Origin of the sequence: Pelagibius marinus (genome assembly GCF_014925385.1) — a bacterium.
Lineage (GTDB): Bacteria > Pseudomonadota > Alphaproteobacteria > Kiloniellales > Kiloniellaceae > Pelagibius > Pelagibius marinus.
In genome coordinates this window covers 1-57,671 of sequence record NZ_JACSDK010000017.1, presented here as the reverse complement: position 1 = coordinate 57,671, position 57,671 = coordinate 1, and the positions used below count along the sequence as shown (strand labels likewise).

The window sequence follows — 57,671 nt, the reverse complement described above, 5'->3', positions numbered from 1 at the left end:
GTTTGCCGCAGAGGAAATCGTCTCACAGATCGGCGATAGCGGCGAATACGCCGTGCTCGAGAATCCGGGCCAGAGCAACCACGACCTCCGGGTCACGGCGCTCATCGCCTATATGGAAGAGAACTTTCCGGATATGAAACTGGTCGGCCGTCAGGCGACTAACCAGGACAGCAACGCCGCATACCGCGCCACCGCCTCGATCCTGCAGGCCAACCCCAACCTGGGTGCGCTCTGGATCCCCGAGGCCGGCTCCGCCGAGGGTGCGGTAGCCGCCGTGCTGGAAGCCAAAGCCGATGTACTCATCATGCACGCGGATATCACCCCGACAACGCTGGAGCATATCAAGGCCGGCAATATTCACATGTCGCTGAACCCGAACCAGGGCGTGCAGGGCTTTATGGGCTTCGTCTCCACCTTCATGGCCGCACACTCCGAGATCTTCGACCCCTTCAACGACTACAAGGTCTCCGGCTACAATCCGGTGCAGATACCCTTCATCGACAACGGCTTTGCGGTGATCACGAAGGAGAATGCCGACGCCTTCGACCTCAACGCCTACATGGAAGGCCGCGACCCGAGCTGAGAGAAGCCGCCAATAGATCTTCCGCCGCGGTTGCAGGCACCAGACGCGCTTTCAGCGGTGCGGGCAACCAGGCGGAAGCCGGGCGGAACCACATCCGGCGAAGAGTCATGCGATGGCAGACGACCTCATCCTTCAGATCTCGAACCTGAGCAAGGCTTTCGGCCCGGTCCAGGCCCTGCGCGGCGTCGACTTCGAACTGCGCCGGGGGGAGATCCATGCCATTGCCGGCGAGAACGGCGCCGGCAAGTCGACCCTGATGAACGCCGTCGACGGCATCCTGCGCCCCGACAGCGGCGAGATCCGCTTCGACGGCCGGCCGGTGGACATCGCCTCCCCCGCCATGGCGCAGCGCCTGGGAATCGGCTTCGTGCACCAGGAGATCGCGCTCTGCCCGGACATCACCGTGGCGGAAAACATCTTCATGGCCGCCACCAACGCCAGTCCCCATCTGCTGATGAACTACAGGGACCTGGAGAGGCGCGCCGCCGCGGTCCTAGGCCAGCTCGGTGACATCGATCCCACGTCCCTCGCCCGCGATCTCTCGATCTCGCAGCAGCAGCTGGTGGAGATTGCCAAGGCCCTGACCCTGGACTGCCGCGTGCTTATCCTGGACGAACCCACCGCCGCGCTGACCGAAAAGGAAGCGCAGGTGCTCTTCGGCATCATGCGCCGGCTCGCGGCACAGGGCATCTCAATCATTTACATCTCCCACCGCATGGTGGAGATCTTCGACAACTGCGACCGGGTGACCGTGCTCCGCGACGGCCAGTACATCACCACCCGGAAGATCGCCGAGACCACGCCGCGCGAAATCGTCAACGCAATGGTGGGGCGCGTGATCGAGACTCTCTACCCGGAAAAGCAGCGCCCGGAGGAGCGCTCCGCGGAGGTCATCCTCGCTGTCGAGAATCTGAGCGAGCGCCGGCGCTTCCGCAACATCACCTTCGACGTGAGAAAGGGAGAGATCCTCGGCTTTGCTGGCCTGATCGGCGCCGGACGCAGCGAAATCGTCAAGGGCATCTGCGCCCTTGAAGGCGAAGTAACCGGCGAAGTCCGCCTCAAGGGTCGGTGCCTGGACCGGCGGCACTACAAGGACAGCATCGCCGAAGGAATCGTCTATCTCTCCGAAGACCGCAAGGGCGACGGCCTGTTCCTAGAAATGTCCATCGCCTCGAATGTCTCGGCCCTGGCGGTACAGCAGATCGCCTCGAACCTTGGCGTTATTGACGACCGCCGGGAACAGGCCCAGGCCAGGGGCCTGGGCGAGCAGCTGAACCTGAAGTGCGGCCACGTCGGACAGCCGGTCTCAACCCTTTCCGGCGGGAACCAGCAGAAGGTGGCCATCGCCAAGATGCTGTCGGTGAAGCCGCAGGTGATCTTCCTCGATGAGCCGACACGCGGCGTCGACGTCGGCGCCAAGGCCGAGATTCACCGCATCCTGCGCGAACTGGCCCGCAGCGGCGTCGGCATCGTGGTAATTTCCTCGGAACTGCCCGAACTCATCGGTGTCTGCGACCGTGTGCTGGTAGTGCGGGAAGGCCAGATCAGCGGCGAAGTTTCCGGCGATTCCATGACAGAGGAAAACATCATGCACTTGGCCTCCGTTCTCGAGAGACAACAAGTAGCGATCTGAAGGCAGGGCAGTCCATGGTCTCGACATTCACTCCTCTGGGGCAGCAAAAAAAATCGAGTGCCGGCCTCATGGGCCTGCTGAAGCGGCTCTTGCGCATGCGCGAGACTGGCCTGATCCTTATCATCCTCGCCCTCTTCGTGGTGATGTCCTTCGCGTCGCCCTACTTCCTCACCTGGGTCAATATGCGCGCCATGGCGATGGCTTTCGCCGTGGAAGGCATCGTGGTCGTCGGCATGACCATCCTGCTGGTATCGGGCGGCATCGACCTCTCCGTCGGCTCGGTGACCGCGCTCGCCATGGTCATCGCCGGCCTGCTGTTTCTTAATGGTGTCGACCCCTGGACTGCCTCGCTGATCTCCATCGCCGCCTGCACCGCCATCGGTGCCGGCATGGGATTCTTCGTGACGCGGGTTGGCCTGCACCATTTCATCGTCTCGCTCGCCGTGATGGTGATCGCCCGCGGCGCCTGCCTGCTGGGCACAGGGGGACGGCCACTCGGACTCTTCACCCTGCCGCCGGAGTTCAAATTCATTGGCCAGGGCTCAATCGGTGTCATACCGGTCGTCATCGTGATCTTCGTTGCCGTGGTCGTCACATTCGACTTCATGCTGCGGCGCACGACGATCTTCCGGAAGGTGTTCTACACCGGCAGCAACGAGAAGGCGGCTGCCTACTCGGGCATCCGCACTAAGAAGGTCGTCTTCCTGACGACGACTCTCTGTTCGGCGCTGTGCGGCGTGGCCGGCATCATCTACATGGCCCGCTTCGGCTCCGCCCAGCCGACCTTCGGCATCGGCATGGAATTGAACGTCATCGCCGCAGCGGTGATCGGCGGCGCCAGCCTGTCCGGCGGCACCGGCACCATCTTCGGCGCCATACTGGGTGCCATCCTGCTCTCCGTGGTGTCCAGTTCCCTCGCCCTGCTGGACGTCTCCGTCTACTGGCAGGATATCATCCGCGGTTCGATCCTGCTTGCTGCCGTATCCATCGACCACTATCTCAACAAGCGGCGCGGCTGATCCCGGCACCAACCTTCAACGGACAACTAGATGCCCGAGAAAAAAGAAGATTTCGAGTCGATCCGCCAGATCCACACGGTTCTGGCGCTGCATTTCGTCGACGGGATGAAGCAGTCGGACATCGCCAAGAAACTCAAACTTTCGACCTCCAAAGTGAACCGTCTGATCACCCAGGGGCGCCGCCTCGGCATGGTGAAGATTGCCATAGAGAGCCCCTTCCAGCGCCTTGTCGACCTGGAGGCCGGCCTGGTGAAGGCCGCTTCCCTCACCGAGGCCGTGGTCGCGCCGACGGTATCGGGCAGTCCCGACACCACCCTGCAGCAGGTCGGCCGGGCAGCTGGCAACCAGCTTTTGCAGACGTTGCGCGATGGCGACGTAATCGCGATCACCGGCGGCAAGGCCGTCAGCGCCGTGGTCGACAATCTACAGCCCGACCGCGCCTTCGACGTGACGGTGGTGCCGCTGACCGGTGGCGTGCAGGGCAAGTACTACACCGACGTGAACCACCTGGCCACGCAGCTGGCTGAGCGCCTGGGCGGCTCCACCCTGCTGGTCCATGCGCCGCTCTTTGCCGAAAGCCGCGAGCAGCGCGACATGCTCATGGCCATGAGCTCCATCAAGGAAGTCTTCGACCTGGCGCGCACGGCCGCGGTGGCGCTGGTCGGCATCGGCTCGATTCAGCCGCCGGGCTCCAGCTACTACGATCTGCACCCCTTGCCGAACCCGGAGCGCGAACTCCTCGTGAGCAGCGGCGCCGTTGGCGAGTTCCTGGCGCACCTCATCCGCGAGGACGGCTCCTTGGCCGACTATCCGCTCAACTCCCGCCTTGTCGCTCTCGATCCGCAGGAGCTTGCGCGCTGCCCGCGGACCATCGGCGTGGCCGCCGGCCCCGAAAAAGTGCAACCGATCCGCGCCGCGCTGAACGGGCGCTATCTCAATTCCCTCGTCCTTGACGAAAAGACCGCCGAGGCCGTACTCAAGAACATAGGAAACGTACAGTATGTCGCATGAAGTCCTGACCCGTACCCTCGGCAACTCCGGAATCGAAGCGCCAGCGGTCGGGCTCGGCACCTGGGCTATCGGCGGCTGGATGTGGGGCGGCACCGACGAGGCCCGGTCCATAGCGGCGATCCAGGCGGCGCTGGATGCCGGCATTTCGCTGATCGACACCGCGCCCGCCTACGGCCAGGGCCTCGCCGAAGAGATCGTCGGCAAGGCTATCAAGGGCCGCCGTGACGACGTGATCCTCGCCACCAAATGCGGGCTCGTCTGGCACACCCAGCAGGGCAACCACTTCTTCGATTACGATGGGCGCCCGGTTCACCGCTATCTCGGCAAGGAATCCATCTTCCACGAGGTCGAGCAGAGCCTGCAGCGTCTCGGTACCGACTACATCGACCACTACATCACCCACTGGCAGGACCCGACCACACCGATCGCCGAAACCGTCGAGGCGCTCGAATCTTTGAAGCAGCAGGGCAAGATCCGCTCCTTCGGGGCCAGCAACGTTTCGCCTGACGATCTGAAAGCCTATGTCGCCGCCGGCCCGCTGGACGCGATCCAGGAGGAGTACAGCATGGTGAAGCGGGATATCGAAGCGACGCTTCTGCCGATCTGTGCTGAGCACGGCGTTTCGACGCTCAGCTACTCGTCCCTCGCTCTCGGACTGCTGTCCGGCAAGATAGGCCCGACACGCGAATTCTCCGGCGACGACCTGCGCCGCGACAATCCGCGCTTTTCCCAATCAAACCGCGAAAAGGTCGCCAAGCTGATGGAAAGCATTGCGCCCGTGGCAGAAGCCCATCGGGCCACCAGTGCGCAGGTCGTGATCGCCTGGACGCTGCAGCAGCCTGGGATCACCTTCTCCTTGTGCGGCGCACGCGACCCCGAGCAGGCCAAGGAAAATGCCAAGGCGGCGCGCATCCGCCTTGCTTCTGACGAATTGACAGCCATCAGCGAGGCGGCGAAGACGCACCTGACCGATCTCGACGCCTGACCGCAGGCCCTACCGAAAGGATCACGACAGCCATCGCCCTGCCGGGGCGGTGACCGAGGAAGCTATGCCCGGACGACGCAGTGATAACCTGTACAGGCTCCGCCAGGATGGCGCCTTCGACGTCATCGTCGTCGGTGGCGGCATCAACGGCATCGGCGTGTTCCGGGAGCTCTGCCTGCAGGGTCTGCGGGTTCTTCTGGTCGAGCGCGGCGACTTCTGCTCCGGTTGCAGCGCGGCTCCGTCGCGCATGATTCACGGCGGCCTGCGGTACCTGGAGAACGGCGAGTTCGGACTGGTCCGCGAATCACTGCGCGAGCGCGACGCCCTGCTCGCCAATGCGCCCCATATGGTGCGACCGCTGCCCACCACCATTCCCATTACCAGCTTGTTCTCCGGCCTGACCAACAGCGCCGCCGGCCTGCTCGGCATCGGCAGCCGGCCCTCCCCTCGCGGCGCGCTGCCGGTCAAGATCGGCCTCTCGCTCTATGACTGGGTCACCCGCCACCGCCGGGCGCTGCCGCGCCATTCGTTCCGAAGCGCCGCCGAGACGCGACGACGCTGGCCGCAGCTCACGACGACGCTGCGCTTCTCGGCGACCTATCACGACGCCTGGATCAGCTACCCCGAACGTCTCGGCCTGGAGCTGGTGCTCGACGGCCTCCGCCTCTCGCCGCAGAGCGTGGCCCTGAATCACGCCGACATCCACCCGCAGGGGAGCGGCTACCGGGTAACGGACAGGTTGTCCGGCGAGGCCCTCGACGCTACCGCCAAGGCGGTGGTCAATGCCACCGGCGCCTGGCTGGACGAGGCCATCGCCCAGTTGAATGGCGGCGGTCCGGGCGATGCCCTCGTCTCCGGCACCAAAGGTTCGCACCTCATCATCGACAACGCCGAGTTGCTCGAAGCCCTGGGCGGGCACATGATCTTCTTCGAGAATTCGGACAGCCGCATCTGCATCGTCTTTCCCTATCTCGGCCGGGTGCTCGCCGGGGCGACCGACATCCGCGTCGGCAAGGTCACCCGCGTGCGCTGCGAAACCGAAGAGCGCGACTACATCCTGGACTCGCTGCGCCTCGTCTTCCCGGCCATCGCGCTTACCACCGATCAGGTGGTCTACAGCTACAGCGGCATCCGGCCCCTGCCGAAAAGCGACCACGACTTCACCGGCCGTATTTCGCGCGGCCACTTCGTGCACCGCCTCGACGGAACGGTACCGCAGTACTGCATGGTCGGCGGCAAGTGGACGACCTTCCGCGCCTTTGCCGAGCAGACCGCCGACGCGGTGCTGGGCGGCCTCGGCAAGCCCCGCAAGGCCGCGAGCCTCGATCTTGCCATAGGTGGTGGCAAAGATTTCCCGGAACGTCCCGCCGACCTCGAACGCAAGCTGGCGGCGGATCACGGCATTTCCCCCGCTCGCGCAGCCTATCTGGCTGATCTCTACGGCACGCGGGCGGCGGAAGTCCTGCAGTTTTGCGGCACCCGCAGCGACGACCTGCCGCTCGTGGCGGGCTGCCACACCACCGCCGCCGAGATCGCCTTCCTGATCCGGGCCGAGTTCGCCTGCAGCCTGGACGACCTGCTGCTGCGGCGCACCCCGCTTGCCATTCGCGGTGACATCTCCTCGCTGCTGATCGGGCGCGTCGCCGACGCCGCCGTCGCCGAATTCGCCTGGAGCGAGGACGAGCGGCGCCGCCACGTCGACAACTTCGTCGCCGACCTCGCCGACTACCATGGCGTCTCGTCGGAGACGCTGGAACAGCGTACCTGTGACAGGAGTCTTGAATGCGCGTGAGCCCCAAAGTCCGGATGAACCGCCTGTTCACCCACGGAGGCTGCCTGGACGTCGCCATCGACCACGGCGTCTGCAACGAGCCGAGCTTCCTCGCCGGTCTCGAGGACATGGCCGGCGTGGTCGATACGCTGATCGCGGCAAAGCCCGATGCCATCCAGATGACCTACGGTCAGGCCGACCTGCTGCAGGGCCGGCCGGAGAAGGACAAGCCAGCGCTGGTCATGCGCATCGATATGGGAAACCCCTACAACGACCGGCGCCATCGCGTCATGTGGTCTCAGCTGCAGAACCACGATGACCCGATTATCGGCGCGCTGGAAATGGATGCCGCCTGCGTCGTGGTGAACCTCTTCATGCTGCCCGACGAGCCGGAACTCTTCCGCCAGTGCGTCGAGAACATCAGCCGGGTGCGCGCCGACTGCCAGCGCTACGGCATGCCGCTGATGATCGAGCCGCTGGTGATGCTGCCCAACGAGGTGCGCGGCGGCTATCAGGTCGACGGCAACGCCGAGAAGATCGTCACGCTGGTGCGGCTTGCCAGCGAGATGGGCGCAGATATCATCAAGGCGGACCCGACGGAGAATCCCGAGGACTTCCACCGCGTGGTCGAGGCAGCGCGGGTACCGGTGCTGGTGCGCGGCGGAGGCAAGGACGATCTCAAGAGCGTCTTGATGAAGTCGGCAACACTCATTTCGCAGGGCGCCAAAGGCATGGTCTACGGCCGCAACATCTATCAGCACGACAACCCTAAAGCCATGGTCAGCGCGCTGATGGCCATGATCCACAGGGGCGCCAGCGGCGACGAAGCCTGGGACATCTACAACCGTGGCTGACCGCGCGCAGTACCTGCTGGGCCTCGATGCAGGCAACACGGTCATCAAGGCGGTCATCTTCGACACCAACGGCCGTCTTTGCGCTCTCCAGGCCTTCGATGGCCGCTCGCTCACGCCGCGCCCCGGCGTGGTCGAGCGCGATCTCGACGAACTATGGTCCAATGCCCGGCAGGCGATCCGCGGCTGTATCGACAAGGCCGGCGTCGATGCCCGACAGATCGCAGCGATCGGCTGTGCCGGCCATGGCAACGGGCTCTACCTGCTGGATGAAGACGGCGGGCCGCTGCTCGGCATCCAGTCTCTCGACACCCGTGCCGCTGCCCTGGCGCGCGAGATCTCAGCGGAGAACGGCGACAGGCTGCACGGGACCTGCCTGCAGAAGCCCTGGCCCTCGCAGACGCCCACCCTGCTCTCCTGGGTGAAGGAAGCCGCGCCGGAGATCTATGCCCGCGCCGGAACGGCGATGCTGTGCAAGGACTTCATCACCTTCAAGCTCACAGGGGAGCGGGTCAGCGACATCTCCGACATGTCGGGCTGCGGTTTTCTGCGCCTGCCCGACGCGGCCTACGACGACGATCTACTAGAGGCCTACGGACTCTCAGATGCAAAACCGATGCTGCCTCGCCTTGTCGGCCCGACCGACATCGCAGGCACCGTCGACGCCCGGGCCGCCGCCGAAACGGGACTCGCAGAGGGAACACCGGTCATCGGCGGCTTCTTCGACGTCGTAGCCAGCGCCATAGGCTCCGGCGTGGTCGCCGCCGGCGAAGCGTCGATCATTGCCGGCACCTGGTCAATCAACCAGGTCTTCTCGTCCGCGCCTGTGGTCAATCCCTCCGTCTTCATGGTCTCCGCTTTCGGCCCGGAGCGCTTCGTGAACATCGAATCGAGTGCGACCTCGGCGGCGAACCTGGAATGGTACGTGCGCACTTTCCTGGAGCGCGGCGGACACCACGACGATCCCTTCGGATATTGCAACGCACTGGTTGGGTCGCTGGAGCCCGCTGCCGACGATCCCCTTTTTCATCCTTTCCTCTACGGGTCCGGCGAGGAGGCTGCGTTCCGTGCCGGCTTCTACGGCCTTGCCGGCTGGCACGGCGAAGCCCACCTGCTGCGCGCGATCTTCGAAGGTGTGGTGTTCGAGCACCGCCGCCACATCGAGGTGCTGAAGGAAGCCGGCGTCACGTTCGAACGCGCCGCGCTCGCCGGCGGCGGAGCGCGCAGTCAGCATTGGCCGCAAATGTTCGCCGACTGTTTAGGCATTCCCGTCACGATCGCCGAGGCCTCGGAGACAGGGGCACTTGGGGCGGCCATCGGCGCCGGCGTGGCGGCCGGAATCTTCGCCGACTACGAAGCCGGCATCAGCGCCATGACACGGCCCAAGTCGTCGTTCGATCCGGACCTGCGCCTGAAGTCTCACTACGACCGGCGCTACCGGCTCTACCGTAGCCTGAACGAAAGCCTGAAGGGGTTCTGGGCCGGGTTGCAAGACGCCGGCCGCGGCAGTGCCTGAGCGCGGCCAGGGAGCACTTGAGGTCATGCCGCCTGCCATCCGTCTCGAGGGAAGCTATGACTACATCATAGTTGGCGCCGGCACTGCCGGCTGCGTGCTGGCCAACCGGCTGAGTGAGGATCCCGGTTGCCGCGTCCTTTTGCTTGAAGCCGGCGGCAGCGACAACTACCACTGGGTACACATCCCGGTCGGCTATCTTTACTGCATCGGCAATCCGCGGACCGACTGGATGATGACCACCGCCCCCGAAGAGGGCCTGAATGGCCGCTCCCTGGTCTATCCGCGTGGCAAGCTGCTCGGCGGCTGCAGTTCAGTGAACGGCATGATCTACATGCGCGGCCAGGCTGCCGACTACGACCACTGGCGTCAGCTTGGCAACGTCGACTGGGGGTGGGATGATGTCCTTCCCTACTTCTTGAAATCGGAAGACCACCACGCTGGCAACGGCCCTTTGCACCGTGCCGGCGGCGAGTGGAAGGTCGCACGGCAGCGGCTATCCTGGAAAATCCTGGAGGCGTCCAACAAGGCGCGGCGGAATTCGGCATCCTGCCGCGCGCGGACTTCAACGATGGCGACAACGAGGGTTCCGGCTTCTTCGAGGTCAACCAGAAGGCCGGCCTGCGCTGGAATACCGCAAAGGGATTTCTGAAGCCGTCCAGGCACCGGGCCAATCTCCGCGTCCTCACCGGTGCCGAAACCGAGCAGTTGATCCTGGAGGGCAAGAGTGTCCGTGGCGTGCGCTTCCGCGGCGCGCTGCACGAAGGCACCGCCGATGGCGAGGTTCTCCTCGCGGCGGGCGCCATCAACTCACCCAAGATCCTGGAGCACTCAGGCATCGGCAGGCCCGACCTGCTACGCGCGCTGGGCATCACCGTGCATCATAGCTGTCCTGGCGTCGGCGAGAACCTGCAGGACCATCTGCAGATCCGCACCGTCTTCCGGATCCAGGGCGCACCGACGCTCAACACCCAAGCCAGCACCTTCCTCGGCAAGGCAGGCATGGTGCTGCGCTACGCCCTGACCCGCAGCGGCCCCCTTGCCATGGCGCCCAGCCAGTTCGGCATGTTCACCCGCTCCGATCCGGCCCTGGCGACGCCGGACCTCGAGTACCACGTGCAGCCGCTGTCGACCGACAGGCTCGGCGATCCATTGCACCGGTTTCCGGCTATCACGGTTTCTGTCTGCCACTTGCGCCCGGAGAGCCGCGGCTCGGTGCACGTGACCGACAGCGAGTCCAGGGCCCAGCCGGAAATCCGACTGAACTATCTTTCGGCTGAAGCGGACCGGCGCGTCGCGCTCAAAGCCGTGCGGCAGGCGCGCCGGATCATGACCGCCAAGGCCCTCATGCCCTACCGTCCACAAGAAATTCTGCCGGGGCCGGCGCACGTATCGGACGCGGCGCTGATGACCGAGATCGGCAGCATCGCAACCACCATTTTCCATCCTGTCGGCACCTGCCGTATGGGAGTCGACGACGGCGCCGTGGTCTCGCCCGACCTGCGCCTGCGTGGTCTGGAACGGCTGCGCATCATCGACGCCTCGATCATGCCGCGCATCGTCTCCGGCAACACGGCCTCACCTGTGGTGATGATCGCCGAGAAGGCAGCAGACATGATGCGAAAAGAGAGAAATCTCTAGCGATTTCCGGCCATCCTGCCGCACCGTCGTCTGACGCGGCCCATGGCACTCTGCTCTGGCTCAATGTGCCCGGCCAGTCGCGAAAGTCCGAATTGAGTCAAGCAATGGAAGTCGATCCTCTCCGGAAACACGACCGCTTCCAGCGGTTGAGGCGACCGTACAGCAGTGCGCCTACCGAGGCCCGACCGCGGTAATAGTTCGGACAGGCGAAGCCGTCAGTCTTGTCGAATTGGCAACGAATGGGGGCACATTTCTGTCTACGCGCTTTGCAAGCATCTGATTTAGCTGAATAAATCTGGCGACTTGGAATCCAGGTCCCCCAGCCAACCTTTCCCTTCCCGCCACTCTCTCCTTCGGGAACAGCCCGGCTAGCTTTGCGGCACGCGCGGCAGCAGCAGATGCATGGTCGCGCCCTGGCCGCGGCCGGGACTGGCCGCATAGAGGTGGCCGCCCATGCTCGTCACGACGTTGGCGCACCAATGCAGGCCGATACCGTGCCCGCGTCCCGGCTTGGTGGTGTAGTAGCGCTGGAAGACCTTCACGAGTTCGGCCTCATTCATGCCGGCGCCGTCGTCGGTGATCTGGATATCCACCATTGCGGCGCCGTCGAAGGTGGTGCTGGCGGCGGAGATCACGATCTGCCCCCTGTCTGCGCCGCCACGGACGATGGCTTCGGCGGCGTTGGCCAGCAGGTTGGCGAAAACCTGCAGAATGACCGAGCGGACGCAGATGACCGGTGGCAGCCCCATCAGGCTGTTGTCCAGCCGCATGGTGATATTCTCGGCAAGACCGTCGGAAAAGGCCCGCATCGCGGTGTTGATCAGAGGCAGGGCCTCGCTGGCGACCGCCAGGTTGGCGTCGGAACCCAGGCGCCGCTGGCTTTCCAGGATGTCCTCGATCCGCGAAGTGTGGAGCAGCACCCGCTCGATGTCGGCTGCCAGCGCCTTGAGCTGCGCCCCCTCCTCCTCCGAGGCCAGGGCCGCATACTGCGCCAGCTTGCCCTGACGCTCCGTCAGGTTGTTCCCCTGCGCCAGTTCGCGGGTCGCCTGGGCGATCTTGCCGCTGCTGTCCGCCCTCAGGCGCTTGCGCGCGGCGTCCGCGCTCGCCAGCAGGGAGTTCAAGGCATTGCCGATGTTATGAAGGCTGCCTTCGGTGACCTCGGCCCGCCCGGCACGGTAAGAGACGTCCGCAAGCTGCTGGGTCGTCGCCGCGAGCTCCTGAAGCAGGTTGTCGAACTCCTCGGCCAGGACACCGATCTCGTCGCGCCGCCCCGCCTTCACCCGCAGGCTGCCCAGCCCTCTGTCGCGGATGTCCAGCAGCCGCTGGGTCAGGCGGGTCAGTCGGGACACCATCAGCAGGCGCACCAGGAGCACGGCGAGCAGGATCGTAGCGACGCCGACACCCGCCATGGCGAGGGCGGAGAGCAGCACCGTCTCGTCGCCGATCTCCCGCAGGTCACGGAACACGTTCGCGCGGGCCAGGAAGGCCGGCTCCCCCGCGGCGTCCTGGAAGGCCCAGTAGACCTGCAAAACATCCTCGCTGCGACGGTTGATGATGATCGGTGCGCCCAGGGACAGGGCGGCACCGGCCGCGGCCTCCAGGACGTCCAGGTTCGGTGTCTGCATGGACCAGAAATCGATGCTGATCTCCATCCGCGTGGTCAGCTCAGCCAGCTCCTCCGGGCTGAAGTAGTGAGCCAGCAGGACGGCCCCGCCCCCGACCTCGGCCAGCGGCGCCGCCGCAATGAAGAAGGGCACCCCCTCCGCATCATGCAGGCCGGCGACCCGCTCCCCCGCGAGAGCCGGCGCCATGCTGGGATGACCTTCAAGCCGGCTGCAGAAATCTATCGGATCGACGCTCTGCAGCAGCGCTTCGGCGGGATCGTGCGAGTCGGCGGACAACAGCGCGCCGGAGGCATCGAAGAAGCAGGCAATGTTGGCCGTCACCGACATAACCCCTTGGGCCGGCGACGGAAGCACGTCGAAATCGCCACCGGCGCTGAAGGCGACAACCTGGTTGAGCTGCCGGTCGAGCTGAGCGACCTCATTGTCGATCGCGTTGGCGAAGCGCCGCAGATCCAGCTCCGCGTTCGTAATCTCCAGTCTTTCGAAACTGCGCAAGACGATGGTATGCAGCCCCCACGCCCCCGCCGAGACCACCAGGCTGAGGGCAATCACCAGGAGCACCGGCACCTGCACCGCCAGCGATCGGAGCGGACGCACGGCTCTGGGCGTCAGAGACCTCTGGGGTGCCGGCTCCGCCGCCGTGCCGGGCGCGCCCTGCCACTCCGTGCCGGATCCACCGCTCGAGCTGCGCGGACTTATCTTGGCGTTGTCATTCATAGGGCCTGGCCACTCCGCAGCGCCCCGCCGGCAGCCACGGCCGCTCCACATGACCGCCGCGGCCGTTCCGGGACAGGTTGCCTTCCTCCCCTGAAATGCTAGCCGTAAGGGGCCGCCAAAGCACGCGCCATGGCCTGCGCCGCATATCGGTCATGGTTAATTCCAACATCGCTGGGACCGGCCGGACCGGCAACCGGGGCCTTCCGCGGGACTCCCGGAATGTTTAATTTCGTCCACCAGACTTTCCCTTTAGATTCAGTAGGTTGAAAACAAGGTAAACAACGATCTAATGAATGATTTGATTGGAATCTTATGGCAACTCAAGTAGTATTTTGGGGCGCTTAAGTGTACTGGTCGCGAAGGCGGCCTTAATGCTGTCCGACCTTGAGTCGGACCGCCGTTTATTTGGTTCCTGACGAAAGCAGCCACAGCCGAGCGGCCACATGATTCGCCCTTCCCGTCTGACAGCCGGCGCTTTGATCGCCCTGCTCGTAGCCTTGGGCTCCCCGAACCAGGATTCGCCCTTCGGCTTCAGCCTGGGCGGCGACGCGGCGCTGGCCAAAAGCGAAAAGGGTAACAGCGGCGGCGGCAACGCCGGCGGCGGCGGCAACGCCGGCGGCGGCGGCAATGGCGGCGGCGGCAATGGCGGCGGCGGCAACGGTGGCGGCGGCGGCGGCGGCGGTAACGACAACGCCGGCGGCGGTAACGACAACGCCGGCGGCGGTAACGACAACGCCGGCGGCGGCAACGCCGGCGGCAACAGCGCCAATGCAGGCAGCAACAGCAACGCCGGTGGCAACGGCAAGGGTAAAGGCAAGAACAGCGGCACCAACGCCAGCGGCCAGAACTCCACGGGCAGCAGCGCCTCGACGACCGCCAGCACCGGTGGAACATCCTCCCCCAATGGCGGTGGCGGCGCCACGGTGGTGAAGATCAAGGCCTACCGCCAAGCCGTCCTGCAGAACGATCTCAAGACCGCGGCTTCGGCCCTGGCCTCGGTGAAGGAAGAGATCACCCCCGAAGAGATCGAACAGATCAACGAGATCCTCGGCCTGACCAGTGATACGACCTCGTTGACGACCAACGATATCTACAAAGGCGTCCAGGAAGTCGCCGAGAACCGGCCCTAGCCGAAAAGGCACCCTCCTCCCCTCTTAGAGACCTGACGAGCCGCCAGCGCCGTTCCCTAGGCGCCAGGGGCATTCCTATGACTCTGCAGTCCTGACGCCCCCCGGCCGTCCTCCCTCCCCACAGAAAAAGGGGGAGGCGTCGCAGCACCTCCCCCAAAGGTGAGCTGTCCCAGGGTTCTTGGACAGCCCGGATTTTGTGATCCGGATTACCGCCTGAGCTGGCCGCCCGCTGCGTCGCCACCCTGGCCACGCCCCCGGCGATCAGGAGAAGAAGGGAGCGCCAACGATGGCGCCCCCTCCTCGGTGAGGTTACCCAAGGGTTCACCGGGTAACCTGGCTTCGCGCCCCTGACGGCGGGGGGTCAAGGACCGCCGCCCGGGCCGCTCGCCTCTCCCCCGGCGGCGCGGCAACGCCGCCGGGGAGATTCCCGTAACTTCGACTACCCCCCTCAGGCTCCGTTGATCATGCTGTTGTTGAAGACATCGTCTGCGCTGGTGAATGCACCATCGACGTCCGTCAGCTCGATCACCGTGCCGCTTGTCAGCGTGATGGTGTCGACCGTCCCCGCCCCGCCGCCATCGACGAAGTTGGAGATCACGTCGTCCACATCGATGTCCAGATCAGGCTCGATGTCCGTCACGTCAACGAAGGAAAGAGCATCGCCCTCGGACAACGTGAAGTCGAGGATCTGGTCCGTACCTTCGTCAGCGGCGAGGCTATAGACAAAGATGTCGCCACCGGCACCACCCGTCAGAGTGTCATCGCCGCCACCGCCGACCAGGACCTCCGGGTCGCCGTTGGAAACAAGCTCGTCGCCAAGAGCGCTGCCATTCAACTCCGGCAGCACTGTGAAGTCGAGCTGACCGTCGGATGTGTCACCGTCCTCATCCTCCACATCCAGATCGAAAGTAAGGTCGATCGGCGAACCGGAAACTTGGGAGTCGATCTCGAAACCGCCGAGATCGAAGGTATCGTTCGCTTCACCACCGGAGGTCACGTTAAGGATCTCCATTCGGTTGAAGCCATCGTCCGTGGTCACGAAGACTTCATACCCGACCAGAAGGCCCTCCACGAGAACATCTCCCGCAAGAGTTCCGCCGTCCCAGGTGACAGTGATTCCGTCGGTGGTCGATCCAGAATCTCCGTCCGCGAAAATCCAGGTATCGACCTCAGTATCCGTCTCGTCGAAGACGATGATCCTGGTAATATCGTCCTTCGGATCATCCGCGGTGTTCCACGCATTACCCTGGTCATCGTCGGCGTCGAAAACGGAAATCTGGGTGTCCACGGTATTAGAGGCGTTGCCACCTGTCTGGATGATGGAGAAGCTGGCATCGTTTACCGTGTAGTGACCGTCATAGGTAAGCGTATCAAGGACTTTCGGGTCACCTCCGACGATGTTGATGTTAGACACGTAGTCCAGACGCAAGCCGTCGCCAACCCCGATGGACTGGCTGTTGGTGCCGACGCCGAAATTCGAGGTGTTCACCGTGTCCGGATCAACACCATCTTCGTCCGGCTGCAATCCGGTGAAGAGCAGATCTTCGTTCTCGTCTTCGGGTGTGCCGCTCCGCGGATCGTCAATACCGACCCAGGAGTTGTTGCCGGCCGGCGCATCGCTGAAGTCCTCGAAGGTGACACCACTGCCGTCATCAATGGCTTGATACATCGTGATCGAGTAGCTGTCCGTTCCGGGCTCCAGCACGGCTTCAAAGACCCAGGCGCCGGTGTCAGACGGATCACCGGGATTAGTTGTCGCCAACAGCCTGTGTCCGTCGTCGAGCACCAGCAAGGTGATCGCCAGATCGCCGTCTTGCGTAAAGAGCTGCGTGTTGCTGGCATCCTCCAGGAGCGTGCCGTCCAGCCCCACGTTGAAGACCACATCGCCTTCCTCGTCGGCCCCGACATTGGCCGCCAGGTCGAGGTCTCCAACGAAGAAGCCGCTCGACGAGTTGGCAACGAGGCCGTCTTCTGGATCGATGTTCTCCGGAATGTCGTCGATGACATTGATGACGAATGTATCTTCAACGAACCCCGTCGTATCGTCGTCGCCGTCGGAGGCGATGAGATAGGACGAGAAGTCGAGCTCAATGATATCCTCCAAATCGTCGGCCAGATGATCCATCTGGTCGAACAGCAGGAAGGTGTAGTTGGTCCCGCTCACCGAGAGCTCGAAGACCTTGCGGTCGTTCACATCCAGCTCGTTGGCAGTGTCGCCGCTGTCAACGAAGCCCGTCAGAGTCGACCCGTCGCTGACGAGGACGATATCCTCTCCGATTGAGTTGAAACCCGAGTCGACGGGAAGATCTGTACCGTTCTCGATGACCTGCAGGGAGAAGCCGCCCGGGCCATCCTCACCGAAGTCGACCAGGCTGCTCAGGCTGCCGCTCACGGAGTCCTCGGTCAGATCGAAGTTGACCAAAGTGTCCTGATCGGCTCCCGGCGTGGTGTCCTCGTTGCCGCCCGGCAGGTGCTCTTCCTCCACGGTGCCCGAAACGCTGGCATCCTCGACCGTCGGACCGTCGTCGTTGACGGTCACCACGATGTCCGCGGTGTCGGTATCGTCGTCGCCGTCGATCACCGTCACCCGGAAGGTCAGGTCCAGTGGATCGGCGGAGCCGGTCTCGTCGACATCCGGATGGTTGAGCGACTGCAGCAGGGTGAAGGTGCCCGTGCCGTTGTCGTTGATCTCCAGGGTGAAGACTTGGTCGGCGGGGGTGTTCGGATCGCCGCCGTCGACGTAGCCGATCAGGGTCTGGGTCGTCGAGTCGTAGAACGTCAGAACGTCGGTGCCGTCGGTGGTCTCCAGCGTCAGGGAGCCGCCGTCATCGCCGTCATCGGTCGAGATCAGGGCGACGTCGTCGATGTCCCCGCCGTCATTGCCATAGTCGATCGTGAAGGCGACCGCCACGTCGGCGGTGGTATCCAGGTCCTCCTCGTCGACCTCGACATCGCCGTCAGACGTGATCGACGGCCCGTCGTCCTCGATCTGGATCGCAATCTCGGCCGAGTCCTGCTGGCCGTCCTCGTCCTCCACGATGTAGTCGATCGTCAGAGGGGTGGACAGCGGCTCGTCGTGATCGGCGTCGGTTCCCGGCGTGGGGCTGACAACCGCCTCATATTGGATGAAGGTCGAGGTCGCGGAATCGTCCCCGGCGCCGACAGACTCGTTGGTCAGGTGCAGGGAGAAGACAACATCCTCGATCTCACCGGTCTGGATACCGTCGGCCAAGTTCACACTGTCGTCCAGAGTGACGCCGAGCACCAGGTCGCCGTTCGAAGACGGATCGACGTAGAAATAGACGTCCTTGCCCGTCTCCGTCATCACCAGCCCGGTCGTGGTGGCGTCGACGGCGGTATCGTAGGAGATGACGAAGGAGCTGTCGTCAAGACCGACGTCGAAGGTGAGCGACTGCTCGATGGCGCCGATCGCCGCCAGCGATCCGCCACCCAGGCCCGCCGCCGTTTCCGCGTCACTTACCAGACCGCCGGGCGCTGCAATGTCGTCGTCGTCATCGTCCTCCGTCGCCGTGACATTGTCCGATCCGCCTTGCAGGCCGTCCGACTCGTCGTGAGTCTTCTGCGCCGGCGCTTGCGCGGACGGCGCGTCGTCCAGGTTGATGGTGAGGGTCGCCTCGTCACCATCGCCGTCACCATCTTCCAGCACGTAGTCGAATGCCTCCGAACTGCTGGCGGCAGATTCCGGCGGCGTATAGGTGTAATCGCCGATATCGCTGCCGGTCATGGTGATGGCGAGGGTGCCGCCTTCGGCCGTATCAATGGTGAGGACACCACCGACAAAGCTGACGAGACCTGCGGGCGAGCCGACGATGTCGTCGCCAGCCTCGTTCAACTCGTAGGTCACGCCGTCATGGGTGACGGAGCGGATCACGCCCAGGCCGTCGGCGCCGGCGAAATCCACCTCGGAAGCATCTGGGTCGCCACCGGCGTCATCGCCAGGATTGACCTCCGTGCCATCGAGCACATTGCCTTCGACCGGATCCCCACCGATTTCGGCGGTATCGTCGTCGTCGTTGGCGATGGGGATATCGTCGATGACCTTGACCAGGAAGGTTTCCGGATCGAGCGTCACCGGATCGAAGTCGGAGTCGGTCGCTTCGACCATGCCGGTGAAGTCGATGGTCTTGTTGCCCTCGTCGTTGTCGGCGTCCGGGATGGCGTGATGGTCGAGCTTGGCGAGCAGCTCGAAGGTCCAGTCGCCCTCCTCCTGGAGTTCGAGCGTGAAGACCCAATTGGAGTCGTCCAGCTCGTTGAATACGCCGACGAAGCCGACCAGGACGCCGCCGCTGGTGAAATCGTAGCTGAGCGCCTGGCCGCCGGAGGTCAGGTTCTGGTCGTCCAGGGGAGTCGTGTCGGACGCGAACCCGAAGAGCGCCGGGGCGTCCTTGCCGGGGACGATCAGCAACGACAGATCGCCGGTGGCAACAGTCGTCGTGAGGTCGAAGTCGATCAGTGTGTCTTGATCGCCTCCCGGCGTGGTGTCCTCGTTCCCAACGACCGGCAGGTGCTCTTCCTCGACCACGCCCTCCGAGGTTCCGCCGTAGATCGCCGGCCCGTCGTCCAGGATCTTGATCAGGAATTCCTGCGTGTCCGTATCCTGATCGTAGTCGGTGACCGTGTAGTAAACGGGGAAGTCGATCTGATCGTTCGGATCGGTATCGTCCGGATGGAAGAAGGCGTCGAACTGGACGAACCAGATATCCGCCGAGGCTTCGTTGTCCGGCCCGAAGAACGTGAAGGCGTTGGAGTCGTCGAGATAGACGATGAAGATCAATTCGCCGGCCGCCTCGCCGCGCACCATGTTGTCGCCGTCGGAGTACAGCAGGATGTCGACCCCGTCCAGGGTATCCAGGCCGCTGTCCTGCCCGGTATAGGCGCTGCCGTCGGCCTGGGTCAGCGCCACGCCGCCGACGGCGGGGCCGGCCTCGCCGCCCTCGACCGGCTGGTCCATGCCGTAGTCGAAGGTGATGGTGTCCAGGGCCGCGCCGCAGACCGTAAGTTCCTCACTGACAACGACGTCGTTCACATCGCTAGGCAGCGGATCATTCGTCTCCTCACCGGTCTGCAGGCCGGGCGTCTCGTCGTAGAGCAGCATGTCGTCGGTGCCGCCTTCGCCGCCGTCGGCGTCCGGGGCATCGTCTTCAATCAGCAGAATCGCAGAGGTTGAGCTGGTACCGCCTGCACCGGTCACGTCGAAATTGATGTCCAGCGCGATCGACTCGTCGTCATCTGTCGGGTCGGGATGGTCGATTTGCTCAAATCCGACAAACGAGAGGAACAGAGTGTCCGAGCCGAAGGTGAAATTGTCGTCCAGGAAAATGCCGAACACCAGGTTATCGTACTCAAACTCGCCCTCACCAAAGACCACCAGGCCGGTGACACCCAAGACCAGATTCGGGTTGGTCGGATCGACTAGGTAGTAGACCTGTTCTCCCTCAGACGTAACAGGATCTCCGCCCGACGTCAGGACCGGATCGCCTGTTGTGTATTGCAACTCGGCCGAGGTAACGCCGGAAACCTGGATCTGATGAAGCGCCTCTCCAGTCTTTTGCGCGGGGATGGTAATTCCCATGTTCGCAAAGGCGGCTATCTCTGCAACAGAGAAGACCTGAATAGAGTGGATCTCGTCAGGAACGCCCGAGCCCGTTTGCGGGAAGTAGCCGAAGTCGATGAAGATGTCCCCAAGGCCCTGTTGGTCATCGCCCACAAAGCCGTCGCTGCCCTCGGTGCCGGTGCCCGCCCCTGGCGTTTCGTCGAAGGTGAAGGTGGTGGGGGGGACGCTGGGCGGCGGCGGCGGCGCCGGCTCCTCCTCCAGCAGGACGATCTCGTCCTCCAGTTCGATGAGCCCGAACTCCAGCTCCGTCGGCGGGATGACGCCCTGGGCGATCAGAAGCTCGATCGCGTCACCCAGATTGTCGTTGTAAACGTTGTTACCGCCACCCGTAGCGACGTCGCCCACGGCGGTCTCCAGTGGCGTGGCGCCTGGGCCACCGGCCTGTTCGGCCTGCGCCAGGGCAACGGCATTGCTCAGCAGCAGGTCCATGCCGATAGGCTCACCGGCCACCATCAATACCGGCGGATTGCCGCTGCCCGCGGCGAGGACCATGTCCTCGAAGATCACGAAGCTGTCCGGCTCACCGTCGCCGTCCAGGTCGAAACCCATGACCAGATTGTTGCCGTCGACCACGAGCTGAACCGTGGCCGGATTGGCCGCCAGCTCGAAGCGCTCACCCGGCTCCAGCCGCACGACCTCGGTCTCACCGGCCTGCGGCGGCGTGATCACGCGAAGCGACTGCCCCACCAGGGATTCAGAGCCGGCCGAACCAGCGGCCAGCAGCAGGTCCATGTCGATAAGCTCACCGGCCACCGTCATCACCGGCGGATTGCCGCCGCCCGCAACGAGGAGCATGTCCTCGAAGATCACGAAGCTGTCCGGCTCGCCGTCGCCATCCAGGTCGAAGCCCACGATAAGGTTGTTGCCGTCGACCACGAGCTGCACCGCACCCGGGTCTGCCGCCAGTTCGAAGCTCGCGCCCGGATCAACCTGCACGACCTCGGTCTGGCCGGCCGCGGGCGGCGTGATCACGAGGGGCGCCTCTCCCACCACGAAGTCGGCGCCTGCCGAACCTTCGACCGCAGAGTCGTCGACCGTCTGTGCCGCCGGGTTGTCCATCGCCTCGGACTCAGCCCCGGTTTCCGGCTCACCGCTTACCTGCTTCAGATCTTCAGTCATCGCTCTCGTCTCCGCGACAAAGGTTACGTTCTGGCCCTGGTGACCACTGCGGCCCGGATTTGCCGCTTTCGCGCTTCATCCGCGCATACCCGGTGGGCGCCAGAGACACTTCCGGCGCCATTTGAGGAGAATTCGTACCAAAGGCTCCGTGATGGGAACGTCATCTGGGCTGGTGGCTGACAGCCGGGGCAGACGTCACCGGACCAGACGAAGGCGCATAGCGTTAACCATTTGCTACCAAAGCAGGTGCTACGCCCCGCGCGGCGGCGCTCGGACAAGGCTTTGTTTTCTTTTATTTTTTCCGGGAATAGCGGCGATACCGACGCGGTGAACCGGGCCCGGCGGCGCGCCGCAAATGGTTAATGCCGGGCGTCGTTTTTAACGATTTAATCGGCGACGGCATGAAACCGGCGGTGTCACGACCCGATCTACCTCAGAATCGTCACAACGGTATTTTTGGAGAGGGAAGTTATCCACAGGGTTGTGCCGCCCATCCATCGTGGAGTCGCGCTGTTGCCAGCGGGCCGGGTCTGGCGGCGCATCCGTCCCAAAGCGGAAGGCGGCTGGTCCGGGCGCTGCGGGCCCGGTGAAGCGGTTTGACGAACCGGCGGGAGGGTTATCTCACATCGCCTCGTGCGGGCTGTCTTCCGCGAAGAAAGCCAGGCCGGCCAGCCGGTCGTTCTGGTCGGTCACCAGGCGGACTGAAACCCGGGCGTAGGAGCCTCGGACCTGTTCGGCCCCCGCAATGCGGAAGCCTTCTTCAATCATGGCGAAGAGCTCGTCAACCGGCACCGACTGGCCACGCCACATGACGTCGGCGGTCGTAAGGCTGATCTCGTTGTCCTGCAGCACGACCCGCTGGCCGCCGGTCGCGGCGCAGTCGCGCACGACAACCCGTTCGATGGCGTCGCCAAAGCGGCTCCAGGTCAGATTGAGGCGGATCGGCTGCGCCAAACTCCCGTGGTGGGAGGCCTCTTCCCGCGCCCCCCTTCCTTGCTGGGCATTATCGATCACACTGAGAACTCCGCGCCTGTTCCCTCAAACGCGCAATAGGAGAAGGTCCTCGCTGGAGAACGTGTCCCCGGGGGTCAAGAACGAGGTGCCTCCACCTGCAGTGACCAGGATCAATTGAACCCAGGTCGGTTCGCTCTGCAGCATGAAAAGCAAGGTTCTCCAGCGAGGCTCTGTGACCGGCGGCTGCGGTGTCCACGATGTCCGTGACTCGCGCGTACCGGTGCGTTCTTTGCGGCCGATCGGCCAACTGGTAAAGCTGCAGCGACGGTCGCCGCTCCTCCGGGATTGTTCTGTCTACCCGCGACATTCCGTTCCTGCCCTCCCCGTCTAATTGACGAGGCGATAGACGAGTATCGGCGCGCCGGGCGGCAAGGTCGGCCCTGCGCCCTCGCAGGTGGAATCGGCCGTGAGGCCGGTGGTGCCGTTGAAGTAGATCGTGTTGGCAATCAGGACGGTGCAATCGCTTACATAAGTCGTAAGCAAGGAATCTGCGGTGCCTTTGAACTCGACGTCGCCGTCGAAGTAAAGCAGGCCGTCGTAGCCGCCGCCGGTGGTCCCGCGCAAGGTGTGGCTCTCCTTCGGGTCCTTGTCTTCCTCGTAGAAGATGAAGCCATCCAAAGGGCTGCCGCTGCTCTGCGCAACCAGGGTCAGGTCCGACTCGCCCTTGAAATTGATCACAGAGCCGGTGCCCATGAGGTAGAAGCCGACACCGCTCGAGCCGTCGACGGTAATATTGCCGCCGATGTCGAGGGCGCCCTCCTTGATGATGTAGTCGCCATCGAAATTCGCCGTTCCATTGCCGGTGAAGGTAATGCCGCCGCAGTAGACCCCCGAAGGCGGGCTGCCGTCGCCTTCAAAGCTTGCGTTGATGTAGGCGGGCTCGGCGTTGTCGCAGTAGTTCGGGTCCCTGGCCTGTTGGCAAAGAGCCCAGCCATCACAGGGGTCCACGTCCTCGTAGGGGTCTTCGCCGACGTTGGCGTCTTCGTTCACGCCGCTGGTATCGATTCCGACCGACCCCTTCTCGCAATAGGTACCGGCGATATTGATTTGCGGCGCATCCCCGTCCGGGTCAGTAATCGTGGTGATGGTGGGATTGCCGTTCGCATAAAATGCGCATTCGGCCTCGGAAGCGACTTCGATATTGCAGTCGGTCGTCGAAATATCGGCCGTACCGAAGATGTGAAAGGCTTCCTCCTCCGTCTCGCTCGTCGCCATGAGGCACCCGGAGGGGGTCATGTTGCCGTTTTGCGCCTCGGTCGCGATGGCGCTGGTGACGATGTCGTAGTTGTCGAAGCCGAAGATGCCACCTAGAAAGGCCGGCACAGGGTTGCCTACGGTGTCTTCCCGGCGGGTGGTTGTCTGTACCGCGTTATAGTCACTCGGGTCGCTCACCGTCGCCGTGAATGTGCGGGTATCGGGATCCCAGTTCCCCGGCACGATGTCAGCCGCGGCCAGCACCGTCCCGTACTGGGCGGCGGGCATGTTGTTCTCGGCATAGGCCCGCGCCTCATCGATTATCGGCTGTGAGTCGCCGTCCTCGACCAGACTCTGCAGCTGCGAGGCGCCGGCCAGCGCCGAAGAGTCCGCCGCCACCTGCAGCTTGTTGCGGTTGTAGTAGTTGTAGCCCATGTCGATGGCCAGCGCTGCGAAGCCGAGCAAACCAACCATGATCAAGGAGGCAATTGGCGCAAAAGCGCCTTCGCGATCGTGCCAAAGCTCACGTAAGAATCGCATAGCTGTTAGCCCTCCGGTCGCATGCTGGCCTGGGCCACCAGGTTCCCCGGCCAGGTGATGGGGAAGTTGATCAGGGCTGCGTCGGCTGCCGGCACGCTGATCGTCATCGAGACGTCAGTGGTCGTCGGGGGCTCGGTCGCGTTGACGTTGAAGGTGAGGTTCCAGCCGGCCAGATAGTTCCTTGCATAGGTTTCCGCCTCGGTCGTGTTCAGTTCCGCCACCGACATGCGCCGCACCGCCTCGCGCGCGGCGTTGACCATGTTGTTGTGGAGGAACATCACGGAGCCGAACTGGATAATGCCAAAGAGGATCGCTAGGAAGACCGGTAGCAGGATCGCGAACTCGACGGCGGCCGAACCGCTGCGACCCCGCTTGCGCCAATCTTCTCGCCAAGTTGTTTTACGAGTCATCGTTTGCACCTCACGCAAAAAGCCCTAGGTGCGGCAGGTGCCGCGCCACCAGGATGCCGCCCACGGCAATAGCCACCCCGTAGGGCAGCGGCTCGCCCGGCAACAGAAACCGGGGCAGCGTGACCTTCGTGATGCAGTCCGGCACCGTTTGGAGCACCATCAGGCTCATCAACAGACGCCGCAGACCAATCAGGCCGAGCGCAAGCACGCCCCCGGCGAAGGCCGTCATAAGGATAAATTCGGGCAAACCGTCGAGGCCGGTCCACAGCCCGACCACCACGAGAAGCTTTAGATCGCCGCCGCCGATCACCCTGAAGCGGTAGAGCGCCAGGGTGCCCAGCAGCACCACCGCCAAGGCGCCCAGGTGCGACAGCCAGTCGATCTGCACCGGCATAAAGATCCCGGCCGCCACGAAGAGCCCGAACAGAGAAACCGAAATCCAGTTGGGTATCGTGAACTTCCAAAGGTCGAAGGCCGCCGCCAATACCAACAGCGCCACGAAGGCCCAGAAAAACACTTTGATGAGCAGAAACATGTCCATCTTGGATCTCCGGATCGGCCCTCCTGGGCGATCAGCCGTTGCCTTCCATTTCGCTGACGTTGACCTTGCTGCCGTTAATGGCCTTCAGGCTCTTCAGGTATTCGAGGTTCTTGTTGGCGGTCCGGTTGAACTTCGGATCGATTTCCATGGAGCGCAGCAGATAGGACTCCGCCGCCGGCAGGTCGCCGCGCAGCAGGGCGACGAAACCGATGTTGTTGAAAGCCCGGCCGATATCCTTCTGGCTCACGCCGACCAGCGCCCGGTCGTACTGACCGGCCCAGGCGAAGGCGAGCCGCATGTTCTCGCGGGCGGCCTCCATGTCTGGCTCGAGCTGCAGGGCCGCATCGAAGTCCGCAATGGCCGCTTGGTGATCCCGACGTAACAGGTGGGAGAAGCCGCGGTTGTTGTAGAGCATCGCCGAGTCCGGCCGGATCTCGAGCGCCCGGTCATAGGCCATCGCGGCCGCGTCCCACTCGCCGGCTCGGTCGTGCAGGGTGCCGATGGCGTTCCAGGCGCGCCACAGCCCCGGGTCCTTGTCCACCGCCTGTTCCAAAAGGAAGAGCGCCGGCCGCTCCTGCCCCTTCAGCAGCAGCGTGAGGCCACGGCCTTGCTGCGCGCGGGCGGTCGCCTCCGGCACCTTAGACAGTGTCTCGAAGGCTTCGGAAGCGGCGTCAAGCTGACCGAAAGCGAGCTGAGTTTCCGCCATGGCCAGTCGGGCGCGCAGATTGCCCGGCTCGGCCAGCAGGACCCGCTCCAGCAGCAGCTTGGCATCTGCGTAGTTGCCCTGCTCGATCGACTGTTCGGCGGCCGCGACGATCTCCGGCGAGACCGGCTCTGATTGCACCTGAACCGGCGCCTGGCCGGAAGAAGAGGCGCAAGCGGACAGAAAGAGGGCGCAGGCCGCCGCGGCGGCCAGCGAACGGGTGCCGGACAAGGTCATCTGCGACCGCCGCGGCTCTTTGGCTTCAGACCGGATCGGCATGGGAAGTGTTCCTTTCTGCCTGGAGAAGGTCACTGTCGAATTGAAGAAGGTCGCCCCCCAGCTCTACCCGCACCTCGGTCGCTTGACCGGTGGACTGCTGCAGCCGGGGGACGATAGGCAGGGAGGCAGAGAGAACCTCCGCAAGTTCCCGGTACCCGGGGAGGTAGGTGATGCTGGTCGAGCTGTGATTGAAATTGTCGGCGTTGGACAGCCTGGTGACTGACAGCCCCTCGCCCAGCAGGAAGGCCTTTATACGCGCAGCCATGTGCCGGCGGCCGGTACCGTTGGCCACCTCGACAGCGCCGCTGAGATCGCGCGCGTCCGGCAGGGCCGGCTCTTCCGAGGGACCGGCCGCCAGCGTTACGTCGGCACCGGAGGTCTGCAGCGCGACCCGCACAACGGGCAGGGTCACGGCCACCGGCGCCTCTGTCACTTGGCCGCCCGGTGCCGGCAGCGGCGCCAGCGGTTGTGTTTCCACGACCGGCAGCGGTACAGCCGTCACTTCCGGCGGCAGCAGGAGCGTCGCGGGGGCCGCCGGGGCCGCTCGGAGACGCAGCCGCTGCTCAGCGGTCGTGATGCGGACGATGCTGGGCCGCGGCGCCGGAGGCTGCCGCACAGCGGCTTCCTGCGGGGGCGCTGAAGTCGCTTCGCTCACCTGCTCGGCCTCGTTCTCGACGCCGGCGTCGACGGCGAGCTGGGCATTGGCGGCGATCATCGGGTTGTCGGGCGATTGCCGCGTCGCATCGCGGAACAGCGCCAACGCCAGGTCGGTCTTGCCCTGCAGCAGCATCGAATAGCCGAGGTTGTTCAGGGTCTGGGCCGAATTGGGGTCCATGGCCAGCGCCCGGCGATAGTACCGCTCGGCCAGGTCAAAGCGCCCGATCTGGTCATAGGACGCCGCCAGACCGTTGACCGCCTCGATTGAGGCCGGGTTCTCCGCAATGGCCATCTGGAACCGTTCGATCGCCAGGCCGTAGCGCCCGGCGGTAAAGTCAAAGCGGCCTTGTTCATAGCTCGAACGGCTCGCCTCCTGACCTGTCAGGCCGCTGTAGCCGAAGTTCGGCCGCGCCTCGGGCAACTGGGTGCCGCAAGCGGAAACCACCAGGCTGCCGCCAAGGGCGGCGATGGACAGGAAAATGCCTCTGCGACCATTCATTTTCAGCTCTCCTCTCCTCATCCGCCATGCAGCGCCGGAAGAACGACCCGGACAATCCCGATGATGCCCGGCAGCAGGATAACGGTGACCATGCAGGGCAAGATGAAGACGATCAGAGGAATGGTGAGCTTCACCGGCAGCTTGTGAGCCAATTCCTCCGCCCGCATCATTCGCTTGTTCCGCATCTCGTCCGCATGCACCGACAAGGCCTGGGAAATGCTTGTGCCCAGCTCATCCGACTGGATCAGCAGCGTGACGAAACCGATCACATCGTCCAGCCCTACCCGCTCGCCCAGGTTCCGCAGGGCGTCGGCGCGGCTCTTGCCGGCCCGCAGTTCCAGGGCCACCAGGGCGAACTGTGTCGCCAGCGCCGGGTGGGCTCGGACAAGCTCCGAACCGACCCGGTTGAAGGCGGCATCGAGGCCCAGACCCGCTTCAACGCAGACCACCATCATGTCCAGCGCGTCAGGGAAGCCTTCGGCAATGGCGCGTTGGCGGCTGGCAATGCGGCGCGACAGCCAGAACGAAGGCAGATAGAGACCGATGACGCAGAGCGCCAAGGGGACCAGCAGGACTTTCTGATTGCTCAAAGAGGCTCCGAACATCGGTGCGAGCAGCAGGAAGCCCAAAGGCAGGCAGATGGTGGTGAAGAACCTGATGGCGAAGTAGTTGCGCACCACGCCGGGGCCCGCGAAGCCGGCCTGAAGCAGGCGGCGCTGAACCAGCGAGCGGTTCGTCTCATCAACGAGAGGAACGCGCTTTTCAATGGCGCCGACCAACTCGTTCCAGAAACCGTCGCGCGTTTCGTAGCGCAGCCGCGGCCCGGCGTCCATGCCGCCCATGGAAACCGTGTCACCGGCCAGGCGACGGGAAACAGCGCCCTTGTTTCCGGAAATGCTCGCCACGCCGACGACTGCCAGCACAATGGTGAAGAACAGCACCACAAGGAAGGCGTCCGCCGGGTTCTGGAGAATCCAGGCAAATCCCGAGGTGTAAAGGTCGGTGGCGATTTTCACAATATCCATGCCGGATTCCTCTCCACCTCAGACTCGGAAGTTGACCATGCGGTAGATCATGTAGATCCCCACCACCATGTTGAAGACCGCGCCGGCGAGGATCGGCAGGAACAGCGGATCGTCGGCAAACTTCGTGTAGTAGTCGGGGTTACCGGTGAAGATCACGAAACCCACCACAAAGGGCAGCGCGCAGAGCACCAGTGCCGACATGCGCCCCTCGCTCGAGAGCGAACGGACTTTCAGGAACATGCGGGCCCGAGCGCGAATCACACGCGCCAGGCCGGCCAGAACGGCAGCCAGGTTGCCGCCGGTCTCGTGCTGGATACTGATCGACATGACGACGTAGTTGAAGTCCTCGACCTGGATCCGCTGATTGAGATTCTCCAGCGCTTCCGTCAGGTCCAGTCCATAGGTCATCTCGTCCACAGCGATGCCGAATTCGGTGCCGATCGGGTCGCGCATTTCCTTGCACACCAGGCCAAGGGCCGCATTGATCGGGTGGCCGGCGCGCAGGCTCCGGACGATAAGGTCGAGCGCATCGGGAAGCTGCTCGGCAAACTTCTTCCGCCGCTCCTTGGCCTTGCTGGAGAAGTAGTAGATCGGCAGCAGCACGCCCAGCAGGACCGAGAGCCCGACCTGGTAGTACAGCGGGGACAGGAGGTGCGGAAGCCGGCCAGTGGCATAGGCGACCTGGAAACCCATCAAGGCGAAGAAGGCGACCACCAGCATGATGAAAACCACCCGCAAGGGGGTCACGCTCATACCGGCGTGGGAGATCAAACCTTCGAGGTAGTCGACAGGATGGACCAGGCCGCCCAGCCCCTGTGTCTCCCGCACCGGTTGCCGGCGCAGGAGACCCAAGACCTCACGACTTTCCATTCCGGAATTCAGCATAGACAGCCGCCGGTTGGTCCGCCGGTTTACCTGCATCGAGTGAATGAAGAGGTAGTAAACCCCTTCCACCAGCAGCAGGACCGTGACGAAGATAACGCCGTAGAGAATGTAGATCGGTTCGATTGGCATGGCGTGTCTACTCGAGAACGTGGTTCGGGTCGAAGATGCGGTCTGGCACCTCGATGCCGCGGGCGACGAACTCAGAAACGAACTTGGGCCGGATCCCGGTCGTGACGTAGTGGCCATGGATCGTGCCCGAGGCGTCCGTGGACTCGCGGCGGAAGCGGAAGATCTCCTGCATAGAGACGACGTCGCCTTCCATGCCAGTGATCTCCTGCAGACTGACGAGCCGGCGCTTGCCGTCGCTCATACGCTCAAGCTGAATGACGACGTGCAGCGCCGAGGCGATCTGTGCCCGCATGGAGCGTGTCGGCAGGTCGAAGCCCGTCATGCCGATCATCTGCTCGACGCGCGCCAGGGCGTCGCGGCCGGTATTGGCGTGGACGGTGGTCATCGAGCCCTCGTGGCCGGTGTTCATGGCCTGCAGCATGTCGAAGGCCTCACCACCGCGCACCTCGCCGACGATGATGCGGTCGGGACGCATGCGCAGGGCGTTCTTGACCAGCTCGCGCTGGGTGACCTCGCCGCGCCCCTCGATGTTGGCGGGACGGGTTTCAAGGCGCGCCACGTGAACCTGTTGCATCTGCAACTCGGCCGCGTCCTCGATGGTGATGATGCGCTCGCGCCCGTCGATGTAGGCCGACATGGCGTTCAGCATCGTCGTCTTGCCGCTGCCGGTGCCGCCGGAGATCAGCACGTTGCGCCGCGCCCTAACGATTCCAACCAGCAGATCCGCGACTGACTGAGGCACGCTGCCGATCTGAATAAGCTTTTCCATGTCGATCCGCTCTTTGGCGAACTTGCGGATCGAAAGCAGCGGGCCGTCGACGGCGAGCGGCGGGATGATTGCGTTGACGCGCGAACCATCGGCCAGGCGGGCATCCACCATGGGCTGCGACTCGTCGACCCGGCGCCCGACGGCGGAGACAATCCGGCCGATGATCCTCAGCAGATGCCGATCGTCCTTGAAGCGTACCGCCGTGGGATGCAGCTGACCGCCGCGCTCCACGAAGACGTTGCTGTGGCAGTTGACCAGGATGTCGGTAACCGAGGCGTCTTTCAGAAGTGGCTCGAGCGGCCCCAGGCCGAGCAGCTCGTCGAGGACGTCATCGACCAGCTGAGCCTGCTCCTGGCGGTTGAGGGGGCGGTTTTCCCGCGCCAGCAGCTCTCGGACCATCTCGCCCATCTGCGCGCGGAACTCGGCCGGCGGCATCTTGTCGATGACCGAGAGGTTGATCATGTCGAGCAACTGCTGATGCAGCGACACCTTCAGTTCCGTATAGCTGGACAGCTTGCGGTCGTCGACGTCGTCGTGCCCGCGCGGCACGATCACCTGGGCCTCAGGCTGGCCCCCGGCCAGCACTCCTGCAACGGGACCTTCCTGGGGCTGCGGCTGCGGTCTGGAGAAGAACGACATCTTGCTGGGTCTCCTGAGTTATCGGCCAGGCACGTTGGCGAGGTGCGGCTCGACCCGCTCCTCTTTTCGGCTTCCTGCCACGGCGAGGGCGTCACTGATCTTGGAAATATTCTTGAAAGCTTTAGACCGCCTGCGAACGTCGGCGATGGAAAGGCCCTGGTTGAGCGCTTCGCTGACGGTCCGGTAGTCGTTCGCGACGGTGAAGTCGATCTTGTGCTCCAGCGCCTTCTCGACTTCCTTAAGGCCGACCGCTTCGCCCCATCGCTTTTCGTAACGATTGAGGACGACGCGCACCGGAAGCTCATCCAGACCTTCCGCACCCAAGGTGTCGAGTTGGCGACGGGCCTGGCGTACGCCCGGCACCGTCATCTGCGTCACCAGCAGAACGTCGTCCGACTGGCGCAGAATATCGAAAGACCAAAGGCACCAGGTCGGCGGCAGATCGACGATCACCACCGCGAATTCCTGGCGGACAATATCAAGCAGCCGACGCACGAAGTCCGCGCTGAAGGTATCCAGCGGCATCACGTCCGGCGGTGCGGCGACCACATTGAGGCCACTGGGGTGACGGGTCATGGCGCCGCGCAGCAATTCGCCGTCCAGGCGATCTTGCGCCGACACCAGGTCCGCGAGACCGGTGCGGTCCTTGAGATCCAGGTACAGCGCAACGGTGCCGCCCTGCACGTCAAAGTCCAGGATGCAAACCTCCTGCCCCCGCTTCTGCAGTGTCTGCGCAAGACAGCAGCCGGCCTGCACGGCGACCGTGGTCGCGCCGACACCGCCGCCGCCTTTCAAGACCGAGACCAATCGCCCCTTGGCCGCTTGGGGCCGACGCGCCGCCTTGCGCACCCGCGAGGCGTGCTCCAAGGCGGCCAGCACGTCGTCGCGCTGGACGGGCTGCGGCAGTACGTCGACGAGGCCGAGGCGCATCAACTTGCGCACATCGTCCAGGGTCGCCTCCGCCGCTGTGGCGACCACCGGGGTCCCGGGCGAGAGCTGCTCGACCAGGGTACGCAGCCGCTCCACGTCATCGGCGCTCCTGGTATCGATCTCGACGATGATGAGGTCGGAACCGGGCAAGCTGGCGTCGGCGGCACTGAGCTCGAGCGGAGCGATGCGCAGATCGAACTTGGTACCGTTCATATCCGTGCAGACTTCCGCCAAGGCAGACCGGAGCTGTGGCGTACGCAGCATTCCGACGACGTTCAGATTTTCACCCATTTCCTGCCTCTCGAACCCTTGCTCTCAGACTCTGATGCCCAGGATCATCTGGTGTTGGATTCAGTGGTCCGCAGACGCTCCGGCTGGATGACTTCACCCTTGTCGTAGCGCCCCTGGGCGCCGGCGGCGCGGGGACCGTCCAGTTCCGGGATCTGCTGCGCAGCGCTGTATTCCGGGGTCGGATTGATGATGTGGATAGACATGTTGTGGCGCACCGCGTTGCCGAAGGAGGGATGGATTTTCTCCTGCGGCGTGCAGGCGACGAGCAGTCCGCCGGCCACGAGCACAGTGAAGATCGTGGTTGCCTTCATCATTACGCACCTCACTTGATGATGTGGCCGTAGGCGCCCTGGACGCCCCCGGCTTCATTGATAGCCATGGCGTTGGCGGCGTTGCTGGGGGTCATCCCAGAAGTCGGCGATTCGACACGGCCGAAGAGCCAGATATCGGAATCGCTCGGCGGCACGAAGTTATCGGCCGGAGTTGCCAGGCTGCCGCCCGGCGCCGGCTGCACGAGGTGCGGCGTCACGATGATGACCAGCTCGGTCTGCTGGTTCTGGAAGTCGCTGCTGCGCAGCAGCGCCCCGAGGACCGGCACATCACCCAGCAGAGGGAACTGACGCACCGTGTCCTGGAAATCCGACTGGATCAGACCGGCGATGGCGAAAGACTGCCCATCACGCAACTCCACCGTAGTGGTGGCCCGCCGCGTCGTCAGCCCCGGGATCTCGAAGCCCTGGAGGGTGACTGCGTTGGTCGGGTCGATACGGCTCACCTCCGGGCTGGCAACGACGTTGATCAAGCCGTCGTCCAGCACCGTGGGCGTGAAGGCCAGGGCGACGCCGAACTCCTTGAACTCGACGGTGATGGTTGTGTTGCCTTCGTCGGTGTTCTGCGCCACCGGCACCGGGAACTCGCCGCCGGCCAGGAAACTAGCGGTGTCTCCGGAGAGAGCAATCAGGTTCGGCTCGGCAAGGGTCTTGACGACACCCTTTTCCTCCAGGGCGTCGAACAGCAAGTCGACCGTCGCCGCGCCGATGCCAAAGGTCACCGTACCGGTTGCAATCGCCGTCGGAGAAAAGATCCCGTTCAAGAGGGCATCGCCCACGGTGACCGCGAAGTCGGAGCCGGAGATCTGTGTGTTGAGTCCCAACTCCTTGACGACGCGGCGCTGAACCTCGGCGAAGCGGACGGCGAGCATGACCTGCTGGCTGCCGGTCACCGAAAGCAGGTTGGTTACCTGTTCCGGCGCGAAACGCTCGGCGACCTCCATGGCGCGCTGCAACCGCACCGCGCTGCTGACCCTGCCGCTCAGGATCACCGCTTCGTTGACGGCCCGTACCTCGATCTCCTCTTCGGGCATCAGCTCGAAGAGGCGCGCCTTCAGTCCCTCGACATCCACGGTAACCACCAGGTCCATGACGGCGATGAGCGACCTGTTGCGCCCGTAGACCGTCAGGCTGGTCGAGCCGGTCTTTTTGCCCAGCACGTAGATCGAGCGGTCCGTGAGGGCCAGGACGTCGGCGATTTCGGCGTTGCCGACCAGAAGATCGGCGAAGGGAACGTCGAGGCGCAGGATCTGCGATTTGTTCACCGGAACGATGAACTCGCCTGCGTGCCGGGACTCACCGATCTCGGTGGTGACGTTCGGCTGTCCCCAGGCCTGTTGCGGTACCGCCATGGCCATCACGGCTGTAAGTACCAGCAGGCCGCCTATGGCGTTTCCGATCCATCTCTTCTGAACACTTGTCATGCCCCTCTCCCTTACCTTTGTTTCTTGCTCGTTCCTTGGTTAGTTCAAGGCGGCTTCCAGATCGGGCGGCAGCAGGTTGATGGGGTTCTCCTGCTCGCCTCCTAGAGACGGCGCGCTCTGGGCACCGTTCTCCGGCGCCTTCGTCTGCGGCTTCACGAATGTCGGTCCGGCGGGCGTCACGGTATTCGCCTCACCGCCCTCAGGTACTGCCGGGGTCGTGACGGTCGCGGTGCCGGAAGGCGACAGTTTCTGCGCCGGCAGGCTGCCGAAGAGCGGCTGTACGTCGGGCTGGACCTCGTAGCTGGTGGCGTTGGTGCCTCGCACGATGCGCACGGCGGAAAGCGGATCTTCCTTTGGCCGCTGGACTACCTTCTTGATCGTCTTCGTCTTTTTCTTGGGCGCCTCGACGACCTGCGCCGGCTCGTTGACCTCGCCGACCGAAAGATCACGGGTGCTGACGGTCTTGACCTGTTCTGCCTCTGCGTCGGCCAGGTTGCGCAGCATCAGAGCCAAGCTGCCGAGCTGCGAGGCCAGAGCCAGCTTCTGCGCCTGCTGCGGCGAGACCTCCAGGGTCACCGCCTTCGCAACCGAGGGCTTGTCCTTTTCCTGATTGGCATCCTGATCGATGCCCAGAACCTTGACGTTCTGCAGCAGAACGTCGGTGATCAGGTTGTTGGCGCTCTTGTTGCCGTCACCGCCGGTTCGGTCTCGGGTCAGCAGAATATCGACCCGGTCGCCCGGCAGCACGAAGCCGGCGACACCGGCCACATCATTGACGCGGATGGTCACCGCGCGCATTTCCGGCGAAAGGATCGCCGCCAGGCTGGCCTTGCCGCCGAAGCCGGAGATCTTGTTCTTCAACACCGGCTCGTTAATCTCGATGGCGCGCAGGACGACACGTTCCTCCTGACCGTCGAGCAACTCGTCGATCGAGGTAAATGCGCCCTCGGGCACCGCTTCACCCGGCCACTTCACCAGGCGGAGCTGCTCCTTGCGCACCGGATTGCCGAAGGTCATGCGTTCCTTGGCGACGACGACCGTGACGGTGTTCGCCGGCTGCGCCGCCTGCTGCACGATGATGGGTCGTGCCTGTTCCTGGATCCAGTTGCGGGCCAGAAAGACTGCTGCGACCGCCAGGACGACAGCCAAGCCCAACATTATAATTGCGCGCCCTCTCATGGTTCTGTCCTCGTCCTGTCAGTAGATTTCTCGTCGGGTCGTCCGGTGCTCGCGCACCATTCATCACGCTGATGCTTGTTCTCTAGACAGAGGTATCCGACGGCCAAATCGCATGGCCGTCGGTCCTCACGTTCACGACTAGCAGGAGCTACCCGAAGCCTGGTTGATACAATCGGCGGCATCCTGCATGGAGCCGGAGATTGCCGTGCCCAGGTTGCCGGCGGCCACCGCAATGCCGATAGCGACGATCGCCAGGATGAGGGCGTACTCGGCGCCAGCCGCGCCGCTCTCGTCCGCCCAAAGAGCCTTCAGAAAATTACGCATTGTTTTTCTCCATTCCTTCGTTGTTCCCCAGCCCTCGGCCCGGCTTAGTCGCTCTTGGCCGTCTCGGGCTCGACCTCGGCGCCAGCTCCCCGAAGAGGCTATGCAGCTACATGCCTGCGCCAATTGACGTGAATTCGTATCAATTGCCCCGTGATCCAAACGTCATGCAGCGGCACAGAAATGCGCGCGCAAGGCGCAACGTCATCTCCGTCAAAGCAGCCGACGTTAACCATTGAGCCTTGACGACAGGCGCAGATAAGGCGCAAGCAAACGACGCTTATGCCATTGTCTAGTATTATGTTTTTGGGATTCTCGAGGCCCGTTTTCGGCCATCGTCATCGATCTGAAAGATGCGCAAAGGTTAACGACCGCTTGGCTCATTCATAAAGAATTAACCAATACAGCCATCAAAGGTGGTAGCACTGTTGCGGTGGAGCAACAGGCCGAAGGAAACCTTGCCTGCGGCAAAAACCATGCTTGGGGGAGCGCAAGCCGATGCCTGTATCGGCGTTGCAGGCGCTTCGGAAGGGAGCTTGGAAGAGGGAGAACCGCGGAGACGGTAAAGCGCGTGACGCTCGTCAATTGCCTGGACAGCTACTGTCCCCGCTCCCGCCGCGGTGAAGTACCAGCGCGCAGCCCTGATCGCTCAAATCCGGGCGCTTCCTTCAGGTCTCAATGGACGGTTCAGGTTGCCGCTGCTTATTCAGTGTGGTGGTCGCCATCGTCCCCGCAATGACCCAAACGACCGGGACGATGACGGAAGCGGCGATGCCATCAACCGCATAGTGCCAGCCCAGATGGACGGAACCGACAAGGATGGTGGCAAAATAGGCCCAGAAGATCACCTGGTACCTGGGCAGGAACGTCCGACCCACCAGCGCAATCCATAGGGCGATGGCGACGTGCATCGACGGCATCGCCGAGATCCCAGCACCAATAAGCCCTCCCCCCTTCAGGTAGTTGGTCCAGAGGTACTCGCGGGCGGTCGCCGTCCAGGGGCTGACGGGCAGCTCGGCGAAGCGGTCGCCAAGCTGGATCGACTCATAGAAGATCGGCCCTGCCGAGGCGCCCAGGTACTGGCCCAAGGTGCCGCCAGCCCAGGCGAGGAAGTAGGCGATCAGGGCCTGGGCCCTCTTGGGGGAAGGGGGCAGGTAGAACAGGAAGAGCAGGATGGCAAAGTTCACAGGCGCCCAAAAGCCATAGATCTTGTCAATCACCGGCGTCGCCTGGCCTAGGTACTGATGGCTGAGGCGCCAGGGATCTTGCCCGAAAAGCAGGTGATCCAGGTCGGCGAAGGCGGGATCGGCCCAAAATCCCACGGCCGCCGGCATCATGACCTTGGCCCAGTTCAGAACAGCGAACTGGCAAGCGACCAGCAGGAACCCGACTGCGAGCGCCCAGGGAAGGCGGGGCAGGATGCGGCGAAGGGGGTTTTGCTCGCCCTCCCGCCAAAATCGGAACAGCTGCCAGACGACGGGCAGGCAAAAGCCAATTATGGCGAAGTTCAACCCTACGACGCCAAAGCTTCGGAAGGGCACCTCGTAGCTGAAATCGAGCTGCACGCCGATCAGCAGCGCCACAAAATACTGGACGCCGAGAATTGCGAGGACCGGAACTATCCAGCGAAGGTCCAGCGCGTTCATGACGAAGCAGGTCCCTCTAGTGAAGCTCGGCGGCGCTGACCTCTGCCCGCATGTCGACGGTGCGCGCCGTCTCGAACGGCAGCCCCAGGCTGCTTTGCATCTCCAGCGCCGCGCGCAGGATGCGGTCGACGAACTTGCCGTCCTCGGCGTTCGACACGGAGAGCGCCTGCGCCATGACGCGCAAGGCCACCGAACGGGCCCAGGGCTCGTTGCCCTCGTTGGCCATGCGGGCCGCCCAGCGGGCGACCTCGAGAGCGCGGTCGTTCTCTCCGCAACCCTGCAGGGCCTCGGCCAGCCAAGCCATGAACATAGCGCGCATAAAGGGCAGATGCAGCTTTTCTGACATATTGACTGCCTGGGCCAGTTCCTCCTTCGCTTCGAAGGCGCGCCCGGCATTGATCAGCGCGAAACCGCGGTAGCCGCGTGAGGTGTACTGCCTCAGCAGGTCACCCCGCGCTTCCGCCAGGCTCAAGGCCCGGTCGAAAGCCTCCAGAGCCACCTTCGCTTCCCCGTCCCAGACCTGGATGATCCCCTGGGTCTGCAGGCTGACGGTCAGACAGGTCGTGTCCGGCTGGTTCTCGGACAGGCGGATCGCCTGGGCGCAGGCCGCGTAAGCGGCCGAGAACTTCTCGCGCTTGGCGTGGCACAGCGCCTGCACCGCACTGGCATCGGCCTCGCTGGAGCGTGGGCCGGTCAGGCGATGGCTTTCCAGCATCATTGCGGGATTGCAGCCTTCGCCGGTGATTTTATCCGCCAGATCGGCGAAGCGCTCAGCCAGCAGCCAATGGCTTTGCATGGGCCGGCCCTTGCAGGTGCGCGGCATGCGCCGGATCGCCGCGTAGGCTTGCTTGACCATGCCTCTGCGATGACGCAGGCGCGCCCGAGCCAGCAGGTAGCTGATCCACAGCTCCGAGTTGCCATAGCGTTTCAGGTCCGGCCACTTGCGAGCGAGGATTTCCTCGGCCCGCGCCAGATCGCCCTTCAACTCCGCCAACTCGGCGGCGATCACCAGGACCTTGACCTCCAGCTTGCCGCGCGCATCGCCGGGCGGCAGCAGTTCGAGATCGGCCGACGCCTGACGCACCTGGGTTTCCGCCAGATCGAGGTTGCCGCGATCCGCCTCCAGCTTGGCCAGGCGCAGCAGATGGGGCACCGCGAGGTTCCAACGCCCGGCAGCGCGGAAATGCCCGGCGATCTCATAGCACTGCTCGTAAATATCGCTGCCTGCCTGGTCTTCCAGGGCCACGGCAACGGCGTAGTGCAGGTGCTTGCGGTGGGAGGGCAGAAGCTGCCCCAGGACCCTTTCGCGGACCGACGAGCCGATGGAGGAGGCCTCGCCGTCGGCGGTCGTCTCGAAAAGGCCCGCCGCAACCAGTTCGCGGAGGCTTGCCCGGCTGCGCTCCGGAGAGCGCTCGGTCAAGGCCTCGAGCAGACCCATCGAGAAGAGGCTGCCTGAAACCGCGGCGATCTGCAGAACTTCCAGGGCCGCGTTGGTGAGATTGCTGATCGGCGCCAGCCCGCCGCCCGCCCCCGCTGCAGCGGCGGCTTCGCCGGTGGCCGGCGCCTCGGCGGCCAGGGACGCAACGGCGGTGCCGTTGATTCTCTGCTCGCCGGCGGACTTCACGGTCCGCGGCTGCGGGTCCGCCCGCAAAAGGATCGACTGGTAGAGAGACTCGGTCTCGGCCTCCGGCTCGACGTCGAGCTGTTCGCGCAGAACCGTACGGCAAGCGTCGTAGGCGGCCAATGCCGAGGTGCGCTGGCCGGCGGCGGCAAAGGCCTGCATCATCCAGCGGTGTACGTCCTCGCGCAGCGGATCGAGTGCCAGAATACGCTTGGCCGTGCGAATTGAAGATTCCTGCGCCCCGGCCTGCTCCTGCAAGGTGAGCAACCTATCGAGTGCGGCCTCCATCTGCTCGCGGTACCAGGCGCGGATCGGCAGCAGCCATTCCTCGAAGGCTTCCGACTCGATTTCCATGCCGGCCAGGAATTCGCCGCTGTACAGCGCCACGGCCCGCGCCAGAGAATCCTGGTCGCCCGCCTCCTGCAGACGTTCAAACTCCAGTGCGTCGACCTGCAGGGAGGTCACGTCCAGATGCACCTCCCGCCGGTCGAAATTGAGAATCGGCAGCTTGTGCGGTTCAAGATTGCGCATCAGGGTCAGGCGCGCCTGGCGCAGGCTCTGCAGGGCGTTGGACTGGGTGGTCTCGCCCCATAGCAGCGTGGCGAGCTTTTCGCGCTGCTGGCTGTGGCCGTTTACCGCCAGATAGGCGATGAGCGCCTCGGTCTTGCGGAGAGTCAGGGACACCTGCGCGCCCGTTGCGTCTCGCAACGAGAAACCTCCGAAGAGATCCAGTGTGGCCGCTGGCTTAGTGACGTGCATCTCTGTGACCCCGTTCCCTGCGATCGCCTTAGTGGCGCCGCAGCCCCCGTTTCCCGGCCATGACGCCCTCGGGCAAGCGGGGCAGGAAGAGATTGACGGTGGTCGTGCTCTGACCGTCACTGTCGATGAAGAGATGCCCACCGGACTGCAGAACGAAGCTGTAAGCCGCTGTAAGCCCCATGCCACTGTGTTCCTTAGGATCCTTTGTGGTGAAAAACGGCATAACGGCGCGGTCGATCAACTCCGGCTGCATGCCGGGACCGTTGTCGGTGATCGACAGGCGCACGTACTCACCGCTCTTGAGGCCGGGCATCTCGCTCGCCGCTTCCCGCGTCGCCCGGACGTTGGCAGTCTCGACGACGACGCTTCCCTTGCCTTCCACGGCTTCGGCAGCGTTCAACATCAGCGCGCGCAGCACATCCCGGGTCTGTTCAGGGTCGACAAAGACGGGCCAGAGGCCGACGGAGGAAACCGTCTCCACATTGATGGACTTGGGAAGTTCATGCTCCAGCGCCGCCGCGGTCTCATTGGCCAAGGCGTCGAGGAAGCTCGGCCGTGGCGCAAGCTGCTGGCGCTGCGCCAGGATCGTCAGATCCTGCAGGGCCGAGCGCCGCCCGGTGGCGGTCTGTTCCAACTCGCCGGAGATTTCCGTCGCAGAGGCGCCGCGTCCCAGCTCCCCCGCCGCGGCGCGGTCTACCAGGGCGCCCGCCAGACGCGACATATGGGCCATGGTGCTGCCGATCGTCCGGCGCTGCTCGGCAACCTTCATCCTGGTCACATCGAGGAACTGCACCACCGTTCCGCCGGTGGACTCGAACTGCTCGGCGATCATCACCCAGCGGTTGCCGGAAAGGCGCCGGGCCGCCAAACCGCCGGCATCAGCCAGCTGAAGGCGTCCGTCATCCCGACCCTTGCGCTTCAGCACCTGGTCCGGCGCCAGCTCTTCTGCGATCTTGGCACGCCAGGCGTCGTAGCGAATGCCCGAGCCGGCCTCGTCCTTCATATCGGGGAAAAGTTTTCCGAGGCCCTCGTTCATCTGAACCAGGCGCTCGTTCTCGTCGAAGACGGCGATGCCGCCCGGCAGACCGCTGAGAACACGGTCGAGCCGCGGCAAGGTCTCAGCCCCACCCTCGCCTTCGTTCATCCGGTCCAGCTCGCCACGCGCCGTCAGGGCGATGGCGAGCTGCTGGATCTCGGTGGTGTGGAAGGGTTTCTGCAGCACAAAGAGCCGATCGGCCGGCGGCACCTTCTTCGCCAGGTCGATCATCTGGATATCGGTGTAGGCCGTAACGATGACGATGGGCAGGCGTTCGTCGATCGCCCGGATCTTGGCGGCAGCGTCCAGACCGTTGATACCCGGCGGCATGCGCACATCGATAAAGGCGACTGAAAACGGGCGGTGTTCTTCCTGCGCGCGGCTGACCGCCTGCACGGCCGCCTCGCCCTGATTCACCGAGACGAGTTCGATGGGTGGCAGGCTGCTGTTGGAGTGCTGAGGACCGAACAACTCGTCCTGCAGCTCGGCAAGGCGCGTGTCCGCATTCTTGGAATCAGCAATGGCCAGAGCCGAGTGATAGTCCTCGATCAGGTCGACTTCATCGTCAGCAACGAGAACCCTCGCTAGCGCGGTCATGCACTTCTCACCCTGAAGTTTGTCCAGCCCCCGCCGCAATTGTTTATAAACTCTTGGTAGCGGGACCGACTAAATTTTGTCACAAGAAACAGGCGAATGGAAACAACCGAGAGGCCATCAGGGCGAAAACTCATACAAATTTCTGTGGTTTCTACCGAAGTAAAGGATGAATATTAACCATAAGTTGATCTTCCTTAGTACTTCAGTCCTATTCCTTGGAAATTTACATATCAACCTTTGAGTCAGGAAATGCCCTTCGCGACCCCCTCGGGGGACGCAAAGAGAGAGGGGTCGCGCCCGGCAGAATCCAACCCATCCTTGCAGCCTAGACGGCCCCGCCAAAGCCCATAAATCCGGGGCCGGAAGGCCGGAGGCTCAGCGCTCCGGCGGCGTCAGGATAGCTTCGGAGCCGGTAACGACGTCCAGCAGCTCCGTGGTGATGGCCTCCTGGCGCAGGGCGTTCTCACGGCGGCGCAGGCCATCCAGCTTGTCGTCGATACTGCGGTCGGCGTCGAGCCCCCGCTCCTCCGCCAGGCGGCACCGCGGCTGCCGATCACCACCAGGCACGGCCCCGGCCCCGCGACTCAAGGCCGGCGGCAGTTCACCTTCCGGAAAAGCGACATCGACCAGCGAACCGCTGACCGAGACCACGCAGCCCGCGGCGGCGGGCGCGTTCCCTGGCGGGCGGTCGACAAGCTGACCGGGCGTATCCATCGCGATCGGCTGCGTCTTCGGCGGCGGTTGGGCGCACAGGTTGACCCAATTCCCTGCCGGCGCGCAGCCTTGATCCGGATCAATCCCCGTCACAGCAAATCGGAACAGCTCATTGGCAATCAGCCGTTCAAGCCTGCCCCTTGGCGCGGCGCGCCAGGTGGTCGGCCAGGCGGCCGACGGCCTTGTGCAGGACCAGGGTGAAAAGCGCGAGGACGAGAAGCGCGGCGAACATCAGGTCGGTCTTGGCCCGGCCGTTGGCCAGCAGCATCAGATAGCCGAGGCCCTGGGAGGCGCCGACCCATTCGCCGATGACGGCGCCGATGGGCGCATAGACCGCGGCGAGGCGCAGGCCCGAGCCGAGCGAGGGCAGCGCCGCCGGCAGGCGGATGCGGAACAGCAGTTGCCGGTTGGTCGCGCCCAGGCTGCGCGCCATCTCGACCAGGCTGTCGTCGCTGTGGCGCAGGCCGTCGAGAAAGTTGGAGGCCACGGGGAAGTAGATGATCAGCACCGCCATGGCGATCTTGGAACCGAGGCCGTAGCCGAACCAGAGGGTCAGCAGCGGCGCCAGGGCGAAGACCGGCACCGCCTGGCTGAAGACCAGCACCGGCAGGACGTAGCGCAGGGCGGTGCGCGACATCATGAGCTGCAGGGCAGTCAGCGCGCCCAGCAGGGTGCCGAGCGCGATGCCGAGCAGCACCTCGGCCACGGTGACGGCGGCGTGTTCCAGGATAAGCTGGTACTGGGCAATCAGCGTCCCGGCGACGCGCAGGGGGCCGGGCAGGATGAACGAGGGCACGGCGGTCAGCCACACCAACGCCTGCCAGAAGGTCAGCGCCGCGGCGAAGACCAAGAGACCGTCGCGCACCCGGGTCACGCCGGAAAGGCGTTCAGGCGTCTTTTCGCTTTCCACTGCCGAGGTCCCCTCTCAGGCTCCCTCTCAGCCCCATGTCCCAGAACCCGCCCTCCGGGCGCGTCGCCGTGCGGAACGGGGGGCAGAGGTCGGCCCAGCGCGGCGAGGCCTGCGGCGTGGCGCCGAGGCGGGCCGCGGCCGCCCGCTCCACCAGCCTGCCGACGCCGTGGCACAGTGCCTGGTAGTCGCTGGCGGCGTAGGTGTCGATCCAGTCGGCATAGGCCTTGTCACTGGCCGGCCTCCGGCTCGAAAGATCGCCCAGCCAGGCGCCGATCTCGCCGTAGCCCAGCACGCAGGGCGCCAGGGCCGCCAGCAGGTCGAGGAAGTCGCCGGACAGCCCGCTGTCCATGACGAAGCGGGTGTAGGCGAGGTTCTCGATCTCCTCCTCCGCCGCGAAGAGCGTCTTCTCCGGGATGCCTTCGCCGGCGCAGACCTCCACGTGCAGCTTCATCTCATGGTTCACCAGGGCGTCGACGGTGGCGGCCGCCGCCTTCATCTCCTCCAGATCTCCAGCCTTGACCACCGCCAGCCCCCAGGCGCGGGCGAAGTGGGTCAGGAAGACGTAGTCCTGCACCAGGTAGTGCAGGAAAGCCCGGCGCGGCAGGGTGCCGTCGCCCAGCCGGCGCACGAACTCATGGCGCGTATAGGCCTGCCAGTCCGCGCCGGCGGCGCGGCGCCAGGCGCCGAAGACCTCGGAACCGTAGTCCGGACCACGGTTGGGCAGCAGCTTGGGCGCGGTCATTGCCCGGATACCTGCTGGGCGATGCGCGCCACCGGGTTCTCGCTGGGCACCAGTCCGGCCTCGGCCAGGAAGGCCTCGAAGCGGGCATAGCGGCCGACGTCGAGGGCCGCGGGCCTCAGCGCGAAGCGCGGCAGGGTGTCCTTCCAGGCGCGCGCGTTCAGCTCGTCCTGCAGCTCCTTGGCGGTGCCGGCGAAGACTTCCCAGCCCTCCTCGGGGTGGTTGACGATGAACTGGGTCGCCTTCTCGGTCGCCGCCAGGAAACGCGCGACAACCGCCGGGTCCATGGTCTCGGGGTTGGCGACGTAGATCAGCTCGTCGTAGGCCGGCACGCCCTCCTCCTCCGGAAAGAAGCAACGCCCGCCGATGCCTTCGATGGCCAGCTGGTTCAGTTCGAAGTTGCGGAAAGCACCGATCACCGCGTCCACCTGGCGCGACATCAGCGATGGCGAGAGGGACCAGTTCACGTTGACCAGTTCCACGTCGTCCAGGCTGAGGCCGTGCGGCGCCAGCATGGCGCCCAGCAACGCCTCCTCCACGCCGGCGACGGAGAAGCCGATCTTGCGGCCCTTGAGGTCGGCCAGGGACTTCACCGGCCCATCTTCCAGCGCCAGGAGACAATTGAGCGGCGTGGCCACCAGGGTGCCGACGCGGGTCAGGGACAGGCCCTCGTGGATCTGCAGGTGAAGCTGCGGCTGGTAGGAAACCGCCAGGTCCGCCTTGCCGGCGGCCACCAGCTTCGGCGGGTCGGAAGGATCGGCGGGGGCGATCACCTCCACCTCCAGGTCTTCGTCGGCGAAGTAGCCTTTCTCCTGGGCGACGATGATGGGGCCGTGATCCGGGTTCACGAACCAGTCGAGCACCAGGGTCAGCTTGTCGGCCGCCGCCGCGGGCGTCGTCGCCAGCAACAGGGCAAGAATAAGTGTAAAGGCGTTCAAGGTTTTCATCGGGCTTCCTGCAGTTGGTTCTTGTGTGTTGCCTCGATCCAGGCCCGGGTCCGGGCTTCCGGGTCGGCGTTGAGGGAGATGTCGGTGACGACGGAGAGGACGTCTGCCCCGGCTGCGAGGACGCCCGGCGCGCGCTCGACGGTCAGCCCGCCGATGGCGACCAGCGGGATGTCGCCGATACGCCGCTTCCATTCGCCCAGCTTCTCCAGGCCCTGCGGCGCCCATTTCATCTTCTTGAGGATGGTCGGATAGATCGGCCCCAGGGCCAGGTAGTCGGGGTCGACGGACAGGGCCCGCGCCAGCTCCGCATCGTCGTGGGTGCTGACTCCCAAGCGAAGCCCTGCGCGGCGGATCGCCGGCAGATCGGCGTCGTCCAGGTCCTCCTGGCCCAGGTGCACGAAGTCGCAGCCCTCCTCGATGGCCAGGCGCCAGTAGTCGTTGACGACAAGCTGGCAGCCGACAGCTTGGCAGAGCGCCTTGGCATCGCGGATTTCCCGGCGCGTATCGTCTTCGGTAAGGTCTTTCACGCGCAGCTGCACCAGCTTCACCCCGCAGGGCAGCAGGCGGCGCAGCCAGGCGCTGCTGTCGACGATGGGATAGAAGGGATCGAGCACCATGAGCTTGGTCATCCCAAAAACGCCTTGCCGATGACGGGGGTCGAGGGCGCCGCCATGTCGCGCGGCTCCATGGGGTCAGCGGCGTGCGCCGCCTGCCCCGCGGCGATCGCCTGGGCGAAGGCCGCGGCCATGGCGACGGGATCACCGGCCTTGGCCACGGCGGTGTTGAGCAGCACCGCGTCGTAGCCCAGTTCCATGGCCGCCGCCGCGTGGGACGGCAGGCCGATGCCCGCATCCACCACCAGCGGCACCTCGGGAAAGTGGGCGCGCAGGCTGCGCAGGCCGTAGAGGTTGTTGAGTCCCAGACCGGAACCGATGGGCGCGCCCCAGGGCATCAGCACCTCGCAGCCCGCCTCCAGCAGGCGCCCGGCGGCGACCAGGTCCTCGGTGGTGTAGGGGAAGACCTGGAAGCCTTCTGCGGTCAGCACCGCAGCCGCTTCCACCAGGCCGAAGAGGTCCGGCTGCAGGCTGTCGTCCTCGCCGATCACCTCCAGCTTGATCCAGGGGGTGTCGAAGACCTCCCGCGCCATGTGGGCGGTGGTCACCGCCTCCTTCACCGTGTGGCAGCCGGCGGTGTTGGGCAGCACGCGCACGCCCAGCTCGCGGATCAGCTCCCAGAAAGCCTGGCCGTCGCGCTGCTCCGCCGACTCGCGGCGCAGCGACACCGTCACCACCTCGGCCCCGGAGGCGCGTACCGCCCGGGCCAGGATCGCCGGCGAAGGATACTGCGCCGTGCCCAGCAGCAGGCGCGTCTCCAGCTCAACGCCATAGAACCGCCGCATCACCTCACCCCCCTTGCATCGGGGCGATGACTTCGACCCGGTCACCGTCCTTGATCCACGTTTCCGCGCGCAGAGGCCCGGCAACGAAGTTGCCGTTCACCGCCGTGGCCACCTTGGCACCCTGGTAGCCGAGCTCTTCCAGCACGCCATCAAGGCGGTCGCGCGCCACGTCACAGGGTTTGCCGTTCAAGACGATCTGCATCGCTCTCCTCCGGGATGGGGGTCTCGCCGAACACGAGGTCGGCGGCGCGGCGGGCCAGGGCCGGCGCCAGCAGGAAGCCATGGCGATAGAGGCCGTTGACGAAGACGCTGCGGCCGTCGCGCCAGACGCGCGGCAGGTTGTCGGGAAAGGCCGGGCGGGCGTCGACGCCGATCTCCACCACCTCCGCCTCGCCGAAGGCCGGGTGCAAGGCATAGGCGGCGTTCAACAGCTCGACGAGGGAGCGCGCCGAGACCGGCGAGCGCGAGGCGCTCTCGATCATGGTGGCGCCGAGCATGTAGACCCCTTCCCCGCGCGGCACGATGTAGACCGGGATGCGCGGATGCAGCAGGCGGAGCGTGCGGGTCAGCGCCAGCTCGCGGCAGCGCAGCACCAGCATCTCACCGCGCACGCCGCGCAGACCCGGCGCCACGTCGCGCGCCGCGAGCCCCCGGCAGTCGACCACCACGTCGGCCTGTGGGAAGTTCTCGGCGGCCGTCGAGAACCGCAGTTCGGCACCGCCGTCCCGCAACCTCTTGGCCAGGGCCTTGATCGCCGCTCGAGGATCGAGATGCGCTTCACCGGCGAAAAAGAGGCCCCGGCGGAAGCGCCCGACGAGGTCCGGCTCCAGCAGCGCGATGGCCTCCGCATCCACCTGGCTGAAATTCATCGTGCGGCGGGCGAAGCGCCGCAGTTCCCCGCTGTCGCGGCCAGGCGCCACCACCAGGGTCCCTTGCCGGGTGACGCCGCCGGCGTGGGCGTCCCACCAATCCGCCGCCGCCGAGCCGAGGCGCACGACGGGCTCCTCGGCGCTCTCGCCTTCGCACCAGGGCGCCAACATGCCGCCGGCCCACCAGGAGCAGGACCCGGCCCCCAGTTCCGGCGCGCGGTCGACGACGGTGACCTCGGCCCCGCGCTTCAGAAGCTCGGTGGCGCAGGTGAGGCCGGCCACGCCGGCGCCGATGACGGTGACGCGCATGGCTTCACCTCCAGAGTTGGTGGAAGTGATGCACCGGCCCGTGTCCCGCGCCGACGCCGAGCCCGTCCGCGGCGGCGATGGCGCCCTGCAGGTAGGCATGCGCCGTCCCGACCGCCTCGGGCAGCCCCTGGCCCTTGGCAAGGCCGGCGGCGATGGCCGAGGACAGGGTGCAGCCGGTGCCGTGGGTGTTGCGGGTGTTCCGCCGCGGCGCCTGCAGGCGCAGTGTCTCGCCCCCGGCCGAAATCAGCAGGTCAACGCAGACCTTGCCGGTGGCGTGACCGCCCTTCATCAGCACCGCCTTGGGGCCGAGCGCCAGCAGCCGGCGTCCCTGCGCCTCCGCTTCGACTTCCGTCTCGGCCTGCGGTCCTTCCAGCAGACGCGCCGCCTCGGGCAGGTTCGGCGTCAGCACGTCGGCCAGCGGCAGCAGGTCGCGGCGCAGGGCGATGAGCGCCGAGTCCGGCAGCAAGGCATCCCCCGACTTCGCCACCATGACCGGGTCGATCACCAGGGGCACGCCGCGGTCGCGCAGGCCGAAGGCCACGCTCTCGATAACCGGCGGTCCGCCCAGCATACCGACCTTCACGGCCTTCACCGCCATGTCGTCGAAGACCGCGTCAATCTGCGCTGCGACAATGTCCTCGGGGATGGGATGCACGGCCGTGACCGCGCGGGTGTTCTGCGCCGTCACCGCGGTAATCACGCTGGCGCCGTAGACGCCCAGCGCGGAAAAGGCCTTGAGATCGGCCTGAATGCCCGCGCCGCCGCCGCTGTCGGAACCGGCCACCGTCAAGGCGATGGGGGTCAGGGCGATGGGAATTCCTTCGCCGCCCTGTCCTGCTGCTTGCGTCGCACTACCTTGCGCCACCTTCGTCTCCTTGCCTCACGGGCCGGAGAAGGGAAAAGCGGATCAGGCTTATGTCTGGAAATGTCGTGACCCGTTCCCTTCGCCGGCATTACCCGGATCAGGTTCCTTGGGTTGGCGACTTGCGCCTCTCAGCCCTTTCGAGCACCCCAACGGTTCATCAGGAGATAACAGGTCGGCGAAAGGGATTCAACCCCGCGCCCTGTGGGTCTATTCGCGGGACCGCCGACTCAGCAGTCCAGCGTGTTGCGGCGTTCCCAGTCGCTCAGGTGATGGCTGTAGTCGGTCCACTCGCTCATCTTCAGCTTCACGAAGGCGTCGATGGTCTCCTCGCCCAGCGCCGACTTCAGCACCTTGGACTTCTCCAGCGCGCGCAGGGCGTCGAGCAGGTTCAGCGGCAGGCGCTTGGCACCCTTGGCCTTGTGGCCCTCGGTGTACATGTTGATGTCCAGGCGCTTGCCCGGGTCGCGGCCGTTGGCGATGCCGTCCAGTCCCGCGCCCAGCACCGCCGCCGGCATGAGATAGGGGTTGGCCGCGCCGTCAGCCAGGCGAAACTCGAAGCGCCCGGGATCGGGAATGCGGATCATGTGGGTGCGGTTGTTGCCGCTGTAGGTCACGGTGTTGGGCGCCCAGGTGGCGCCGGAGGTGGTGACCGGCGCGTTGATGCGCTTGTAGGAGTTCACCGTCGGGTTGGTGACGGCGCAGAGCGCCTCGGCAGAGTGCATCACCCCGGCGATGAACTGATAGGCCAGCTTCGAGAGCCCCTCCGGGTCCTTCTTGTGCTCGAAAAGGTTCTGGCCGTTCTTCGTCGACCACAGCGAAACGTGCATGTGGCAGCCGTTGCCGGTCAGCTCCGCGAAGGGCTTCGGCATGAAGGTGGCGCGCAGGCCGTGCTTCTCGGCCAGGGTCTTCACCATGTACTTGAAAAAGGCCTGGCGGTCGGCGGTTTTCAATGCGTTGTCGTACTCCCAGTTCATCTCGAACTGGCCGTTGGCGTCCTCGTGATCGTTCTGGTAGGGCCCCCAGCCCAGTTCCAGCATGCAGTCGCAGATCTCGGAAATCAGGTCATAGCGCCGCATCAGCGCCTGCTGGTCGTAGCAGGGCTTGGCCTGGATGTCGGCGGGGTCGGAGATGGCGCTGGCGTCGGGCAGGATGACGAAGTACTCGCACTCCACGCCGGTCTTCATCTCGTAGCCCTTGGCCGCCGCCGCCTTGCCGACCTCTTTCAGCACATTGCGCGGCGCGTGCGCCACCGGCTTGCCGTTCATGTAGGGATCGGCGGCCAGCCAGCCCACTTCCGGTTTCCAGGGCAGCTGGATCAGGCTGTCGGGGTCGGGCAGCGCAAACATGTCGGCGTCTGCCGGCGACATGTCGAGCCAGGTGGCGAAGCCCGCGAAGCCGGCCCCGCTCTTCGCCATGTCGGCGATCGCCGCGGCGGGCACCAGCTTGGCCCGCATGGCGCCGAACAGATCGGTGAAGGAAATCAGAAAGTATTTGATGCCCCGGTCTTTGGCGACCTTCGCAAGATTGACAGCCATGTGCCCCGTTCCCGTTCTTTAAATATCGGCCGTTCCAGGGCCGCTTCCTCCTAGAAGCCGTTCTTGCCGGGGATCCAGCTCGTGCCGGCGAGCGGCACCTGCGCCATGGCCGCGGCTTCGACGGTCAGGGCGACAAGATCCTCCGGTTCCAGATTCAAGACGTGTGACTTGCCGCAGGCGCGCGCGATGGTCTGCGCCTCCAGCGTCAGCACGGCGAGATAGTTGGCGAGACGCCGTCCGGCCGCGACCGGGTCGAGGCGCGCGGCGAGTTTCGGGTCCTGGGTGGTAATGCCCGCAGGGTCCAGCCCCTCGTGCCAGTCGTCGTAGGCTCCGGCGACGGTGCCGAGCTTCTCGTACTCCGCTTCCAAAGCCGGATCGTTGTCGCCCAGGGCATGCAGCGCCGCCGAGCCGATGGAAACCGCGTCGGCCCCCATGGCCAGCGCCTTGGCCACGTCGGCGCCGTTGCGGATGCCGCCGGAGACCACGAGTTGCACCTTGCGGTGCATGCCCAGGTCCTGCAGCGCCTGCACCGCCGGGCGGATCGCCGCCAGGATCGGAATGCCGACGTGCTCGATGAAGACCTCCTGGCTGGCCGCGGTGCCGCCCTGCATGCCGTCCAGCACCACCACGTCGGCCCCCGCCTTCACCGCCAGGGCCGTGTCGTAGTAGGGCCGGCTGGCGCCGACCTTGATGTAGACCGGCTTCTCCCAGTCGGTGAGCTCGCGCAGCTCCTGGATCTTGATCTCCAGGTCGTCGGGGCCGGTCCAGTCCGGATGGCGGCAGGCCGAACGCTGATCGATCCCCTCCGGCAGGGTGCGCATCTCCGCGACGCGGGCCGAGATCTTCTGGCCCAGCAGCATACCGCCGCCGCCCGGCTTGGCGCCCTGACCCACCACCACCTCGATGGCGTCGGCCTTGCGCAGGTCGACGGGGTTCATGCCGTAGCGCGAGGGCAGCAGCTGGTAGACCAGGATGTCGGAGTGGCCGCGTTCTTCCGGCGTCATGCCGCCGTCGCCCGTGGTCGTCGAGGTGCCCATGATCGAAGCGCCGCGCCCCAGCGCCTCCTTGGCCTGGGCCGAGAGCGAGCCGAAGCTCATGCCGGCGATGGTGATGGGGATCTTCAACTCGATGGGCTTCTTGGCGAAGCGCGTGCCCAGGGTCACGTTGGTCGCGCACTTCTCGCGGTAGCCCTCCAAGGGATAGCGCGACACCGAAGCGCCGAGAAACAGCAGGTCGTCGAAGTGCGGCACCTTGCGCTTCGCGCCGGCGCCGCGGATGTCGTAGATGCCGGTCGCCGCCGCGCGGCGGATTTCCGAGAGGCTGTAATCGTCGAAGGTCGCCGACTTGCGCGGCGTGGTCTGCGGAATGCGGGTTGGCGAAGGCTTGTCCATCAGTAGGCGCCCACGTTGTCGATCTTGAAGTGGTAGAGCTCGCGCGCCGAGCCGTAGCGGCGGAAGTCGCCGACATCTACACCGCCGTTGACCCCGCCCTTGGCCAGCAGCGTCGCCAGCTTGGCCTTGTGTTCTTCGGTCATTTCCTTCTCGACGCAGTCGGCCCCCAGGCTGGCGACCTTACCGCGCACGTAGAGGCAGGCTTCGTAGAGGGAATCCCCCAGCGCCTCGCCGGCGTCGCCCAGCACCACCAGGTTGCCGGCCTGGGCCATGAAGGCGCTCATATGGCCGACGCTGCCCTTTACGATGATGTCGGCGCCCTTCAGCGAGATGCCGCACCTGGCGCTCGCGTTGCCGCCGATGACCAGGGTGCCGCCGTGCGCCGTAGCGCCGGCCGACTGGCTGGCGTCGCCGGTGACATGCACCTCGCCGGACATCATGTTCTCCGCCAGGCCGACGCCGGCGTTGCCGTGGATGGTGACGCTGGCCTGCTGGTTCATGCCGGCGCAGTAGTAGCCGACGTGCCCCTCGATCTCGACGGCGATGGGCGCGTCGATGCCGACCGCCACGGCGTGCTGGCCGCGCGGGTTGCGGATCGTCCAGCGGGTGTCGTTGGTGTCCTGCGGCAGGGCGTGCAGGGCCGCGTTCAGTTCGCGCAGCGGGGTCGCCGCCAAGTCGACCAGGGTCATCAGCCGCGCTCCCAGAAATAGACCGTCGCCGGCTCCGGCTCCCAGACCCTGGCCGACTCGATGCCCGGCAGCCCGGCCAGCGCCCGGTACTCGGAGCCGAAGGCGACATAGGCCTCGGTCTCCGCCAGCACCGCCGGCTTGCAGGCGATGGGGTCGCGCAACACGCCGAAGCCCTGCTCGGTGCCGACCACGAAGGTGTAGAAGCCGTCCAGATCTCTCAGCGAAGCCTCCAGCGCCTCCCCCAGGTTCATGCCGCGGCCCATCTGCCAGGTGAGGTAGGCCGCCGCGACCTCCGAATCGTTCTCCGTCTCGACGCCCACGCCTTCCTTCTGCAGGTTGCGGCGGATGGCGCAGTGGTTGGAGAGCGAGCCGTTGTGCACCAGGCACTGGTCGGGCCCGGTGGAGAAAGGATGCGCGCCGGCGGTGGTGACCGCCGACTCGGTGGCCATGCGGGTGTGACCGACGGCATGACTGCCGGCCATGGTCGGCAGGTCGAAGCGGGCCGAGACCGATGCCGGCAGGCCGACCTCCTTATAAAGCTCCATGGCGCGGCCCGAGGCGAAGAGGTTCACCTCCGGCGCGTTGGCGCGCAGCCAGACTTCCGCGGCGGCGGCGTCGTCCTCGGCAAGCGTCAGAATGGCGTGGGTGGCGCGGGTCCGCACTTCGACCTCGCTGCCCAGGTGCGCGGCCAGGCGACCGCCCAGGTCGGCGAAGTCGTAGGCCTCGTCCCTGGCGCGCAGGGTGAGCTTCACCTTGGCGGCCTGCGGCTGCCCGTAGACGGCGAAACCGGCGCTGTCCGGACCGCGGTCGGAGAGCACGGTCAGCATCTCTGACAACATCCGTCCCAGCGCCTGGGAGTGCTGTTCGTCCTTCAGGAAAAGACCGGCGATCCCGCACATGTCGACCCGCTCCTGGATGAGTTGGGTAAATGAAATAGCCGCCCCGGTCGAGGGCGAGACGAGACTAGCAGGAGCACCAGCGCTGTCAATCTATAAGAAACATTTTTTCCTGTTGATAAACTGACAACGAAGACCGGCGGGGCCTAGCTGTCGCGCTGGAACACGATGATGGAGAGGAATTTCAGCGGCAGCTTGCGCAGCTCTTCGGGGCCATGCGCCGACTGCGCATTGAAGAACAGCGAGTCGCCGGGCTTCAGTGGATAGATCTTGTTGCCGTGGCGGTAGCCCACCTCGCCTTCCAGGATGTAGATGAACTCCATGCCCTCGTGACGGAAGCTCGGATAGGATTCGGCGCCCTTGCTGAGAGTGACCAGGTAGGGCTCGTAGGCGAAGTCGCCGGGAAAGGAATGGCCCAGCAGCTGGTACTGGTGGCCCGACTTGGTGCCGCGGCGCTCGATCACCAGGCCCTCGCCGGCGCGCACGTGGGTGATGTCGTGCTTCTGCTCGAAGTCGGTGAAGAAGTTCGTCATCGGCACGTTGAGCGCCTGGGCCAGGCTCTGCAGTGTCGCCAGGGAGGGCGAGATGGCGCCGTTCTCCACCTTCGACAGCATACCCGCGGAAAGCCCCGCCTGCCCGGCCAATTCGGAGACCGTCATGTCCTGGCGCTTGCGCAGGGCGCGCACCTGCGCGCCGATGGCTTCCTCGATCGACTGCCCCTCCGACATGGCCGGCGCCGAGGAGCCGGTTGCCAGCGGCTCCACCTCCACTGCCTTCTTCGCCGCCTTTGCCTTCGCCGGGCCTTTCGCCGGAACCTTCGCGGTCTTGGGAGTCGCTGTCTTCACCCTGCTCATCTTTTCCCGAGTCAATGTTCCTCGCTCTCCACAACGTCACCGTTTGCCACACCGTTACGGTTTGAACGTGATCTAACGATAAGAGTCATCCGACACCATATAGGAAAGCCTAGGCGCCTGCACGGCCCCAATTCCTATAGAGAAAAAATCTTGACGTAGACGAAACCGCCGCTAGGCTTGGCTCCGCTCGGCTCGACCCGGAAAGGGCGTAAGGGCCGGCGGGGGAAACGTATCCAAAAAAGTTGGCCGCGGAAGGCTACGACCGGACACTCGCAGAGGTCCGGCATGGACGTCGCTGACGAACGGCGGGCGGCTTGCTGCGGCAAAGCGACTCGCTGCGGAGAGCCAACGACAGGGGGCATGAGGCGTCATGGATGCGGAAGTACAAACGAAGCTCGCAGAGCTTCAGACGATGATCGAAATGTCCGGCACCATCAATATGGAGATCTATTATTGGTGGTGTACGGCGCTGATGGTGATCATCCACGCAGGTTTCTTGGCCTATGAAATGGGGGCATCGCGGGTAAAGAACGCCCTGGCTTCGGGTGTGAAGAACATCCTGGCCTTCGCCTTCATCATTCCGACTTTCTTCTTCTTCGGCTGGTGGATCTATCTGGCCTTTCCTTATGGCCTGATTCCCAGCGCCGACGGCGACGGGGGCCTGCCCTGGGCAACGGCCATGGGCCCGAACCTGGCGGACAACGCCTCGGGCGTGTTCTGGGCCGCCTTCACGCTCTTCGCCGCCACCACGGCGTCGATCTATTCCGGCGCGGTGATCGAGCGCATCCGGCTCAGCGGATTCTGCATCCTGGCCATCGTGCTCGGGTCCTTCGCCTGGATTCTGGGCGCGGCCTGGGGCTGGCATCCGGACGGCTGGCTGCACACGGAGTTCGGCTACCACGACGTCGGCGCCGCCGGCGTGGTCCACATGGTCGCCGGTTTCTTCGCGCTGGGGGTGGTCATCAACCTCGGCCCGCGTCTCGGGCGCTTCACGGCCGACGGCAAGGTGCTGGAGATCGCCGGCCACTCGGTGCCGATGACTCTGATCGGCCTGATGCTGATCATTGTCGGCTTCTTCGGCTTCCTCGGCGGCTGCATCATCTACGTCACCGGCGACCAGTGGGTGAACATCTATAACCAGCCGGCCACGCTTTCGGCCTTCGCCTTCAACACCCTGATGGGCTTTGCCGGCGGCATCATCGGCTGCTTCCTGATGACCCGCGATCCCTTCTGGATGATGTCGGGCGCCCTGGCGGGCATCATCTCGGCCGCTTCCGGCCTGGATGTCTACCACCCCGCCCTGGCCTTCCTCATCGGCTTCGTCGGCGGCCTGATCATTCCGAAGGTGCAGGACCTGCTGCTGAAGCTCAGGATCGACGACGCGGTCGGCGCCTTCGCGGTGCACGGCGTCGCCGGCCTGTGGAGCGTCATCGCCTGCGGCATCTTCGCCAGCGGCTATCCCAGCCCCGGCGGCCCGGAGTCGAGCCTGCTGGGCCAGCTGGTCGGCGCGGCGGTCATGGCGGGCCTGGGCTTCATCCCCGGCTATGTTGTCTCGCTGATCTTGAAGATGGTGGGCCTGCTGCGCATCCCCTCCGGCCCGGAAATCGCCGGCCTGGACGTGGTCGAGATTCCCATCCGGCCCTATCCGGAGAGCGGTCCGCCGCAGACGGCCCATACCGCCCCGGCCGAATAGCAAGGCCATTCACCTGAACCATTTGGATTGATCCAAGGAGGCAAGCAAATGAGCGGAAGTCCCATTACCTCTTGGGAAGGCGTGGAGGCCTACTACACCTACGCCGACTCGCCCTTCGTGATCGGCATCTTCCTGGTGCTGTCCTGCGCCGTCGTGGTGGGTGTCATCATCAACTCGGCCAAGCACGAAACGGCCGCCTTCAAGAACTACGAAGGCGGCGGCGACGACTGATTGGCACAAAGCCGACAAAGGTGAGGCGAAAAAACGTCTCTGGGAGCCGAAGGGGGAGAGACCAAAAGGTCTCTCCCCTTTCACATGTGACCCTTCACATGGGCCTCAGAACTGGTGGGGGCTGTCGGAGCTGACGAAAAAGACCAGCACGATCACCCGGGCGATGAGCAGCAGCACGACGATCAGGCCCAGCCACCACAGGGCCGGCGCGGTGGCAACCGCACCGCCCGCCAGCGCACGCCCGCCGGCGATCAGCACCCAGAGGCCCCAGGCGCTGACGGCGGCCGCGGCAAGGCCGACATAGTACTTCCCCAGGTCCCCCTGCCCGACATAGGCGAGACAGAGCGCGGCGAAGGCGATGGCCGCGAAGCGCAGGAGAAGGCTCTTATGGGAAGCGGTGACCTCGGCGGGCTCGCCCGAGGAAAACGCCGCCAGCAGCAGACCGATCACGGTCAGCAGACCGCCGGCGATGGTGAAGAAGCGCAGGTTCTGGGCCAGCCAGTGTGCCAGCTCCAGCCAACTCTCGTCGATCCTCCCATCACCGACGCCCTTGTAAAGCGTGTGCTGCAGCTTGCCGCCCAGCCAGCTCACGAGGGCCAGCACGATCGAGATCCCGTAGGCGAGATAGGCGTAGATCAGCGTCCAGGGTGTCGACATCGGGGTGATTCTTTCCTTTGTGGGGCGCCGAGGGGCGGATCAGAACATCCGGAAGCCCTGGATCTTGATGAGAATGGCAAATCCCGCGACGACCAGGACGGCCAGGCCGTCGACGATGGCCAGCAGCCACCAGCCGGCGGGGCCCGTCACCGCCAGTTGTCCGGCGAAGGCGCGCCAGCCGCTGAAAACGACCCACAGCGCCCAGGCGAAGACGGCGACGGAAGCGATGTCGGCGTCAAAGGCGCCCATGCGCACCTGGGCGAGCGAGATCAGGCCCAGGAAGCAGAGGGCGAAAGCGCCGAATTTCATCTGATAGGCCTTGTGGGACGACACCGCCGGCGCGGGATCACTGGCCGGCAGGGCCGCCAGAATGAAGGCCGCCACCGCCAGGAAGAGGCTCGTCCACAGGGCAAAGTGCAGGTTGCGCATCAGCAGGCGGCTGAATTCGAGCCAGCCCTGGCCGAGATCGCCGCTCTCCACGCGGCCGTAGACGATGTGGTCGAAGAGCACCAGTAACCAGCAAATCGCGCCCAGCGCCAGCATGGCGGCATAGCCGATATAGGAGAGCGTCACGGTCCAGGCGGGCACCATCAGGCAGGTCCTTCTTCATGGGGGCGGCATTGCCGCTCCCGACAGATTTCTTTTCAGGGGGTCAGCGCGTAAAGACCTTGCCCCAGCACCGCAGATGAACCGCCAGGTCGGTTTCGGCGATTCGCCCGTCGCTAAAGACTGCGGCCTTCAGGGGGAATGTCAATTCCGGGTCCAGGTAGCCGTCGCGCAACTCGGCGAGGCTGCGGCCCCGGACTCGCTCGGCCAGGAAGGCGTCACGGCAGGCCTCGGCCACGGCGATCTGGAAGTCGTCGTAGAACTCGACCCAGCTCATATCGAAAGGCAGCACCACCTTGGCGCTCTGGCGATAGACGGTCTGGCCGGCGGCGCCCCTCATTTCGCGCAGCGGCTCCAGCGCAACCAGGCGGCTGCTGCCCGCCACCGAGTAGCCGGCGGGGCAGATTTCCCCGGGCCCGCAGGGCTGGTCCGACAGGGCCGTTCTGGCGGGGCGCACGGAGAAAACGTAGGCCTGGGGATCGGGGCGCTGCAGGCTGCTGATCTCCAGGCGCCAGATCAGCCCTTCGGACAGGATGCGGGTCACGCGCCCTTCGTCGTCGACGATGACGTTCAGCCAGCCGTCGATCTGACGGCTGATCTTCTCCTGATAGAGCTTCAGGTCACTGGAACTCGCCACGCCGGCGGGCTCGACGGCGGCGGCGTTCGTCCGGGCCTCGTCCGCCCAGGCACCGCTGGCCAGGGAAATCAGCAAAAGCGCCATTCCGGTGAAAACCGTGAGCGCGCGCAGCGCGTAGAGCCGCGCCAGGAAACCCTCTGCCATCGTACTACCCTCCCACTGGCCCCTTCATCGAAACGGCGGATTACGGAGAGTTAGTCGACCCGACCCGTCAGAGGGTTCAACCGGGCTCCAAGTTATTCAGAATGCTAACCTATGAGGCAGTGAGGATATAGGCCCCCAGCAGCACCACCAGCGCCGCCAGGCCCCAGATCCACAGGCGCGAGCCGCCCGCGCCGCGCGCTGGCGCACCGGGAAACTCCGGGGGAGCCGCAAAGCCTGCTTCGGCGGCCACCGGTTCCGCCGCCGGCGCCGCTTCCGGCGCTTGCGCGGCGGGGCCGGCGACGATCCCGGCAAAGCGGGAAAAGAACTCGCCGGAGAGCTTCTTCGCCGTGCCGTCGATGAGGCGCGAGCCGAGCTGCGCCAGCTTGCCGCCGACGTCGGCCTTCACCTCGTAGTGCAGCACCGTGGCCCCACCGTCATCTTCCAGGCGCACCTTGGCGCCGCCCTTGGCGAAACCGGCGGGGCCGCCCTTGCCTTCGCCCGAGATGGTGTAGCCGTTGGGCGGGTCCAGGTCGGACAGCGTGACCGCGCCCTGGAACTTGGCCTTCACCGGGCCCACCTTGGTGACCACCGTCGCCGTCATCTCCGTGTCCGAGAGCTTCTCGATGGACTCGCAGCCGGGGATCGAGGCTTTCAGGGCTTCCGGATCATTCAGAGCCTCGTAGACTTTTTCGCGCGGTGCGGCGATACGTTGGCTGCCAGTCATGTCCATGGTCGGTTCAACTCCAAAGTCTCTTGCCTCAAGTAATGCCTGGGCCGGCAGGGCATGGCAGATGCACATGATCCGGCCTCAGCGGCGCGGTGGCCGATCAGGCTGCATCGTGGTTGGCGCCGGCGTCCTCCGCGGGCCCGTCCTGCGCCCGGCCGTGGTCGCGGCGGCCCGCGGGGGGGAGGTCCCCCACCCCGCCCCCCGGCGGC

49 protein-coding genes, 1 pseudogene and 1 riboswitch (1 of these 51 running past the window's edge) are annotated in these 57,671 nt (G+C 65.0%); of the genes and pseudogenes, 13 read left to right on the top strand and 37 right to left on the bottom strand.

Annotation, left to right across the window (positions count from 1 at the left end; genetic code table 11):
• The 10 genes and pseudogenes from H7X47_RS21320 to H7X47_RS26580 form a co-directional block, all read left to right on the top strand.
• Nucleotides 1-583 carry the 3' portion of a substrate-binding domain-containing protein gene (locus H7X47_RS21320; RefSeq protein WP_193370779.1) on the top strand. It extends 437 nt beyond the left edge of the window, so only the last 583 of its 1,020 coding nucleotides appear in the window; the start codon falls outside the window, past its left edge; its stop codon occupies nt 581-583.
• 112 nt (nt 584-695) lie between these two features.
• Nucleotides 696-2,216, top strand: a complete 1,521-nt coding sequence (locus H7X47_RS21315; RefSeq protein WP_193370778.1) for a sugar ABC transporter ATP-binding protein — start codon at nt 696-698, stop codon at nt 2,214-2,216.
• A gap of 14 nt (nt 2,217-2,230) precedes the next feature.
• Nucleotides 2,231-3,235, top strand: coding sequence for an ABC transporter permease (locus H7X47_RS21310; RefSeq protein WP_322096527.1), 1,005 nt, complete (start codon nt 2,231-2,233; stop codon nt 3,233-3,235).
• A 30-nt stretch (nt 3,236-3,265) separates the two neighbouring features.
• Nucleotides 3,266-4,246 (top strand): sugar-binding transcriptional regulator, encoded by a 981-nt coding sequence (locus H7X47_RS21305; protein ID WP_193370777.1) that lies wholly within the window; start codon nt 3,266-3,268, stop codon nt 4,244-4,246.
• Nucleotides 4,236-5,231: an aldo/keto reductase gene (locus H7X47_RS21300; RefSeq protein WP_193370776.1), complete on the top strand. Its 996-nt coding sequence runs from the start codon at nt 4,236-4,238 to the stop codon at nt 5,229-5,231. The genes H7X47_RS21305 and H7X47_RS21300 overlap by 11 nt, the downstream gene beginning before the upstream one ends.
• A gap of 64 nt (nt 5,232-5,295) precedes the next feature.
• Nucleotides 5,296-7,023, top strand: coding sequence for a glycerol-3-phosphate dehydrogenase/oxidase (locus tag H7X47_RS21295; protein WP_193370775.1), 1,728 nt, complete (start codon nt 5,296-5,298; stop codon nt 7,021-7,023).
• Nucleotides 7,020-7,856: a class I fructose-bisphosphate aldolase gene (locus H7X47_RS21290; RefSeq protein WP_322096526.1), complete on the top strand. Its 837-nt coding sequence runs from the start codon at nt 7,020-7,022 to the stop codon at nt 7,854-7,856. The genes H7X47_RS21295 and H7X47_RS21290 overlap by 4 nt, the downstream gene beginning before the upstream one ends.
• The gene (locus H7X47_RS21285) at nt 7,849-9,369 is read left to right on the top strand and encodes an FGGY-family carbohydrate kinase (RefSeq protein WP_193370773.1); all 1,521 of its coding nucleotides are present in this window, start codon (nt 7,849-7,851) and stop codon (nt 9,367-9,369) included. The genes H7X47_RS21290 and H7X47_RS21285 overlap by 8 nt, the downstream gene beginning before the upstream one ends.
• 25 nt (nt 9,370-9,394) lie before the next feature.
• Nucleotides 9,395-10,230 (top strand): annotated as a pseudogene (locus tag H7X47_RS26475) (GMC family oxidoreductase); the annotation flags it as partial.
• A gap of 138 nt (nt 10,231-10,368) precedes the next feature.
• Nucleotides 10,369-11,007 carry a GMC family oxidoreductase gene (locus H7X47_RS26580; RefSeq protein WP_367575734.1) on the top strand — a complete coding sequence of 213 codons (639 nt, stop codon included), beginning with the start codon at nt 10,369-10,371 and terminating at the stop codon, nt 11,005-11,007.
• Nucleotides 11,008-11,375: 368 nt separating this feature from the next.
• Here the strand turns inward: H7X47_RS26580 and H7X47_RS26385 are convergent, their stop codons facing one another.
• Nucleotides 11,376-13,229: an ATP-binding protein gene (locus tag H7X47_RS26385; RefSeq protein WP_193370772.1), complete on the bottom strand. Its 1,854-nt coding sequence runs from the start codon at nt 13,227-13,229 to the stop codon at nt 11,376-11,378.
• A 563-nt stretch (nt 13,230-13,792) separates the two neighbouring features.
• Between H7X47_RS26385 and H7X47_RS21270 the strand changes: the two genes are divergently transcribed.
• Entirely contained in the window at nt 13,793-14,479 is a 687-nt protein-coding gene (locus tag H7X47_RS21270; RefSeq protein ID WP_193370771.1) for a hypothetical protein, read from the top strand.
• Nucleotides 14,480-14,927: 448 nt separating this feature from the next.
• On the opposite strand, the gene H7X47_RS21265 is transcribed toward H7X47_RS21270, so the two are convergent.
• From H7X47_RS21265 to H7X47_RS21110, 32 genes are all read right to left on the bottom strand, one after another.
• Nucleotides 14,928-21,233 carry a DUF5801 repeats-in-toxin domain-containing protein gene (locus H7X47_RS21265; protein ID WP_193370770.1) on the bottom strand — a complete coding sequence of 2,102 codons (6,306 nt, stop codon included), beginning with the start codon at nt 21,231-21,233 and terminating at the stop codon, nt 14,928-14,930.
• A 621-nt stretch (nt 21,234-21,854) separates the two neighbouring features.
• Entirely contained in the window at nt 21,855-22,247 is a 393-nt protein-coding gene (locus H7X47_RS21260; RefSeq protein WP_193370769.1) for a hypothetical protein, read from the bottom strand.
• Nucleotides 22,248-22,574: 327 nt separating this feature from the next.
• The gene (locus tag H7X47_RS21255) at nt 22,575-23,981 is read right to left on the bottom strand and encodes a pilus assembly protein TadG-related protein (RefSeq protein ID WP_193370768.1); all 1,407 of its coding nucleotides are present in this window, start codon (nt 23,979-23,981) and stop codon (nt 22,575-22,577) included.
• Nucleotides 23,982-23,986: 5 nt separating this feature from the next.
• The gene (locus H7X47_RS21250; protein ID WP_193370767.1) at nt 23,987-24,391 is read right to left on the bottom strand and encodes a TadE/TadG family type IV pilus assembly protein; all 405 of its coding nucleotides are present in this window, start codon (nt 24,389-24,391) and stop codon (nt 23,987-23,989) included.
• A 10-nt stretch (nt 24,392-24,401) separates the two neighbouring features.
• Nucleotides 24,402-24,932, bottom strand: a complete 531-nt coding sequence (locus H7X47_RS21245) for an A24 family peptidase (protein WP_193370766.1) — start codon at nt 24,930-24,932, stop codon at nt 24,402-24,404.
• 31 nt (nt 24,933-24,963) lie between these two features.
• Nucleotides 24,964-25,872: a tetratricopeptide repeat protein gene (locus H7X47_RS21240; RefSeq protein ID WP_193370765.1), complete on the bottom strand. Its 909-nt coding sequence runs from the start codon at nt 25,870-25,872 to the stop codon at nt 24,964-24,966.
• Nucleotides 25,873-25,897: 25 nt separating this feature from the next.
• Entirely contained in the window at nt 25,898-27,070 is a 1,173-nt protein-coding gene (locus H7X47_RS21235; protein WP_193370764.1) for a LytR C-terminal domain-containing protein, read from the bottom strand.
• A 17-nt stretch (nt 27,071-27,087) separates the two neighbouring features.
• Nucleotides 27,088-28,086, bottom strand: coding sequence for a type II secretion system F family protein (locus tag H7X47_RS26380; RefSeq protein ID WP_193370763.1), 999 nt, complete (start codon nt 28,084-28,086; stop codon nt 27,088-27,090).
• A 27-nt stretch (nt 28,087-28,113) separates the two neighbouring features.
• Entirely contained in the window at nt 28,114-29,109 is a 996-nt protein-coding gene (locus H7X47_RS21225; RefSeq protein WP_193370762.1) for a type II secretion system F family protein, read from the bottom strand.
• 7 nt (nt 29,110-29,116) lie between these two features.
• Nucleotides 29,117-30,517: a TadA family conjugal transfer-associated ATPase gene (locus H7X47_RS21220; protein ID WP_193370761.1), complete on the bottom strand. Its 1,401-nt coding sequence runs from the start codon at nt 30,515-30,517 to the stop codon at nt 29,117-29,119.
• An 18-nt stretch (nt 30,518-30,535) separates the two neighbouring features.
• Nucleotides 30,536-31,738 carry a CpaE/TadZ family protein gene (locus H7X47_RS21215; protein WP_193370760.1) on the bottom strand — a complete coding sequence of 401 codons (1,203 nt, stop codon included), beginning with the start codon at nt 31,736-31,738 and terminating at the stop codon, nt 30,536-30,538.
• 44 nt (nt 31,739-31,782) lie between these two features.
• Nucleotides 31,783-32,052, bottom strand: coding sequence for a hypothetical protein (locus H7X47_RS21210; protein WP_193370759.1), 270 nt, complete (start codon nt 32,050-32,052; stop codon nt 31,783-31,785).
• An 8-nt stretch (nt 32,053-32,060) separates the two neighbouring features.
• Nucleotides 32,061-33,491, bottom strand: a complete 1,431-nt coding sequence (locus tag H7X47_RS21205) for a type II and III secretion system protein family protein (RefSeq protein ID WP_193370758.1) — start codon at nt 33,489-33,491, stop codon at nt 32,061-32,063.
• A gap of 39 nt (nt 33,492-33,530) precedes the next feature.
• Nucleotides 33,531-34,649, bottom strand: coding sequence for a Flp pilus assembly protein CpaB (cpaB, locus tag H7X47_RS21200; protein ID WP_193370757.1), 1,119 nt, complete (start codon nt 34,647-34,649; stop codon nt 33,531-33,533).
• Between the two features lie 159 nt (nt 34,650-34,808).
• A complete protein-coding gene (locus H7X47_RS21195) occupies nt 34,809-34,994 on the bottom strand; it encodes a Flp family type IVb pilin (protein WP_193370756.1) in 186 nt (61 codons plus the stop codon).
• Between the two features lie 665 nt (nt 34,995-35,659).
• Nucleotides 35,660-36,637, bottom strand: a complete 978-nt coding sequence (locus H7X47_RS21190; protein ID WP_193370755.1) for a phosphatase PAP2 family protein — start codon at nt 36,635-36,637, stop codon at nt 35,660-35,662.
• A gap of 16 nt (nt 36,638-36,653) precedes the next feature.
• The gene (locus H7X47_RS21185; RefSeq protein WP_193370754.1) at nt 36,654-38,942 is read right to left on the bottom strand and encodes an ATP-binding protein; all 2,289 of its coding nucleotides are present in this window, start codon (nt 38,940-38,942) and stop codon (nt 36,654-36,656) included.
• A gap of 103 nt (nt 38,943-39,045) precedes the next feature.
• Nucleotides 39,046-40,650 (bottom strand): ATP-binding response regulator, encoded by a 1,605-nt coding sequence (locus H7X47_RS21180; protein ID WP_193370753.1) that lies wholly within the window; start codon nt 40,648-40,650, stop codon nt 39,046-39,048.
• Between the two features lie 375 nt (nt 40,651-41,025).
• The gene (locus H7X47_RS21175) at nt 41,026-41,364 is read right to left on the bottom strand and encodes a F0F1 ATP synthase subunit gamma (protein ID WP_193370752.1); all 339 of its coding nucleotides are present in this window, start codon (nt 41,362-41,364) and stop codon (nt 41,026-41,028) included.
• A 127-nt stretch (nt 41,365-41,491) separates the two neighbouring features.
• A complete protein-coding gene (locus tag H7X47_RS21170) occupies nt 41,492-42,274 on the bottom strand; it encodes an ABC transporter permease (protein WP_319633654.1) in 783 nt (260 codons plus the stop codon).
• Nucleotides 42,252-43,016 carry a TenA family protein gene (locus H7X47_RS21165; protein ID WP_193370751.1) on the bottom strand — a complete coding sequence of 255 codons (765 nt, stop codon included), beginning with the start codon at nt 43,014-43,016 and terminating at the stop codon, nt 42,252-42,254. Before H7X47_RS21165 ends, H7X47_RS21170 begins: the two co-directional genes overlap by 23 nt.
• Nucleotides 43,013-43,960 (bottom strand): ABC transporter substrate-binding protein, encoded by a 948-nt coding sequence (locus H7X47_RS21160; RefSeq protein ID WP_193370750.1) that lies wholly within the window; start codon nt 43,958-43,960, stop codon nt 43,013-43,015. The genes H7X47_RS21165 and H7X47_RS21160 overlap by 4 nt, the downstream gene beginning before the upstream one ends.
• Nucleotides 43,957-44,589, bottom strand: coding sequence for a thiamine phosphate synthase (locus H7X47_RS21155; RefSeq protein ID WP_322096524.1), 633 nt, complete (start codon nt 44,587-44,589; stop codon nt 43,957-43,959). Before H7X47_RS21155 ends, H7X47_RS21160 begins: the two co-directional genes overlap by 4 nt.
• Complete coding sequence (locus tag H7X47_RS21150) at nt 44,586-45,359, bottom strand: thiazole synthase (RefSeq protein WP_193370749.1); 774 nt, start codon at nt 45,357-45,359, stop codon at nt 44,586-44,588. The genes H7X47_RS21155 and H7X47_RS21150 overlap by 4 nt, the downstream gene beginning before the upstream one ends.
• A gap of 4 nt (nt 45,360-45,363) precedes the next feature.
• Nucleotides 45,364-45,561 (bottom strand): sulfur carrier protein ThiS, encoded by a 198-nt coding sequence (gene thiS, locus H7X47_RS21145; protein ID WP_193370748.1) that lies wholly within the window; start codon nt 45,559-45,561, stop codon nt 45,364-45,366.
• Nucleotides 45,530-46,537 carry a glycine oxidase ThiO gene (thiO, locus tag H7X47_RS21140; protein ID WP_227010682.1) on the bottom strand — a complete coding sequence of 336 codons (1,008 nt, stop codon included), beginning with the start codon at nt 46,535-46,537 and terminating at the stop codon, nt 45,530-45,532. Before thiO ends, thiS begins: the two co-directional genes overlap by 32 nt.
• A 4-nt stretch (nt 46,538-46,541) precedes the next feature.
• Complete coding sequence (thiD, locus tag H7X47_RS21135; RefSeq protein ID WP_322096523.1) at nt 46,542-47,402, bottom strand: bifunctional hydroxymethylpyrimidine kinase/phosphomethylpyrimidine kinase; 861 nt, start codon at nt 47,400-47,402, stop codon at nt 46,542-46,544.
• Between the two features lie 57 nt (nt 47,403-47,459).
• Nucleotides 47,460-47,561: riboswitch (TPP riboswitch) on the bottom strand.
• Between the two features lie 68 nt (nt 47,562-47,629).
• Nucleotides 47,630-48,937, bottom strand: a complete 1,308-nt coding sequence (glnT, locus tag H7X47_RS21130) for a type III glutamate--ammonia ligase (protein ID WP_193370746.1) — start codon at nt 48,935-48,937, stop codon at nt 47,630-47,632.
• Nucleotides 48,938-48,987: 50 nt separating this feature from the next.
• Nucleotides 48,988-50,328, bottom strand: a complete 1,341-nt coding sequence (locus H7X47_RS21125) for an FMN-binding glutamate synthase family protein (protein ID WP_193370745.1) — start codon at nt 50,326-50,328, stop codon at nt 48,988-48,990.
• The gene (locus H7X47_RS21120; RefSeq protein WP_193370744.1) at nt 50,328-51,017 is read right to left on the bottom strand and encodes a GltB/FmdC/FwdC-like GXGXG domain-containing protein; all 690 of its coding nucleotides are present in this window, start codon (nt 51,015-51,017) and stop codon (nt 50,328-50,330) included. The genes H7X47_RS21125 and H7X47_RS21120 overlap by 1 nt, the downstream gene beginning before the upstream one ends.
• On the bottom strand, nt 51,017-51,916 hold the full coding sequence (locus H7X47_RS21115) for a class II glutamine amidotransferase (protein WP_193370743.1): 900 nt from the start codon (nt 51,914-51,916) through the stop codon (nt 51,017-51,019). The genes H7X47_RS21120 and H7X47_RS21115 overlap by 1 nt, the downstream gene beginning before the upstream one ends.
• 143 nt (nt 51,917-52,059) lie before the next feature.
• On the bottom strand, nt 52,060-52,758 hold the full coding sequence (locus H7X47_RS21110; RefSeq protein ID WP_322096522.1) for a helix-turn-helix domain-containing protein: 699 nt from the start codon (nt 52,756-52,758) through the stop codon (nt 52,060-52,062).
• A 421-nt stretch (nt 52,759-53,179) separates the two neighbouring features.
• On the opposite strand from H7X47_RS21110, the gene H7X47_RS21105 reads away from it, so the two are divergent.
• Both H7X47_RS21105 and H7X47_RS21100 read left to right on the top strand, forming a co-directional pair.
• Nucleotides 53,180-54,460: an ammonium transporter gene (locus tag H7X47_RS21105; protein ID WP_227010681.1), complete on the top strand. Its 1,281-nt coding sequence runs from the start codon at nt 53,180-53,182 to the stop codon at nt 54,458-54,460.
• A 48-nt stretch (nt 54,461-54,508) separates the two neighbouring features.
• A complete protein-coding gene (locus H7X47_RS21100; protein ID WP_193370740.1) occupies nt 54,509-54,691 on the top strand; it encodes a hypothetical protein in 183 nt (60 codons plus the stop codon).
• A gap of 105 nt (nt 54,692-54,796) precedes the next feature.
• Here H7X47_RS21100 and H7X47_RS21095 read toward each other — a convergent pair whose 3' ends face one another.
• The 4 genes from H7X47_RS21095 to H7X47_RS21080 form a co-directional block, all read right to left on the bottom strand.
• The gene (locus H7X47_RS21095; protein WP_193370739.1) at nt 54,797-55,348 is read right to left on the bottom strand and encodes a hypothetical protein; all 552 of its coding nucleotides are present in this window, start codon (nt 55,346-55,348) and stop codon (nt 54,797-54,799) included.
• 39 nt (nt 55,349-55,387) lie between these two features.
• The gene (locus H7X47_RS21090) at nt 55,388-55,939 is read right to left on the bottom strand and encodes a hypothetical protein (protein ID WP_193370738.1); all 552 of its coding nucleotides are present in this window, start codon (nt 55,937-55,939) and stop codon (nt 55,388-55,390) included.
• 61 nt (nt 55,940-56,000) lie between these two features.
• Nucleotides 56,001-56,735, bottom strand: coding sequence for a hypothetical protein (locus tag H7X47_RS21085; RefSeq protein WP_193370737.1), 735 nt, complete (start codon nt 56,733-56,735; stop codon nt 56,001-56,003).
• A gap of 109 nt (nt 56,736-56,844) precedes the next feature.
• Nucleotides 56,845-57,465: an SRPBCC family protein gene (locus H7X47_RS21080; protein WP_193370736.1), complete on the bottom strand. Its 621-nt coding sequence runs from the start codon at nt 57,463-57,465 to the stop codon at nt 56,845-56,847.
• Nucleotides 57,466-57,671 lie beyond the last annotated feature (206 nt).

Bases quoted from the DNA above. Each gene is read 5' to 3' on its own strand.
- H7X47_RS21315 (WP_193370778.1), top strand. From the start codon at position 696: ATGGCAGACGACCTCATCCTTCAGATCTCGAACCTGAGCAAGGCTTTC.
- H7X47_RS21310 (WP_322096527.1), top strand. From the start codon at position 2,231: ATGGTCTCGACATTCACTCCTCTGGGGCAGCAAAAAAAATCGAGTGCC.
- H7X47_RS21305 (WP_193370777.1), top strand. From the start codon at position 3,266: ATGCCCGAGAAAAAAGAAGATTTCGAGTCGATCCGCCAGATCCACACG.
- H7X47_RS21300 (WP_193370776.1), top strand. From the start codon at position 4,236: ATGTCGCATGAAGTCCTGACCCGTACCCTCGGCAACTCCGGAATCGAA.
- H7X47_RS21295 (WP_193370775.1), top strand. From the start codon at position 5,296: ATGCCCGGACGACGCAGTGATAACCTGTACAGGCTCCGCCAGGATGGC.
- H7X47_RS26580 (WP_367575734.1), top strand. From the start codon at position 10,369: ATGGTGCTGCGCTACGCCCTGACCCGCAGCGGCCCCCTTGCCATGGCG.
- H7X47_RS21270 (WP_193370771.1), top strand. From the start codon at position 13,793: ATGATTCGCCCTTCCCGTCTGACAGCCGGCGCTTTGATCGCCCTGCTC.
- H7X47_RS21265 (WP_193370770.1), bottom strand. From the start codon at position 21,233: ATGACTGAAGATCTGAAGCAGGTAAGCGGTGAGCCGGAAACCGGGGCT.
- H7X47_RS21255 (WP_193370768.1), bottom strand. From the start codon at position 23,981: ATGCGATTCTTACGTGAGCTTTGGCACGATCGCGAAGGCGCTTTTGCG.
- H7X47_RS21250 (WP_193370767.1), bottom strand. From the start codon at position 24,391: ATGACTCGTAAAACAACTTGGCGAGAAGATTGGCGCAAGCGGGGTCGC.
- H7X47_RS21245 (WP_193370766.1), bottom strand. From the start codon at position 24,932: ATGGACATGTTTCTGCTCATCAAAGTGTTTTTCTGGGCCTTCGTGGCG.
- H7X47_RS21240 (WP_193370765.1), bottom strand. From the start codon at position 25,872: ATGACCTTGTCCGGCACCCGTTCGCTGGCCGCCGCGGCGGCCTGCGCC.
- H7X47_RS21235 (WP_193370764.1), bottom strand. From the start codon at position 27,070: ATGAATGGTCGCAGAGGCATTTTCCTGTCCATCGCCGCCCTTGGCGGC.
- H7X47_RS21225 (WP_193370762.1), bottom strand. From the start codon at position 29,109: ATGCCAATCGAACCGATCTACATTCTCTACGGCGTTATCTTCGTCACG.
- H7X47_RS21220 (WP_193370761.1), bottom strand. From the start codon at position 30,517: ATGTCGTTCTTCTCCAGACCGCAGCCGCAGCCCCAGGAAGGTCCCGTT.
- H7X47_RS21215 (WP_193370760.1), bottom strand. From the start codon at position 31,738: ATGGGTGAAAATCTGAACGTCGTCGGAATGCTGCGTACGCCACAGCTC.
- H7X47_RS21210 (WP_193370759.1), bottom strand. From the start codon at position 32,052: ATGATGAAGGCAACCACGATCTTCACTGTGCTCGTGGCCGGCGGACTG.
- H7X47_RS21205 (WP_193370758.1), bottom strand. From the start codon at position 33,491: ATGACAAGTGTTCAGAAGAGATGGATCGGAAACGCCATAGGCGGCCTG.
- cpaB (WP_193370757.1), bottom strand. From the start codon at position 34,649: ATGTTGGGCTTGGCTGTCGTCCTGGCGGTCGCAGCAGTCTTTCTGGCC.
- H7X47_RS21195 (WP_193370756.1), bottom strand. From the start codon at position 34,994: ATGCGTAATTTTCTGAAGGCTCTTTGGGCGGACGAGAGCGGCGCGGCT.
- H7X47_RS21190 (WP_193370755.1), bottom strand. From the start codon at position 36,637: ATGAACGCGCTGGACCTTCGCTGGATAGTTCCGGTCCTCGCAATTCTC.
- H7X47_RS21180 (WP_193370753.1), bottom strand. From the start codon at position 40,650: ATGACCGCGCTAGCGAGGGTTCTCGTTGCTGACGATGAAGTCGACCTG.
- H7X47_RS21175 (WP_193370752.1), bottom strand. From the start codon at position 41,364: ATGGATACGCCCGGTCAGCTTGTCGACCGCCCGCCAGGGAACGCGCCC.
- H7X47_RS21165 (WP_193370751.1), bottom strand. From the start codon at position 43,016: ATGACCGCGCCCAAGCTGCTGCCCAACCGTGGTCCGGACTACGGTTCC.
- H7X47_RS21160 (WP_193370750.1), bottom strand. From the start codon at position 43,960: ATGAAAACCTTGAACGCCTTTACACTTATTCTTGCCCTGTTGCTGGCG.
- H7X47_RS21155 (WP_322096524.1), bottom strand. From the start codon at position 44,589: ATGACCAAGCTCATGGTGCTCGATCCCTTCTATCCCATCGTCGACAGC.
- H7X47_RS21150 (WP_193370749.1), bottom strand. From the start codon at position 45,359: ATGCGGCGGTTCTATGGCGTTGAGCTGGAGACGCGCCTGCTGCTGGGC.
- thiS (WP_193370748.1), bottom strand. From the start codon at position 45,561: ATGCAGATCGTCTTGAACGGCAAACCCTGTGACGTGGCGCGCGACCGC.
- thiO (WP_227010682.1), bottom strand. From the start codon at position 46,537: ATGCGCGTCACCGTCATCGGCGCCGGCGTGGCCGGCCTCACCTGCGCC.
- glnT (WP_193370746.1), bottom strand. From the start codon at position 48,937: ATGGCTGTCAATCTTGCGAAGGTCGCCAAAGACCGGGGCATCAAATAC.
- H7X47_RS21125 (WP_193370745.1), bottom strand. From the start codon at position 50,328: ATGGACAAGCCTTCGCCAACCCGCATTCCGCAGACCACGCCGCGCAAG.
- H7X47_RS21120 (WP_193370744.1), bottom strand. From the start codon at position 51,017: ATGACCCTGGTCGACTTGGCGGCGACCCCGCTGCGCGAACTGAACGCG.
- H7X47_RS21115 (WP_193370743.1), bottom strand. From the start codon at position 51,916: ATGTGCGGGATCGCCGGTCTTTTCCTGAAGGACGAACAGCACTCCCAG.
- H7X47_RS21105 (WP_227010681.1), top strand. From the start codon at position 53,180: ATGATCGAAATGTCCGGCACCATCAATATGGAGATCTATTATTGGTGG.
- H7X47_RS21100 (WP_193370740.1), top strand. From the start codon at position 54,509: ATGAGCGGAAGTCCCATTACCTCTTGGGAAGGCGTGGAGGCCTACTAC.
- H7X47_RS21095 (WP_193370739.1), bottom strand. From the start codon at position 55,348: ATGTCGACACCCTGGACGCTGATCTACGCCTATCTCGCCTACGGGATC.
- H7X47_RS21090 (WP_193370738.1), bottom strand. From the start codon at position 55,939: ATGGTGCCCGCCTGGACCGTGACGCTCTCCTATATCGGCTATGCCGCC.
- H7X47_RS21085 (WP_193370737.1), bottom strand. From the start codon at position 56,735: ATGGCAGAGGGTTTCCTGGCGCGGCTCTACGCGCTGCGCGCGCTCACG.
- H7X47_RS21080 (WP_193370736.1), bottom strand. From the start codon at position 57,465: ATGGACATGACTGGCAGCCAACGTATCGCCGCACCGCGCGAAAAAGTC.